This is a genomic window from Ruegeria sp. YTSC002, assembly GCF_059609845.1.
Genome location: NZ_JBXWML010000015.1, coordinates 1 through 56009 on the forward strand (window position 1 = coordinate 1; position 56009 = coordinate 56009).

Below are 56009 nucleotides of genomic sequence, written 5' to 3' on the forward strand. Positions count from 1 at the left end.
GTGAAACCAAGCAAGCCCAACTGGATTCATTGCTAACGGAACTGGTCGATGAGCGGATCAGCCGATTTGTCTGGCTGCGTCAGTTTGAGGTCGGAAAGAACTCGGCCGGGGCCAGTCGCCTTCTGGATCGGCTGGAGCTTTTGCAGGCGCTTGGTATTCCGACCGAAACTCTGGACGGGGTTCCGCCTCATCGGATCGCTCGATTGCGCAGACAGGGTGAACGGTATTTTGCAGACGGATTACGGGACATTTCCAGTGACCGGCGGCTGGCCATTCTGGCGGTCTGTGTAGTGGAATGGCAGGCGACTATCGCTGATGCCGTTGTCGAAACCCATGATCGGATCGTTGGAAAGACATGGCGCGATGCCAAGAGGTTGTGTGATGTCCGCGTTGACGACGCAAAGGCCGCTGTCCAGCAAACCCTGCGCTCCTTCACCGAGTTGGGAACCGTCTTGCTCGCCGCACATAGCGATGGTGTATCCCTCGAAACCGCCGTTTCGGACACACCTGGATGGTCGGTCCTGGAGGAGCTGGTTGCCACGTCGGCGCAATTGACCAACACCATGGCAGCAGACCCGCTTGCTCATGTCGTGCAAGGACATCGCCGGTTTCGGCGCTATGCCCCACGCATGCTGAAGGCGCTGGATATCAAAGCCGCCCCGGTCGCTATTTCCTTGGTGAATGCCGTTGAGTCAATTGGTGGAAAAATCGACCGGGCAAAACCGACAGATTTTCTGCGCAAAAACTCGAAATGGCATCGGCACCTTAAAGCTCAGCCGGAGGATGACCATCGCCTCTGGGAGGTTGCAGTGCTGTTTCATCTGCGCGATGCCTTCCGTTCCGGAGATATCTGGCTGGGGCATTCAAAGCGCTACGCTGATTTGAAACAGGCCCTTGTGCCAATCTCAGCCGTTCCCGCCATCCCCAGATTAACAATGCCTCTTGATCCGGTCACTTGGCTTTCAGATCGAAAAGTGCGGATCACCGACGGCCTGAACCGTTTAGCGCGTGCAGCCAGGCACGGAACCATCCCCGGTGGGTCTATCGAGAATGGCGCGCTCAAGATCGAACGACTGACAACCGCCGTGCCTGACGAGGCGGAAGTACTCGTCCTTGATCTCTATCGGCAACTTCCAGACATCCGTATCACCGACCTACTTCTGGAAGTGGATGAGGCCACTGGATTCATAGACGCCTTTACCCATTTGCGAACAGGGGCGCCTTGTAAGGACAGGATCGGGCTGCTGAATGTTCTGTTGGCGGAGGGGCTGAATCTCGGCCTGAGCAAGATGGCCGACGCCAGCAACACCCATGATTACCTCCAACTGTCACGCCTGTCCCGCTGGCACATCGAAAGCGACGCCATCAACCGGGCATTGGCCATAGTCATTGACGCACAATCCAGATTGCCGATGGCAAAGTTCTGGGGTGCAGGTGTCACCGCATCCAGTGATGGTCAGTTCTTCCCGGCGGCTCGGCAGGGCGAGGCGATGAACCTGATCAATGCAAAATACGGCAATGAGCCGGGGTTGAAAGCCTATACCCACGTATCCGACCAGTTCGGGCCATTCGCCACCCAGAACATTCCGGCGACGGTGAGCGAAGCACCCTACATCCTCGATGGCCTGCTCATGAACGAAACGGGCAAGCGGATCAAAGAGCAATATGCCGACACCGGCGGATTCACAGATCATGTCTTTGCCGTTTCTGCCCTGTTGGGCTATCGGTTCATCCCGCGTATCCGGGATCTGCCATCCAAGCGCCTGTATATGTTCAATCCTGAAACAACCCCCAAAGAGCTTCGTGGCCTGATCGGCGGGAAGGTCCGTGAAAATCTGGTTGCCCAAAATTGGCCGGACATTCTGCGCGCCGTTGCGACGATGGCGGCAGGGATCATGCCTCCCAGCCAACTGCTTAAGAAGTTCGCATCATACCCGCGCCAGCATGAACTTGCAGTAGCGCTGCGGGAGATCGGCCGCGTTGAGCGCACCCTGTTTATTATCGAATGGTTGCTGGACACCGACATGCAGCGCCGCGCCCAGATCGGTTTGAACAAAGGTGAGGCGCATCACGCCTTGAAGAACGCCCTGCGCATTGGCAGGCAAGGTGAAATCCGGGACCGAACGGCTGAGGGGCAGCATTACAGGATGGCAGGTCTAAATCTATTGGCCGCGGTCATCATCTATTGGAATACGGATCATCTCGGACGTGCAGTCACAGCAAGAATAGACGATGGTCGAGATAGCCAGCCGGAGCTTCTGTCGCATATATCACCGCTCGGATGGGCGCATATTCTCTTGACAGGCGAGTACAGGTGGCCAAAACGATAACCAATCCAGCTTAGCGTACTATCCCGCCCCCTCCCGGATCAGACCCCATGGTGTCAAATCCTGAGGCGTGAAGCCTGTGGAAATATTGTAATTAAGGGTACAAAAACGCCCCAAAATGAGCTGAATCCGCAGAATCTGATTAAATAGGGTACAGTGACACAAGGCGAAGCAATTGTCGTTGGGCCAGACCTTCCAGCACCTCTGCCCCTCATGATGACAAAGCCTGAAAAGGGCCAACAGCCAGAGAGCCATGGTCCGCAGTATCAACGCTTCTGGGGCGGCGTAGGGACTGTTGTTGAGGGTTAGGTGGGAGCGGTGCGCGAATTTTTAGGCCCTCTAATGACATTCGAGCCTAGCTCATCCGCGCAGCGATCAGCAGACAAAAAAGTAAGGTAGAGCATCCAATGGCAGATCAAGCAAAGCGAAGAGCTCCTCAACATTTGATCGATGAGCGGGGAATCGCACTGCTGAAACGCCTCTTGCCTGAAAACTGGGTAGTCCGCGAATACAGACCTGACTACGGCTTAGATTTTGCGGTGGAGGTATTCGAGGATGCGTCAGCTCAATATCCTCAGACGCTTGGAGAGCACTTTTTTATACAACTCAAAAGTGCCGAATCCCCGAGCGTTGGAAACCTGAACCTCCATCGTAGAGGCAATGTTGAAAAAGGTCGTGAACAACTCGATGACGAGCCTTCAACGTCAATCGAAGTGTATAGTCTCAGCCTCGAAACATCTGAACTTGTAACGGTAGAGAGGATGGGTGTCGGACTACCGGTCCTGTTGGTCATCGCCGATCTAAGTCGGGAGAAGTGCATTTTCGTTTGCCTTAATGATTATGTCGACAAGATCCTAGTACCGCGTTTTGACGATTATCGTGATGCAAAGAGCAGAACGATTCACTTGCCAGCTAGCAACGACATCTCCACGACCGTCGGGCAGATCGCGCTTCGCTGGTATGCCAAGCGTTCGAAGCTGTTTTCGGCTTTCCAGCGGTTCACCTATCAGAACTCGGAACTTAACTGGGCGGAGCATGGCGACTGGCGCTCCCTCGCCGAACACTTCGCACAGAAAATTGTGCGGTATGACTTTTGGGATGACGTCGAGATGTGTCCGATCATTGGACACTACCGCGATGGTCTGCGGCGATTCATTGAAACTGGACAGCCGGGCCTCTTAGAGAGGTCAATCCCTTTGGTCGACATAAAGACGTTCGAGGGGGAGTTGGACGATCACTTGAGGAAAGTCGATGTGTTCCTCCTTTGGAACGGCCTATCGGTCCTTCCAAAAAACTATGAGGATGTATGGAGGGAGTGGTTCCTGCCAACCGATCTCGGTCAAGCTATGAGTTCGCCGCCAGAAGAAAGATAGAGTTTTAAGTAGCAAGCTCTGGATGTTAGCCTTTCGTCGATAGTCATACTGTTCCTTGGGCCAAATGATTGGTGAAGGCACACTGCAGCAATCACTTGGCCCTGACCAGTCAGCCGTTCCAGTTCAAGCACGACGCATCCTTTCCGACAGCCCGATCAAGCTGCCAGCTAGGTTCAACGTCCCGATGCGATGACGTCGGAGCATGGCGCGGAGATATCCGCTTGGATTCGCAACAGGCGTTTTCGGATGGAAGCGGTTGGCGTCGGTGACGATCAGGAACAGCGTTGCGGCAAACTCTCCAACGGTTTCGACCGCGTCGTGCCAGATCCTGTTATTGATCCCCAACTCAGGGAGCCTGCGCCGCGCGGCTAGTTTGAAATGCAGCTCGCTCAAAGGTTCATGCCCTTGCTGCTCGGCATCAAGGTAAAACTGCATGTCAGGTGAGCAAAGCCTGTAGAGCTGTTGGGGTGTCAACCATGCGAAACTTTGGGGGTTGCGCAATCGGCCGGCCCCTTCACGCTGCTTTTCTCTGCAAGTTGCGGCGCCGTCAGGCGCAGCATCCAGCACCTCTGCGGCCTGAAGCTCGTCCAAGGGCTTTGGTTCGTCGCATGTGCCTTCATCTACAAGATAATCTTGTTTTGAGTCTTGTATATGAGGGGGGAAGTTGTCGTCCGCTTGAGCGGAAGAAATACCATGATTTTGATAGGCATCGAGGCTTGAACATAGCGCTTTGGCGGCGATGAGATGGGCTTCCAACGCGTCGAGCCCGAGGCTGCGAAGATCACGGCTGGCAGGCCATTCGAGAAACGATGTACAGAGGCTCTGCAGGGCCGGGACCGCACCGTGTCTGGTTGTCAGCTCGATAAGGCTTTCCTTGGCATGGCGGTAAAGGACGCTGCGACGGCGCGCCAGATGTTCAATGCGGTCTCTTTCGGCACGCATTTGGTCCCGCAATGTCAGCAGAGCCGGGAAGACTTCGATCAGGCGCGATAACGTCAGCCCGGCCCCACCTGCACGGCTGCGTCCGCCATTGGCGGCCACGCGTTTGTCGATGAAGCGAAACACTTTCGCGAGTTTTGTTTCTGCAGCTCGTACAGCCCGGGGCGTCCGGCCGAGCTTTGCTGCGAGGGTCGTCTGTTTGGCGTAGCAGATTGGCTCGACTTCCCCCTCTGTCCAGTCCCGAGGTCTTGTATGGGTGATGATGCACACCAGCGTCATGGCGAGATTGGCGCTCATGCCGATGTAGGGTGCGATTTCCACGATCAATTCCTGAACGTGGCCGCGCTGAAACCCTCTGGGAAGAGCGGGGAAGGGGTGTCGTTGTAATGCGTGCATGAGTCTGTCCTCGTCGGTTGGGCGAGGTCGGCAACAGGCAAAAATTCATCGTTCGCACAGATGCGTTTATTGCTTGATTGGCATGTTGGGAGAATGCTAAAAACGATCTGTCACGATCTGTCCTGTGGATCACCTATCCTCGGACTTTAGTATTCCCCCTCGCTTGGTTGCCGCCTCGCGGGGGGTTTGCTTTTCTAGGGTCGGCGTGTCGCTCTCTGTTGATGGATTGATTTTGGCGATCGATCTGTGAAGCCCAGCGAGTGATCGCAGTATGGCGGATCAATAACGCACGACTTCAAACCCGTGGTTGCCCTCGTAATCGCGCCATTCCACGCCGACAGCGCGAACCCAACTCGAGGCATTGCACTGTCGTGAAGGGATAACCCAGGACGGAACGGCAGAAGGATGGGACCGGTCCCAACGGAAGTCGCCCTGCGTCCCGTAGGTCCCCAAGGTGATATTGTAGCTTTCCCGGCAATCATCGTCGCGTCCACGCTCTCGATGACTGTAATACATGACGTTCCAGACCTTTATGCTCCGGACAAAATCGAAGGCAGGTTCTGAAATATCGATGTCCGAGATGCCGTTTTCATCAGAAATCTCACCGGCGACCTCTTGGATCGTTGGGGCGATTTCACCTGCTGCAAACCTTAGCTGAAAAATGGCTCTTTCGCTGGTTCCAGGCACAGCCGCGAGGGTAAAGGGTGCGTCGGATGTGGATTGCAACGGCGCCTGTGCAAAAGCATAATTGTACAGACGTTCGCCTGGCGTTGCCCAAGGCGCAGTATTCATCGCGGCGCGCATGGGGCAGCGCCAAATTTGCAGTGGCGGTTCGATGGGCCAGGGCGTGATCCGGCGGATAAACTCCGCGCGCGCGCGGGCACATGGGACCGAAGGCGGCCAACCGCCTGCGAGGCACAGGAGGATCGCACAATCGATCTGGTAGCCTTGTGCGGCGGCAGGTTTGGCAGCAAGCTGTGTAAGACCGATCGCGATGATCGCGGCAGTTGACACAAGCCGCCTCATGACAGAGCGCCGCCGCTAAAGCGTTGTCGTATAATCAGACTTATGTTAATTGTGTCATAATTGCTGACATATTTTGCGCGTCGTTTCATTGGAACATCTCCTGGTAAGCGTCAAGCACAAGACGGACTTCGGCCTGCGCGGAAGCTGATGCTGCGGCGAGGCAATTCAGATAGGTTTGTGCCTCATCGAAGTAGGTGTTGAACTCGGCTCTGATGTCGTCGCCGTACTCGTTCAGGAGCGCAGGCGAGGCCGCCAGCTCCGGCCGCAACGGCAACACGCAGTCCATCGCCAGCGTCTCGGCATTTGCTGGGATCGCTAGGGCGATGAATGTGCTACATGCCAGCAACCGCGACATCTGGTGGTCTCCCGACAATCTGGGGGCGAATCGTGTGTCGGACCTATCACTGAAAAAATATCTTAATCAATCAAAAGATATCTATTGACCATCTAAAGAGTTTTCAGATACGTCGCCGCATATCTTGTGACATGCACTGTTTGAAGCGGTGCAAAAGCAGGTTACTTCCGTAGGAACTTCTTTCCTTCGGAGGCAAAATGGCAGGAACAAAATACCCCGTGATCCTAACATCGCACATGCAAGAGGCGATCGAGGGTGGGGCATGGATCGAGGTGGAATGCGTTGAAGCCCCGGAAAAGGGCGGCAACACGCATAGGGGTGGCTGGACGGTTTTCGTCTGCTCCAATGACGGTCAAGGCGGTGTGCACCGGTCGGTCTATGTGACCAACCGGGATCTTAAACCACGCGTCTTCAAGACCGCAGCAGGGCTCATGAGCTTCTGCCTGGAGCTCGACGCAAAGGTATTCAGCTGCCCTCTCCGAGAAGGTGAGAGAGGCACGTGGGAGTTTGAGACGACAAGGTATCCTACCAGCGGCTAGCCTCGTTCTCTGGGGGCTTTCAGGCCCTTCCACTTATGCACAATCCGTTATCGATCTCGATGCTCCAGACCGTGTTGGTCGACTGACCAGTAGCGTTCTCGACTTTGCAAGACCCCAACCCGAGCAAGGCGACATTGTCGCACGGTCTGAGGTCGTCCCTCTTGACTCACCACGCCTTTCTCCGCCTCGGGTCCCATCGGGCCGCCCTGCAGTCGAGACTATGATCCTTGATGTGGGGTCGGTCTACGCGGACCACCCGGCCCTGCGCAGGGCCGGGATGTCCTCTCGCGACTGGCTCGCATTCTTTCGCGCCAACATCGCTATTGAAAGCGCATTTGATCCAGGCGCGCGGTCGCATGTCGGCGCAATCGGGCTTGGGCAGTTGATGCCGGACACTGCACGCGTGCTTGGCGTCGATCCGCATGATCCTGAGCAAAACCTGCATGGATCCGCCCGCTACTTGCTGACACAACTTGATCGTTTCGGCACGCCGCAGCTTGCGCTCGCGGCCTACAACGCCGGCCCCGAAGCCGTGGCGCGCCATGGCGGGATTCCCCCCTACCGCGAAACCCAAGGCCATGTCCGCAAGGTCATGGCCGTCTATGCCCAATCCATCGGAGACCAGACATGAAACGCATCGACTATACCAGGGCGGCATTGGCCGCGTTGCTGATAGTGGCCGCAGCCCCGGCGCTCGCACAAGACCTTAGCCCGGTGTCTGACATGATCGATAACATCATCGACGCGGTGACGGGTCCGATCGGTCGTGGCCTCGGTGTGCTCGCTCTCGTGGGATCCGGTGTCATGATGTTTTTCGGGCGTCTCAACTGGCCGATCTTCGTCGCCGTGTTTGTCGGCGTGGTGCTGATCTTTTCGGCCGAGACCATCATCGATGGCTTTGCGGCTCCTTGATCTGACAGGCCGCAGAGACCTCCATGCGCGACACACCACTCTTTCTGGGGCTTACCAAGCCGCCACGGATATTCGGTCTCCCGATCGGATATTTTGTGGCGCTGGTCTTCGCATCCGTGATCCCTTTCATTCTGGTTGACGACATGCGGTTCCTGCTGGTGTTCATCGCGGGCTACCCACCGCTTTGGCTGGTCGCAGACCGCAATCCAAATCTGTTTCAGATTTTGAACGTGGTGATGTCGCGCACACCGCGAACGAGTGTGCGATCCCGCGATGGAGGCGATCTCTATGTCGCGTGAGTTTCGGGGGTTGATTGCAAGCAACGCTGTTCGGGATGCACTTGGGGACAAGGTCTTGAAAGCCGAGCGTCTTGGGCGGCACCTACCCTACATCGCTGCGGTGCGAGACAATGTCATCCTGACGCGCCAAGGTGATCTGATGGCGTCGGTCACGCTCGGCGGGATCGACAGCTTCACCAGCGATGACACCCGGATCGATGAGATCAGTGAAGGCTTTGCCCGGATCGTCAGTCAGTTGGGCGAGCGTTTCGGTTTCCACATCAACAAGGTATCACGCCCGGATGTCGCGGACCTTGCTGCGCCTGACGGTATGCCCTTTGCAGATGCGGTAGACGCGGCGTGGCAGAGAAGCCTGCGCGCACGTGACCTGAAAGCCCGCACCTTGATGCTGACAGTATTGATGCGTCCGTCGATGCCGCAGGCCTTCTCGAAGGTTCTGGGTGCCCTAGGCGGGGGCCGCGATTTCCGGAAAGACATCGATACGCGAATTGTTGCCCTGGAAGAGGCCATGACGCTGCTCATGGCGATGTATTCCGACGCAGGCGCAGCGCGCCTGACAGTCTCGAGCGGGGACTGGCTTGCAGTGTTGGCCGCGGTACACGGACAGAGCTACGGCAAGATCATCGCGGCCCCCGGGCAACTGTTGGCTGACACGATGAGCAATTTCGACGTCAGCTTTCAAGGCAAAACCATGCGGCTGGAAAGCGGCGACAGCGCACGATACGGCGCGATTTTCGGGATAAAATCCTATCCCAGTCGCACCTGGCCAACCATGCTTGACGCGTTGGAACTGCCCTATGACATCACGATCACCAACTCTTTCACGCCGCGGCGCGCCAATGAGATGGTTGAGCGCATTCAACGCACCTTTCGCCAGCGGGGTGCCTCCGAGGATGCTGGTGTCAGCCTGACAGAGCAATTGATCGAAGCCGCCGACGCCGTGGCATCCGGCCGGTCGACCTTTGGGACACACCATGCCTCCGTACAGGTTTTCTGTGACAGCGCCGAGGAACTGGAACAGGCAGCTTCCGAGATCTGGCGGGCGGGGCAAGAGACCGGTGCCGTTCTGGTAAGGGAATCCTGGGCCGCAAAGGCGCTCTATTTCGCGCAAGCGCCGGGAAACTGGGCCTACCGGATCCGTGACGGGATCGTTTCGTCGCACAATTTCGCGGAACTTGCAGCGTTTCACAAGACAAGGCCGGGGCGCGGACCCGAGGCCAGCCCATGGGGCAAGACGATCACGGCCTTCCCGACCGTGACCTCCAGCCTCTACCGGTTCAACTTTCACGAACCGGGGCGCCGGACCGATGAGCCAAGCGTCGGGCACACGCTTGTTCTGGGCCGCACCGGATCCGGCAAGACACTCGGCACGGCTTTTCTCATGGCGCAGGCCCGCAGAGTGGGTGCGCGGGTCATCGTTTTCGACAAGGATCAGGGGTTGGAGATGGCGATCCGCGCTTTGGGTGGCAGCTACAGCGAAATCAAGGTGGGCCAGCCCACCGGCTTTAACCCGATGACCACGGAGACCGATGCGCGGGGGGCCGCCTGGCTGACAGATTGGCTCGGCGACATTCTGGCCCGTCACCGTCCATTTGAGACGGTCCAGACCGCAGCACTGAACGAGGCGGTTCGTCAGATTGCCGCTGCGGAGCCGGGCCTCAGAACCTTCGACGGTTTGGCAAGTCTCGTGGCCTCCACTGATGATGATGGCGACCTGGTGTCCCGCGTGCGGGAATGGACAGAAGTCGGCCGGTACGGTTGGCTTTTCTCAAGGCCTAGTGCCCAGGCGATAGCCATTGGCGAGGATGTCCTTGGTCTCGACATGACCGAACTTCTGGACCAGGACGCAGAACGCTCAGCCCTGCTCGCCTATCTCTTCCGCCGTATCGAGCGCGTGATCGAGGATCGCAGACCAACAATCATTGTGATCGACGAGGCGTGGAAGATGTTGGCTGACGATATCTTCGTCAAGCGTCTCCATGACTGGCTGGTTACCATGCGCAAGCGCAACTGCGTGGTGATGATGTTGACCCAGACACCGGGTCATCTGGACCAAAGTTCGGTCGGCCAGATCATCGCGGAAAGTGTGGCAACCCAGATCCTGTTTCCCAATCCACGGGCAAATCCGGAGGATTACAGCATCCTGCGCCTGAACGCGCGCGAGGCGGATTTTCTTTCCAGCCCGACAGCCGGGTTGCGGCTGGCATTGATCCGTTCCGGCGCCGACAGCGTGTTCGTCAATACCGATCTCGCAGGCTTGGGCGGTCTGGTTACTGTTCTTGGTGGCGGCAAGACCGGCGAGGAAAAGGCGCCTGCCGATTGGCGCAAGAAAGAAGAATTCTGGAAGGACATGATGTGAAAGCACGATTTTTTCTGTTGGTCGCCATGACGGTCCTGAGCGCTTGCGAAGGTGCATCAACAGGCGTGCGATCGCCCTGTTTTGAGCGGCCCGTTATGGCGTTCTCGGCCCCTGCTCCCGACCTTGTTTCACGGAATGCGCATTGTGATTTCCAGAGCTTCTAGAATGGCGATTCCGTTGGCCTTGGGTCTTGGCTCGCTTGCCTCCGCGCAGGGCGTGCCAGTGATCGATGGCTCCAACCTTGCCCGCGCTGTGTCTCGCGTCGAAGAGCTCGCACGCGACGCCTTGCGGCAGGGCCAGAAGCGCGACGCCCGCCAGGAACAAGCGGATATCTATCAAGAGCAGCTTGAAGCCTATGAGCGTTTCCTTGCGGAGACCACCGGTGTCACCGACCTGAGTGGGTTCGAGGCTGGTGGGCCCGGCTGGGCGAGCGCTGCAGAGACTTACCCAGCCCAGGAAGATCATCCTGATGCCGATCGCCTCTTCGGTGAGCCAAGCGACGTGGAGCGCATGATCATCACGGTGGCGCGGCGCTATGAGGGTCATCCCGGTGTTGCGGCCGCCGGTCTGACGCCACTGACATGGCGTATCCTGTTTCAGTCACTGATCAAGCAGGAAAGTCGTTTCAACAATGCAGCCGTCTCCCACGTGGGTGCGCGCGGTTTTTGCCAGCTGATGCCGGGCACAGCATCGGATCTCGGTGTGAACCCGTATGATCCTTGGGAAAACCTGGACGGTGGCGCACGCTACATTCTCACGCAACTGAACCGCTTCGGTCGGATTGATCACGCTCTGGCGGCCTATAATGCAGGCCCCGGCCGTGTTCTCGAATATGGTGGTGTGCCTCCTTTCGAGGAAACCCAGACCTACGTCCGGCGCATCAACGGCTATTACAACGACTATCTTGGCACCATCACCGGCGTCGACATGACGGGGTCACTGGCGGGCTTCGATGGTGCCTCGGCCGCCTGGGGCAACTGGGCGGATGCCTCGGTCGGCTATGGCGCCTACATGGGCACCCAGATCGATCAGGCCATGACGAGGATCGCGGCGCTTTTGCGTGAAGATCCGCCCCGTAACGCAAAAGAGGCGCTGGACCGCTCCACCTATATGCTTGCTGAACGGGCGCGGCTCATGGCGCTGACGCTGCGTCTGCGCGCGGCCCACGTGAAAGTCGAAGCGGCACAAGGTTTGACCGAGGCCGCCGATCACTTAGAGCAATCCACTTTCTGGAGGTATTCCGATGAGGGCTGACACCCGCATTGCCGCAATTATTGTCGCGGGCACTCTCATGGCGGCACACCCGCCCCCTGCCTTCGCTCAGGGTGTGCCTGTGATCGATGGATCGAACCTCGCGCAGAATATCGAGCAGCTGCAGGCCGCGCTGCGCGATGCGGAAAACCAGCTCCAGCAAATCGAGGAATTGCGTACCCAGATCGAACGCCTCACTGATATTCAGGGCCTTCTTGATGACGTCCTGGGTTCAATTACCGGCCTGAATGAAATCGCAGCCCTCTACAACGATGTGGAGGACCTGCGTGCCCGCGCCCAGAAGATCACCGATCTATCGGGTTTCATGGACAACCTGTCACTCGGGGATTTTGACAGCCTGCTGGACGATCTGCTCGATGGCGACGTCACCATGGGTGAGCGCCGCGCCGCAGATGCCATGCGCGAGACCATGGCCAGTGCGGGGTTCACCTCGGAAAAACTCACCGAGCTGAACGACGCCGGGAACCCGCAAGGCGCTGCCATAGCCGATCTGGCGGCTGCCAATGCCATGGTTATCGGGCAAGCCCAAATTTCCTACGAGGAAGCCGCCCAGAGCATCGAGCGTATCGATGGGCTGGTGGAAGCGATTGGCGAACAGGAAACGCTCAAGGAATCGATCGATCTCAACACGCGTATGGCCGCAGAGACGAATTACATGCTGGGCCAGATGTGGCGCCTGAATGCCGCCCAAGGCTTGGCGCAAGGTCAAAACGGCATTGATTTCGCGGCCGAGCAGGCCCGCACACGCTCCTTCTTTGATTTTTCCGGCGCCGAGGACTGACCCTTGAATACATCACTCAAAGCACTTGCAGTTTTCATCGCCCTAGCAGGCAGTGCCTGGGCGGAAGACTTGCAAGACCTGCCCGACGATACGTTGCTCGGGGAGGTCGTCACTGCCACCGAAAATGGGGAGGAAGAGCGCCTCCTCGATCTCATGCGCGAGGTACAGGCAAGAGGGCTCTTGATGTTCCCGAAGCCGCAAACCTGCACCTTCAGCTATCCGGACACTGAGTTTTTCGGCAACGAGATTTTCCGTGGAGCGGTTCGATGGGGCTTCGGCACCGACCTGAGAGAGCTTGCAATGTCGCATGGCTTCTGCGGCTGCATCTATGATCTCGGGTCGCTCGATGCGTTCACAACAGAACGGGTCGACAAGCCTGCGCATGCGCTCACAGCGGCGGATTTCAATACCATGCGCCGGTATCGAAACGCTGATTGGAATATCATTGATCAACGGTATGCAACCTTTCGCGAAGAAAGCTGTGGCGCGTAATGGCGATCATCGCGGACGTATTGACCATGGTCGACGCGACTGTGGCAGGTGTCGCAGCTGATACCTATGACAACACCGTTGCAGCTGTGCGCCCCGTGGTGCGAGCAGCGTCCGTATTAGTAACGATCCTCGTTGGTGCTAATTTGCTGATCCAAAGCGTTGAACTTACGCGTGCAACGATCGTCGCCCTTGGTCTGCGTTTGGCGTTGGTGAACGTGTTCCTGACCTTCGCGAACCTCTCTGTCCCCTATGACGCTTTGACAAATGCCCCGGCGGAGCTCGGCGCGGGGATACTGAACTCACTGTCAGGCGGCACAGTTGGGAACCTTTATGATGGAATCGACGATCTCTACTCCCAAGCCCTGAATGTCGGACAGGCGATCAGCCAGAATGGAGGCTGGCTGGCCGGTGCCATGACCAGCGTGGTCATGTTTCTTGTGGCCGCCGCCATGGCGACGATCACCATCATCGTTCTGTCGGCTGCCAAGATCATGTTGGCGGTATTGATCGCTATCGCACCTGTGGCCGTGGCCTGCACCTTGTTCAAACAATCCGCGCCGCTGTTCGAGGCCTGGGTCAAACTCGCCATCGGTTTTTCCTTTGTGCCGCTGTTCGTGGCTGCCATGGCAGGATTTACCATTGCCACTGGCAACGCCGTCGCGCCGGGGAGCCTCGACAGCGTCGAAACACTCGGGGACGCGATTTCGTTCGTCGTGGTGATGATGATCGGCGCCGGCCTGATGTTGCTCGTGCCAACTTTCGCGCAAGGGCTTGCCGCCACGAACATCGGCCTCGCCTCGATCGGTGCAAATGCCGCGCGGATGCCCGGGAACGCATGGCGCAATACCGGTGCCGCGATCCGGGGCGGAGATGACATACGACGGGGCTTCAACGCAGGACTTCAGGGACAAGGCGTCTCCGACCGATCGTCCAGCGCGGCCCGTGCCGGGAGCTATGCGGGCGGTGCGGTCAAGCTCGCCGGAAAGATGAAGAAGGGATAGTCATGAGTGATTTCGATATCGATTTGGTGATGGGTCCGCGCCGGGCAGCGCGCGCCGCATGGATCGTTGCGGGCTGTTCCTGCGCCGTATCCGTGCTGTTGGCCCTGACCATTACGGTTATGTTGCCCCTGCGCGAAACCGAAGTGTTTACCGTCCTCGTCGACAGCACGTCGGGTGCAGCAGAACGCATCTACCAGGTTCAGCCAACCGGTATCACCGATGAGGAAGCGATCAAGGAGTCCCTGCTTGTCAGCTATATCAGCGACCGCGAAAGCTATTTCAGGAACGGCATTCAGGAACGGCTCGAAAGTGTCCAGCGGCGCTCCAGCGGGCCAGCCCGCGCCTCGCTGATAGAACTCTGGACTACGGGGGCCGAGAATTATCCACCGCGCAGCTACGGCGCGAATGCGCAGGTCGATGTCCGCGTGCGGGCGATCACCTTCCTGCAGGACGAAGTGGCCCAGATCCGGTTCGACAAACGCCTCACCCGACCCAACCAAACCCCCGTCACGCAAACATTCATTGCCACCGTCGGGTTTGAATTTGCCCCCCGCCGCGAACGCTCCCTGACACGCGTTTGGGAAAATCCCCTTGGCTTCTCGGTGACCGCTTACCGGGTCGATGCCGAAACACTGACACGAGAATAGTTCATGAAAACCTTCATAATTGCCATCGCAACGGTCGGCGGGTTGCTCGGAACGCCCGCCTTGGCCGAGCGCGCACCGGTCACCATGGGTCAGGACGCCCGCGTTCGCCACGTGACCTTCAACCCTACGGATGTGATCCGGATCGACACCCACCTTCGGGTAAACACGTCAATCGAATTCGGTCCCGGCGAACGGATCAATCAAGTCCTGATCGGTGACTCCGCGTCCTATGAAGTGGAGGTTCTGTCAAACCGCAATACGATCTCGATCAAGCCTGTCGAGGCTCGGGCCGCGACAAACCTGACGATCTTTACCAACCGCCGCGCTGTCGCCTTCTATCTGACAGAGGGACGCTCGCGGACACAGTCTTTCCGGGTCGTCGTAAACTTTCCCGACGAGCGACCCGCCGGGCGCCAGCTTGCGGCTGGAGGCCGAGATACCGGCTATCAGTTCGCGGGCAGCGGTGCGATCCGCCCGGTGCGGGTCTGGAATGATGGGCGCTCGACCTTCTTTGAATTCCGGCCCGGCGTGCGGCCCTCGATCTTCGGCTTGAACGCCCAAGGCTACGAGATCACCCAGAACAGCCAGACGCAAGGTGCGGTCGTGCGGGTCACCGGCGTGCGGGACGCCTACACGATCCGAATGGGCGACGATCATATCTGCATTACCCGGGAAACTGGTGGGTTCACGACCGAGGCTGCTGCCGTGGCCGCCCTGCGTGGACGGGAGTTCTGATCATGAGCGACGAGAAAACCGGGGAAAAGGAATACAGCTTCGCACCCAAGCGGCGCGCATCTCTCGGGCTCAGGCTTGGTTTGGGTGCGTTGCTTCTGGCAGGGACCGCCATCATTGCCTACCCGCTTGTGCAAGGCAGCGGCATCACTTCTGCCGTTGAAACATCGAAAGCCGACGACTTTCAGGATCAGGTCGACGGTGACGGGTTTGGCCGCATGACAGCCGACGCTGAACCGACCGAACAAAGATCGGAGCCGAGGTTCGATCCCGGACCAATCGAGGATGAACTCGCGGCGCAGCGCCAAGCTCTCGAGGAACAGAACGCCAAGCTTGCGAGCGACGTGGTCGCCCTACAAGCCCAGTTGGCAAGACTGGCCGAGGCCCCTGCCCCCGACAATTCCGCCGAGCTGGCCGAAGCGCTGCGCTCGGTCCAGGAACAGAACACGGCGCTTATCGCCCAGATGCAAAGCGAGATGGACACCCGGTTGGCAGAAGCCGATCTTGAAGCGCAAAAGCGTATCGCTGATGAGGTTGCCGCACGCGCGCGTGTTGCCGATGGCCGGATGGAGCAGTTGATGGAGCAAATGCTCGGACTGCAGCGCCAGAACGACGCCCTGCAACAGCAGATCGATGACGGTATGAGTGACGCTCTACGCGCGCAAACCGAGAGGGATCAGCTCGCCGCCGAGGAAGCCGCGCGACAGGCTGAACTGGACCGTCGGCGTGCCGAGGCGGCGGCGCTGCGCAACACACAAATCCGGTCCGAAGGGGTGATCTTTGATGCGGGCGGCCTGACGGGCAGTCCGGCATCTGACCCTGAGAGGGAACCTGCGGTCGGAGATGCGGCGGCGCGCGCCTTCGTGTTGGACGGTGCCCAGCCCGTTCAGGTCGCGACAGCGGAGGTAATCGCCAATCCTTCCAATACGGTTCTGCAGGGCACGCTCATTCAAGCGTCACTGGAAACCGCCATCGAATCCACATTGCCCGGACAGATTACCGCCATCGTGAACTACCCGGTCTGGAGTTTCGATCAGTCCCGCGTTCTCATTCCCGAAGGCTCCCGCCTCTTCGGGACCTACAATTCGAATGTCTCTTTGGGCCAGGCCCGCATTCTGGTTGGCTGGTCACGCATCGTCACACCCGAGGGGCAATCGGTTCAGCTCGCCGCATTTGGCGCGGACGATCAGGGCCGCTCGGGCGTGACGGGCTCCGTGAACTCCCGCTTTGGGCTGCGCTTTGGCACAGCTGCATTGCTCTCGATCATCGGCGCAGGACCGGCAATCGCCGCATCCGAGGCCAGCTCCGAGACCGGATCAGAAATTGCCGAGGATGTCGCGGGCAGTTTTTCGCAGGCCACCAATGCGGTGATCGGCGAATATGCCACCCTGCCTCCGGTTATCTCGGTCCAGCCAGGTGCTGCGATCAGTGTGATCGTCGATCGTGATCTCGAGTTCTATTGATGAACCAGGCGGCAGAAAAGACCAGTTTTCTTTCGACCTATCTAAAACCTCTGGCTGCACCGCTCTCCGATCCCTGCGTGGTCGAAATAGCAATTAATCCCGACGGAAAGGTCTGGGTGGAAACCCGGGGGGCTGTGCATATGGTCGGCCTCGAGGGCGTGTTCTACTCCCCTTCCCAAGCTCGGGACCTTGCAACATCCATTGCCAGCGCGACCCACGGACAGATCAGCGAGAAAAAGCCACTCGTCTCCGGCAAGATTGAGATGAATGGCAAGCCGATCCGGGCACAGGTCGTCTATCCGCCCGTCGTGGATGGCGGGCCCTCGATCACTTTGCGCCGCTATAGTGAAGACCAACTCACCTTGGGCGACATCGGTCTGCTGCACGGTGGACTGGTGGATTTGGATGCCGAACGACAGGCAAAAGCCGAACGGGTGATCGCACTGACGCAGGCGGGGGATATTCGAGCCGCCATGAAACTCTGCATCGATGAGCGGTTGAACATCATGATCAGCGGCGGGACGTCCACGGGCAAAACGACTTTTGCCCGGGCACTTCTCGCGCTGGTGACCGAGGCGGAACGTATCGTGACCATCGAGGACGCATTCGAGCTCTTTCCTCCACAGCCCAATCGCGCGATGCTCAAGGCTGACCGTATCCCCTCAAGTGAACGCACCGCGGCCAAATTGCTGGAGACCTCTTTGCGCATGCGTCCTGACCGGATAATTCTTGGCGAATTGCGCGGCGATGAGTGCAAGACCTTCCTCGACGCGATCAACACCGGCCATTCAGGCTCTTTCACCACAATTCACGCCGATACCGCGCAGAAGGCGCTCGACCGCCTTGCCCTCATGGTCATGTCGGTGGGCATCAATATGAGTTTTGAGGAGGTAAGGCGCTATGCCGCCTCCAGCATCGATGTCGTGGTGCAGCTTGGTCGGAAAGACGGAAGACGTGGGGTCGAACAGGTGTGGGTGCCTGGTATCTTAAAATCAGAAGTGACCAGCTGAGGGATGTTTGGAAGGGTGCGCATTGAGCACTATCGGACGGTAACCTCTCCCGTCTTGTCACAACATGAACGCGTTTGCGCTTGATCGCATTGATTGCGATGATTACACTCCTCTCAGGAGGACATCATGGCAAGCATTACCATCCGGAACCTTGACGATGACGTGAAGCGCCGCCTTCGCATCCGCGCAGCCGAACATGGCCGTTCAATGGAAGAGGAGGCGCGCGAGATCTTGCGCCACGTCGTCGGCGAAGCGAAGCCCTCCCACGATCTTGCCGCGGCGATACGTGCGCGGGTCGCGCCTCTGGGCGGCGTTGATCTGGACCTTCCGCAGCGTGAGGCCATGCGTGAACCACCCGCGTTCGACCGGGCCTGACGCATGATCATCCTCGACACGAATGTCATCTCCGAGCTTTTGCGCCCGGCCCCGGAGCCCAAGGTCGAACACTGGTTGTCGGCTCAGGAAGGGCTCAACGTTTACCTGACCTCGATATCGGAGGCGGAACTGCGCTTTGGCCTCGCAATCATGGGGAACGGCAAGCACCGCGCCGCGCTGGTTGACGCCGTGGACCGCATCCTGCGCGAAGACCTGGCCGGGCGCATTCTGCCCTTCGACAGCAACGCCGCGCAGTCCTTCGCTACCATAGCAGCGGCACGACGGTCCGCCGGGCGACCGATCGCTCAGGCCGATTGCCAGATCGCTTCCATTGCCCACGCCTGCGGCGCCACCGTCGCCACGCGCAATACGCCTGACTTCGAGGGTTGCGAGATCGACCTGATCAACCCCTGGACAGCCGCATGAACGCCGTTGAAATCGAACAAGCTGTTTCCGAACTCGCCGAGCAGCCCTTTGATGCTGCCGAGTTCCCATATGCCTTCCTCATGGCCTTCGGCAACAAGGACACGACCATCAAGCGGCTGCGCACCGGCGCGTCGAACAAGTCCGACCTCGGCGGCGTCCTGCAGACCAACAACATCCACCTTGCGACCTGTGCGCCGGGCGATATCGCGGCAACGCTCACCGCCTTGCGCGACAGCCCAACCACCACCCGCGCTAAGGCCAAGTTCATCCTCGCTACCGATGGCATTGATCTGGAAGCCGAAGATATCACCACTGGCGAGACCATCGCCTGCCGCTACACCGATTTCCCCGACCATTTCGGCTTCTTCCTGCCGCTCGCCGGTATCTCCACCGTCAAGCAGATCCGCGAAAGCGCCTTTGACATCCGGGCGACCAGCCGCCTCAACCGGCTCTATGTCGAGCTGATCAAGGACAACCCCGATTGGGGCAGCGCCGAAAAACGCCATGACATGAACCACTTTATGGCGCGGCTGATCTTCTGCTTCTTCGCCGAAGACACCGACATCTTCGTCAGCGACAACCTGTTCACCGCGACCATCGACCAGATGGCGAACCGCGACGGGTCGAACACGCACGAAGTCATCGGCGAGATCTTCCGTGCGATGAACACCGCCATCCCCAAACGGGCCGAGGCCAAGCTGCCCCGCTGGGCCGATGCCTTTCCCTATGTGAACGGCGGGCTCTTCTCGGGCAGCACCGATGTGCCGCGCTTTTCCAAGATCGCGCAGCGCTACCTGTCGCATATCGGCAGCCTCGACTGGACTCAGATCAACCCCGACATCTTCGGGTCCATGATCCAGGCCGTCGCGGATGAGGAGGAACGCTCGGTCCTCGGGATGCACTACACCTCCGTGCCGAACATCCTGAAGGTGCTGAACCCGCTCTTCCTCGATGACCTGCGGGCAGAGCTGGATGCGGCAGGCGACAACGCGCGCAAGCTGGCCAATCTGCGCGCCCGGATGGCCAAGATCCGCGTCTTCGATCCCGCCTGCGGGTCGGGCAACTTCCTTGTCATCGCCTACAAGGAAATGCGCGCCATCGAGTATGAGATCAACAAGCGCCGGGGCGAGCCGCTGCGGCGTACCGACATTCCCCTGACCAACTATCGCGGGATCGAGCTGCGGGATTTCTCGGCCGAGATCGCGCGGCTGGCGCTGATCGTCGCGGAATACCAATGCGACGTGACCTATCGCGGCCAGAAAGAGGCGCTGGCCGAGTTCCTGCCGCTGGATGCGCAGAACTGGATCACCTGCGGCAACGCCCTGCGGCTAGACTGGCTGTCGGTCTGCCCGCCCACGGGGACGGGGGTGAAGTTTCAGGCCGATGACCTGTTCATGTCGCCGCTGGATCAGGCGCAGATCGACTTCGCGAATGAAGGGGGCGAGACCTATATCTGCGGGAACCCGCCTTATCTCGGGTCAACGTGGCAAAGCACCGAACAGAAAGAGGATTTGCAGCGCATTTTCGACGGGCGCACGAAAAGCTGGAAGTCGCTCGACTATGTCGCGGGCTGGTTCATGAAGGCCGCCGATTACGGGCTGCACACGCCCACCGTTTCGGCATTCGTGTCCACCAACTCGATTTGTCAGGGGCAGCAGGTGCCGATCCTCTGGCCGCTGATTTTCAAGACAGGGCACGAGATCGCCTTTGCTCATACCAGTTTCAAATGGGCGAACCTTGCCAGCCATAATGCGGGTGTGACGGTTGCGATTGTGGCAATCTCCAACCATGCAGCGCCGATGCGCAAGCTGTTCACGCTGGCAGATGATGGCGGGTCCGTTGTGAAGGAAGCGGAAAACATCAACGCCTATTTGGTGGCAGCGCCAACAGTTATCGTGGACGGTAAATCACGCTCGCCAAGTGATCGTGGCTACATGGTTTGGGGAAATAAGCCGACCGATGACGGCAATTTGGTTCTCTCATCAGACGAGCGACAAGAGTTGGTTTTGACCTATCCAAACGCTGAGCAGTTCATTCGCCGATACTACGGCGCGGCAGAGTTTATCAGAGGTCTCGAACGTTACTGCATCTGGATCGAAGACGACGAGCGGACCATAGCAGAAGAAATACGACCAATACGCGAGCGAATTCAGAAAGTTCGTGAGTTTCGCTCAAACAGCAAGGCTGCGGAAACTCGGCCTGCGGCAGCATTTCCCCATCGGTTTCGTCAGATACAGTCCGTTGCAGAACGTATCACATACATCGTTCCACAGGTCAGTTCAGAGAGCCGAGATTATCTACCAATCGGCCTACTCCCTGAGCGGTCAATCGTTTCAAACCTTGCTTTCGCCCTCTACGACGCCCCGCTCTGGAACATGGCCCTGATCGCCTCGCGGCTCCATCTGGTCTGGATCGCCACGGTCTGTGGGAAGCTGGAAACTCGCTATCGCTACTCCAACACCATGGGCTGGAACACCTTCCCCGTCCCCAAACTAACCGAAAAGAACCGCGCCGACCTGACAGCGGCGGCGGAGGGCATCCTTCTGGCGCGCGAGGCGCATTTCCCCGCCACCATCGCCGACCTCTACGACCCCGAGAAAATGCCCGCCAACCTTCGCGCCGCGCATGACCACAACGACGAGGTGCTGGAACGCATCTACATCGGCCGTCGCTTCCGCAACGATACCGAACGGCTGGAAAAGCTGTTCGAGATGTACACGAAGATGACGACGAAGGTGGCGGTATGACGGAGAACCCCGTGTCAGCAGAAGAAGATTTCGGCCTTAAGCAGAGCCGCGAATTGGCGACGGCGATGGATCACTGGCTTGAGCTTTTCGATGCCAGTTTGTCAGAGCAAGGGCTGGCGTTGCCACAGCGGCCCTTGCAAGCTCTGATGATGTCAATTCGCGAGGAAGTAATCGAGGTCAAAGCAGGGGAGGAACGTCTGAGCAACCAAGGTAGTATCGGCGAGCACGCTGAGACGATTTGGTTTCGCGTTCTCTATGATGCAGTAGAATTTTGGTACTCAGATAAATACGGTGCTGCTGCCATGACAGCAAAAGGCACTGCACCACTCATTGGTGCAGTAATGGTTCGCGGCGCTCCGTTCTTGATTTCGGGCCCTGCCAACCGAATGAAGGTGGAGGAGGAAGGCGAACAGGCGTGGATGTACTTCGAGGAAGGGCTTGGTGAGGGTGAAGAGGCTGCTTCTTGGATCATCAACGGCCCAGATCTTTCAAAACTCGATGACAGTGCCCGCGACGAAGTCGTCGCCGAGGTAGCCAACGTCGCGGAGACTTTGCGATATGTCGAGTTCCGGCGGGTAACTTTCCATTCGGACGGCGACCACGAAGTTCAAAAGTTAATTCAGTCAACGTTGACATATCTCACACAGGCCGCGGAGCGTTTGGTTTCTCAGCGTACTCCTGAGCTTGGGCCTGCATGGTTTGACTTGCAGATGGCCAACGAGGCTGCGCTCAAGGCTGTGATACGAAAAGAAACAGGAAAACAGCCGAAAATCCATTTCCTCGGTGAGCTTCTTGAAAAGGCGAGCAAGCATGGGGTTGTATTTGATTCCAACCTCTTGTCCGCTTGGCCGCGTTTCGACGACATAAGTGAATGGAGATATGGACAAGGGCATCCGCGCGGAGCTGTTGATTTCTACGCAGCCTATCGTATGACGCTTGCCCTTGTTCGCGCTTGCATGAAGAAAATCACACCCGGAATGACGTCAGGGTTTGGGATTTTAGTTAAGTATAAGCCGTGGAGCGCAAAAGGCGCCACCGGAAGCTATCGAGGTTGAAGAGTATTCATGACAGCCAATAAATCCGTTCCCTCTTTCTCCGTCCAATACGCCACGAGCCGCAGTGAGGTCAGATCGAACAAGCTTGGCATTCGCGAAATGCATGAACGCGCCCCTGAGAAGCGCCGGTTGGTCGTGATGGGTCAGAAAGTGAACACACCATGACCCTTGACCCTGTCATGAGCGCGGAACGCACCCGCAGGCTGGTGGACGATCTGCGCGCCAAACCAGGGGAAACCACCTGGATCGAGTTCAAAGAGAACAATGCCGACGGACCGTTGATCGGTAAGCTGATCTCGGCCTTGTCCAATGCCGCACGGCTGGCCGATCAACACTTTGCCTATGTGGTCTGGGGGGTGCGAGACGGTGATCATGCGGCTGTCGGCACGGTTTTTGAGCCGACAGTGAAGAAGGAGAAGGGGCAGCCGCTCGAACTGTGGATTGCGAACCACCTGTCGCCAAGCATCGAGTTTCGTTTCGAAGAAGTCGATCACGATGGGGGGCGCCTGATCCTGCTGACCATCCCCGCCGCCGCAACCGCCCCGGTAGAATTTGACCGCACAGCCTATTTGCGCATCGGCAGCGCCACGCCGCGCCTGTCCGACCATCCGGAACGCCTGCGTGCCCTCTGGGCAAAGTTGCAGCCCTACGCTTGGGAGACAGGGATCGCGGCGCAGTTCCTGACTGGTGACGATGTTCTTGGGCGGCTGAATTACGCCAACTACTTCGATCTCACGGGCCAGCCCTTGCCGGATAACAGGCAGGGGATCTTCGACAGGCTATTGGCGGATCGCCTGATCCAGAAAGATGTAAGCGATCGTTGGAACATCACCAATCTAGGTGCAATCCTGTATGCCAAGAAACTTGCCGATTTCGGCCCCTCTGTAGAGCGCAAAGGCGTCCGTTTCGTGGCCTATGCCGGCACCGGACGTGCAGATGACGTGAGTCACCGCCAGGATGGCCAGCGCGGCTATGCAGCGGGATTTCAGGGGCTGGTGGATTACATCGACGGCCTTCTGCCCCGCAACGAACTGATCGGTAAAGCATTCCGCGAGGAGCGACCACTTTACCCGTCGATAGCGATCCGCGAATTGATCGCCAACGCATTGATCCACCAAGACATGACAATCACCGGCGCAGGACCACTCATCGAGTTGTTCAGTGATCGAATGGAGATCACGAACCCGGGCGCCCCCTTGGTTAGCCCCGACCGGTTTTTGGACTCGCCGCCGCGTTCCCGAAATGAAGCCCTTGCGTCGTTGATGCGGCGGATGAAACTTTGCGAAGAACAAGGCACCGGCATCGACAAGGTGATCTCGGCGGTTGAGCTACACCAGTTGCCCCCACCGGATTTCCGCATGGAGGGAGACGCCGTGCGCGTGGTTCTGTTTGCACCACGCCGATTTGCGGACATGACACCGGAAGAAGCCGTGCGAGCGTGTTACCAACATGCCGCGCTCAAATACGTAGGCGGTCAGAAGATGACGAACGCGACACTTCGCGAGCGGCTTGGTATCGACGACCAGAACGCTGCGCAGGCATCGCGGGTTATTCGCGCAACGCTGGATGCTGATCTGATCCGTCCTGCGGATGCTGAACGCCCTCGGGCCGGATATGTCCCCTCATGGGCGTGACAGGGACAACATTTGATCGGGTTTTGATTGTGCGTATGTGGGCTGGAGGGCGTAAATTGGAAAATACATATAAATCATACTGTTACGATAGGCAGGGTGCGGTATCGCTACTTGATCGGGTTTTGATTGCCTGCCCCAAAGCGAATGATTCCGCGCCCCTCAGAAGGAAAACATCATGACACAGCAGGTTCCTTCCGTCTCTGTCAATTACGCGGCCAATGGAAGCTCGACCAAATCGAACGAGCTTGGCATGCGCGAAATGCAAGAGGGTGCCTATGAGAAGCGGGGCGAGCAATACCTGCTGATCAAGTCGCCCCCGGCCTCGGGCAAGAGCCGCGCGCTGATGTTCATCGCGCTCGACAAGCTGCACAATCAGGGCCTGCGCCAGGCCATCGTCGTGGTGCCGGAAAAGTCCATCGGGTCCAGCTTCAACGACGAGCCGCTGAGCAAGTACGGCTTCTGGGCAGACTGGACCGTGCAACCGCGATGGAACCTATGCAACGCTCCCGGCGGGGATGACGGCAAGGTCGGCGCTGTCGGCAAGTTTCTGGCGAGCGACGACAAGATTCTGGTCTGCACCCACGCGACCTTTCGGTTCGCCGTGGACAAGTTCGGGATTGAAGCGTTTGATGATCGGCTCATCGCGGTAGACGAGTTTCACCACGTCTCTGCCAACCCTGATAACAAGCTGGGCACGCATCTGGGCGCACTGGTCGCGCGCGACAAGGTGCATCTGGTTGCGATGACCGGGTCCTATTTCCGCGGCGATGCCGAAGCCGTTCTGTCGCCCGAAGATGAGGCAAAGTTCGATACCTTCACCTATACCTACTATCAGCAGTTGAATGGTTACAAATACCTCAAGACGCTCGACATCGGGTATTTCTTCTATTCCGGGTCCTATGCGGACGACATCCTCAAGGTTTTGGATCCGACCGAGAAGACAATCCTTCACATCCCGAACGTGAACTCGCGCGAAAGCACTAAGGACAAGCATCGCGAGGTCGAGCATATCATTGACGCCCTGGGCGATTGGCAGGGAGCGGATCCCATCACAGGCTTTCAGCTGGTCAAGACGCCCGACGAGCGTTTCTTACGCATCGCCGATCTGGTGGACGACGAGCCATCCAAGCGTGACAAGGTTTCCGCCGCGCTGAAAGACTCCACGCAGAAGAACAACCGCGATCATGTCGACATCATCATCGCCCTGGGTATGGCGAAAGAAGGGTTCGATTGGATCTGGTGCGAACACGCCCTGACGGTGGGTTATCGCGCCAGCCTGACGGAGATCGTGCAGATCATCGGCCGCGCCACCCGCGATGCCGAGGGCAAGACCCGAGCGCGGTTCACCAACCTTATCGCGGAGCCCGACGCCGCGGCCGAAGCCGTGACCGAGGCAGTCAACGATACACTGAAGGCGATCGCTGCAAGCCTGCTGATGGAGCAGGTGCTGGCCCCACGTTTCAACTTCACGCCCAAGACCGTGAAAAGTGGCCCTGTCGAAGGGTTCGATTACGGCGAGGGCGGCTATGACCCCAACAAAGAGAACGTTGGCTTCAGCGAGGCCAGCGGGCAGTTCCAGATCGAAATCAAAGGTCTGGTCGAACCCAAGAGCAAGGAAGCCAAACGCATCTGCCAGGAGGACCTCAACGAAGTCATCACAGCTTTCGTTCAGGACAAGACCACGATCGAGCGCGGGCTCTTCGATGAGGAGCTGGTGCCGGAGGAACTGACGCAGGTCCGCATGGGCAAGATTGTCGGTGCCAGGTTCCCAGAGCTAGATGCAGAGGATCAGGAAGCGGTGCGCCAACACGCAGTTGCTGCGCTGAACCTGACCCAGAAGGCGAAAGAGATCGCGCTGTCGAACCGCGATGACACAGAAACAACCGGCAATACCGCCTTGATCGACGGGGTGCGCAAATTCGCAATGGACGTGCGCGAACTCGACATCGATCTGATTGATCGCATCAACCCGTTCGGCGAAGCCTACTCGATTCTGGCAAAGACGATGAGCGAGGAAAGCCTTCGGCAGGTCCAGGCCGTCATCTCTGCGAAAAAGGTGCAACTGTCACCGGACGAGGCGCGAGATCTGGCGAAACGCGCCGTCAAGTTCAAGCAGGAGCGGGGCCGTCTGCCTTCCATCACATCGCCTGATCCGTGGGAGAAGAAAATGGCCGAAGGCGTCGCCTATCTCGCGCGCATGAAGCAGGAGGCTACCAATGGCTAAGGGTTTCACCGACGAAGACGACGCCCTCCTTGCTGAGCTTGGCGTCGAGGTCGAGGTCAAGAAGCAGCTCAGCCGCACACCACGCGAAGAACGCATCATCGCAGGTTTTGAGGAAATCTTGCGATTTGCAGATGAGCATGGCCGGCCTCCCCAGCACGGGGAGGATCGTGATATCTTTGAACGCCTCTACGCCGTGCGTCTTGATCGGATCCGCGACTTGCAGGAATGCCGCGACCTCCTTGCCCCACTCGACGAGCAGGGTCTCCTAGCAAACACCCCTGCGCCCTCAGCATCGGACTCCGATGACCTCGATGACGATGCCCTCCTCGCCGAACTGGGCGTGGAAGTTGCTAAATCACCCCTCACGGAATTGAAGCATGTCCGGTCAACAGCCGAGAAAAAGGCCGCCGACGAAGTCGCAAACCGCGAGAAATGCGAGGATTTCGCGACGTTCAAACCCTTGTTCGAGCAGGTCCAGAAAGAACTGGATAGCGGCTTGCGCGAAACTCGCCCGTTCGAGATGAAAGCCGAGATCGAGAAGGGACGCTTCTTCATTGTCAGCGGTCAAAAGGCCTATGTCGCCGACAAGGGCGAGACCATCACCAACGAGCAAGGTCGCACGGATGCGCGTCTGCGGGTGATTTTCGACAACGGGACCGAGAGCAACATGCTGATGCGCTCGCTTCAGCGCGCGTTGAACAAGGACGACGCCGGACGGCGGATCACCGACCCATCGGCAGGGCCACTTTTTTCCGATCAGACAATCGATGGCGACGAGGCGAGCGGGACAATTTATGTGCTTCGCAGCAAGTCCGATCATCCACTTGTGGCCGAAAATCGCGACCTCGTACACAAGATCGGCGTCACCAATATGAGCGTTGAAAAGCGGATCGCTGGCGCACATCTGCAACCTACGTTTCTGATGGCGAACGTCGAGGTGGTTGCGACTTATGAACTCTACAACATCAATCGGACAAAACTGGAGAACCTGATCCATCGCATCTTCGAGCCCGCGCGGCTCGAGATCGAGATCATGGATCGCTTTGGTAGGCCCGTGATTCCGAGAGAGTGGTTTCTCGTGCCAATATTCGCGATAAAGGATGCAGTTGAACGGATCAAGGACGGGACGATTTCGGGCTATGTCTATGACCCGAAACAGGCGCGATTGGTATCTGTCTCATAGCTGGCGCATGGCAGAACAGCACAGCCACATTCGATTTCCAGATCATCCCCTCGCCTTTGCGTCCGAAGAGCGCGCCCGACCACCAAAACGTGTTTTCTTTGGCTTTGCCCTCGCGGCTTCTGCGTATCCCTGTAGCGCGCCTGTGTAGGTCTGCACCGCAGTCTCGAATTCCTTGTCGCCCATGGAGACCGCCGCGGGTGCTGCAGGTTCTGAATGCTCGAGGGTGATTTTCTTCGGCCTGTTCGAGACTGGCGCTGCAGCAGGAGGATAGGGCAAGGAATGCCCCTGCCGTGCTTTGTCGATCTCCTCAAAATGCCGGTCCGCATAGTAGCGGATGTGATCCGCCTTGATTGGATATTGCCCCTCAGGCAGGACTAGGACCTTGTCGAGCGGGAAACGCAGCAATTCAGCGGGGGATACCAGCGCCCGTTCTTCCGAGCGACGGCTGATATTTGCGCTCTCCGAGAGCTTGCGCACGGTTGCCTGTGATCTGGTCTTGCCCACGATCGTGCGTTTGCCGAGGGCTGCGGACAGCACGTCTGCGGTGCGATCATCCTGCGGGGTCATGTAGATCTGCACACCAGCGCCGGCCTGCAGAGCGCGGCGGTCGGTTTCGCCGTAGATGCCCTCAAGACCGGGGATCGACTGCGAGATGATAAACAGCCGCCCGCCATAGGAGCGGATCGTCTTGATGCTCTGCAAGACCAGGGGTTGTTTGCCCAGTTGGTCGAATTCATCCATCAGAAACATGACGGGATGTGGCTCGTCCGGTCCGGGATGCGCGCGTTGCAGACATGCGATGGCATCAGCGAACAGGAGCCGGATCAGGGGGGCCAGTGTTTTCAGGTGCTCCGGCTGCACGACAATATAGAGCGACTGTGGCTCTCGTCGGAACGTCCCGAAGTCGAAATCGCTTGCCTGTGTCGCCCGGTCCACCGCCGGATCGAGCCAGAGTTCCAATCCAGCCCCGCGGATCACACTGACATAGGAATCGAGAATCTTGTCCACTTCGTCGGCCATGCTCAGGAAAATCTCTGCCACCACCGGGTTTGCAGTCTGCATCGCGGCCCGTTTGTAGAATTCCTTTTTATTGCCGCCGCCAGTCATGATCCGCAGCGCCTCACCGATCGTCGGCTTTCCGGTCTCGATGGCATAGAGGCAAGACGCCACGAACAGGCTGCGTCCGGCCTGGAAAAAGCTCTGCGCGTTCACGCTTTCGACGATGAGGAACAAGTCCGCCATGGTGTTGACGGCGGTGTATTGCTGCTCGGGGCTGGGCAGATCGGCAATGCGCTGGAGAGGATTGAACCGGTGCGTGCGGGTCAGGACGGGCCCGTTCTTGCCCTCGGGCTGAACGTAGTCATAGGGCGAAAAGTACCAGACCTGATTGTTCAGCGCCTTTTGGCGGTGGATGGATGTCTTCTCGAAATTCTCGCCCTTGACGTCGAGGATCACGGCACTGCCCTGGAAGTGCAAAAGGTTCGGTAAAACGAAGCCTACCCCTTTGCCCCGGCCCGTTGGCGCGATCATCATTGCGTGTGGGAAGCGATCTGGCGTGGCCGACACGAAAGGCGCGCGGGACGCAGGTGACCCGAGCTTGCCGAACAGAAAGCCGTTCTGGGAAAGAGACGCCGACATACGGTTGCGGCGGAGCTCGGGACGCGACTGGAAATGCGCATCATCATAATCGGTGAGCGACCCGCGATGAACGGATGTCGCTCCTGTCGCCGCCAGAAGCAGGGCAGGAAGTGCCGTGATGAGCCACGCAGTATGTTCCACCGCAGGGTTTGCCTTGACCCGTGGATCAGACAGATTGAGCAGCCAAAGTTCGAAAATATCGAACCCACCCAGGTCTTCGCCAAATCGCGCCATCAGATAGAGCGTGGCGATCGCGGCACCGATCCAGGTGCCAACACCGAGACCGAGCAGGATGGCGATTGGATACCGCCAACGGCTTTCCATTGCATGCAGCATGTTTTGAATCCTCTAGAGGCCGTAATCGCCACTGGTATCGTCCCGGTCGCGCCCCCGCACCTCGGCGCGCTCGAAAGCCTCGATCCGGGTCCGGTAGGTGGCGGCTGGTTCGCTGTCGCGCCCGGTAATGTCATCACCCGCATCCACTGCGGCGATGGCCTTTAGCTCCGAGAACACGGCTTGTCGCAGACCAGGGTCTTCGATGCGGTCCATGAGCGGATCGATCCGGCCAGCGGCCAGCTGATCCATATCCCCGTCGCGCAGGTCTTGCCGCACGTCGGAGATCAGCTTGTCCAGCGTGGCGATGTCGGCAAGGCGACTGCCCTGCCCCGCGTCAAGAATATCCTGACGCGCCAGATCCGCCAAAAGATCACGATCCATGTGCAGCCCCGCAAAAACATCACGCGCGCGCGCCTGCAGGTCGCGTTCGAGCCCAAGCCAGTCCGAGCGCTCCTGGGCGTCCACTGGGCGTGAGGCTTCGAGTTGCGCCTCGCTGCGATGGGGTGCGGTGAAACGGGCAGCAACTTCTTCGATACTGCTGCCCGCCTCCTCGAGTCGTGCCTCCATCGGTGCCAGAACGCGCGCCAACTCCGCTCTGAAATGACCCAATGCAGCATCGGCCTCGGCGACGAGCGGATTGCCCTCCTCTGCTGCCCGTGCAGCCAGCCTCGCAATCCCCTGAACACTGTAGGGATCGCGCTCGGGCGACACCGATGAAGAATGATCCGCAAGAAAGTCGCGGCCCAGAAGCGTGCCCATTTCGCGGGCCTTCCCCGCAAAGAGCTGTTCCAGTTCGACCTTTTCGGCACCGGGAGCCATGTCCTGAATGGCGCTCCACGCGGTGTCGGCTTCCGCTTGCAATGTCTCGCGGGCGGCGATCAGACGACCGATCACATCCGCTCCGGCAGCGGGGATATCAACCCCTTCGGCAAACCCTTCTTTCACCGGCATTCCTTTCATCAAGTTGGTGGCGGCAAGCTCTGCTCCCTCCGCGATGCGCCCCATCCATCCATTCGGAGGGGTGTCGGCCTCCAGGCCCATCCCCGCAAGTTGCGCCAGCTGCCGATACCCCTCGGCGTGTCTGCGTATCTCGGCCTCTCGCAGAGCGCGGCTTTCAGGATCCAGCGGGGCAACCACTGGCTCCCGTCCCTCCTTGCGGGCCGCCTGCAAATCAGTGTCCCGCGGGGCGTTTTCCATGATGCCGCGCGACAGACGGGAAGAGGCGTTCAGCACCAGCCCGTGCTCGCCCGCGATCTGCGCATGCAGCTCGCGCATCATGTCATAGCTGATCTCGGAATGGCGGCTGATCGAGAGGAACTTGCCGTCCTCCATCCCGACCTTGTCGACAAGAACATGGGCATGCACATGGTCTGTGTTGCAATGGAGGGCCGCCACATACCGATATCGATCCCGGTAACCCCCGCCGAACACCTCCTGCGCCCATTCGCGCGAGATGGCTTCCGCCAATTCCGCCTCGGTTCCCTTGGGAAAGGACAGGATGATGTGATCGGTGTGACCCCGTTTCGGGGCCCCGCACCAGGAAGCACTCCAATCGGCAATGACATTTTCCATGCCGCGCTCGCCAAAGACACGATCGATGCCGATCTGGTTCGACCAGGCTGCGACCCGCGCCTCGTCGCGCAGAATGTATTTCATCTGTCGGCGTAACTCTTTTGGCGAATGACACCCGCCCGTGCCGACACGCTTCACCACGCTTTGCGGCACCCGCAGCGCGTTCCAGGACATTACCGCAACTGCCCCGCCGGACGTGCCACGCCGACGGCCCGACGATACGCGCGCTTCGCCTGCCATGGCTGCAGACCGCCGCCCCACATGAGGCAGAATCTCGCCCAATACCGCCTGCTGGAGGGTGCGTGTTTCAGCCATCGCGCTGCCCCTCCCCAACGTCACGAAAATCGGACACCCGGACGAAGGACCCGCGCAGCGAGGCCGCGCGCAAAGCCTGCACGGCCCGGGCAACCTCTTCGGCCCGATCCGCAAGCCGACCGACCATTGCCGCGTCGCGCGCGTTCCACCGCAGCTTGCCCGCATGGGCAAGCTTCAGCATCTGGACAAGATTGCGCGCCAAGGCATTGAGCTGATTGGCCGACGCCTTGAGCGCCGTGACCTCGTCCCGGCGAAACGCGACAATGCCGGATGAGAGACGGATCATGTGCCGGAGCAAACCCGACGTGGTCATGCCCGTCTCAGCCACAAGCGCCTCGAATGCTTCGGCCTCACGGGCGGACACCCGAACCTGCAGCACGCGGCCCTTTGTGGTTCGATCCGTCACCACACCGCGCGCCCGCATGCGGGCGACAGTGGGTCGGGAGCAGCCAACACGCACGGCGATCTCCCCATCGCCAAGCCCTTGAGCAGCGAGCCGGAGAACCTCTTGTCGGGCTATGGTGGAGAGGCGTTTCGACATGGGCGGCAAGATTTATCATTAGATAGTTTTTGTAAACACGAAAACTCTAATGAGTCGCCGTACAAGTTTTGTCATACACAATACCGTTCCTGTCAACGTCCCTTCGGTCCGTTGTCGCACCTTCGGTGATCAGCAGGCAGGGCCTTGGCCATGCCTGCTGTAAACCCCACGCGACAACGAACAGACCGAAGGGACACCGCCTCCCCCGCGCCGCGATCCGGGACCCCAGCCCGGATCCTGAACAGGCGCGGGAATGACGTCGGCGCAGCCGACACGATATCCCTTCATTGGCGTTGAATGCTCAAAGGGGTTTTCCCGGAAGGAGAAGAAGACCTTGTGGGATTGGAACGCCTGCGCAGCACCGTGCGTATTACCTCGGCGCTGATACGGATAGTCGATGGTCAGGTGACCCGACACCTCGAAGGCTGATGGCAGCATTGGGAAATTGCCACAACGACGCGATGGCGAAAAGGATGGACGCTGCAATCACGGTCGGCGTGAGTGACCTGCTGACCAATTGACCGAACGCGTACGCAGATGATCGCCAAAACAGCACATCGCCTCAGCAGATACACATCTGTCTGACCCAAAGGTTGAACGTCTGTATCGCGCAAGGTCTGGACGCCATCCCGAGGCATCGCCATAACGGCGCAAAATATACGTTATGGAGACATTGAATGCTTGTTGTGACGGCCATCTCCGCGAAGGGCGGTTCGGGAAAGACAACTCTCATACAGATGCTTGCGTCCGCCATGCTGGCACGCGGCCGCCGTGTGCATGTCATGGATGCGGATGCTGACAAGCAAATCCTCGAATGGGAATCAAAAAGCGCGCGCGCCGACTTCGGTGATCTGCCACGCCTTCCATGGCCCACGGGCTTGACCGTGGTCGATGCCCCCGAGACCGTTGAAGGCCTTTACCACGCGCTGGACAGCTTTGAGGCTGAAGGTGTTGATCTGGTTCTGATCGACACCCGCCCCGGCGAGCACCCCGACACCGAAACACTGGCGCTGGCCTGCGACATGATCCTGGTGCCGGCCGTGCCGGTACAATCGGATTTCGTGGCGGCCCTGAAAACCCTGACATGGGTTATGCGCATGATCGAGACCCTCGGACCGGATGACCCCGCCCCGCTGTTTTCGGCGGTATTGATGAACGCGGACAAACGCGCGATCGATTTCGTGACCGCAGGCGATGACCTTGAGCGTGATGCGGCAAGAAGCAGGGTTCACCGGCAGGACCTTGAGGTCTTCGAGGTGATTTCAACCCTGCCACTTCTGCCAACGCCGGTGCCCCATCTCGCCGCGATCCAGCGCATGCCGCTGACCGGGCCACTGGGATATGTGCGGGACATTTATGAACAAGATCTTCGTCATCGGTTGCAGGCGGGGCATCTTTCCTCCGCCCTCGCCTTATGCAGTGAGATCCTTGGCGACATCGAGGCCGTGGTGGATGCTGCCAATGGCTAGGAAGATTCCAAACCGGTCCGGGACCGCTGTCTCGAACGAAGACAGGCTGACGCGGTCGCGGCAGTTCGCCACGAGCGCCACGAAATATGCCGTGTTCGATCAGAGTACGGCGGAAGCGGTCGCGACAGAAGGCCCAGCGGTAAATTCAGTGGACAAGAAAGAACCCCGGAAAGGGGAGAAGGCAGCCTCGGCTGAAACGGCGCGCATCAACTCGGGGGTGTCTACTCAGCCGGTGGCGGATGATGCTTGCAGTACTCGCACCGAAGGGCAGTCTCGAACCTATTACGTGCGCATCGGGGCTGAGGATCAGGCACAGATTGATGCGCTGGCAGAACGATCTGGCCTTGACCCGGATTACATTCGGCGTGCCTTGATCAAAGTGGTTCGCGCCCGCATGCAAAACCTGCGCGACACCGCGACCTGGCATGAGGTTGCCTCCGCTGCACGACCACGCCTGTCCGAGTCCAAAGGCACTGGTGCCCCCTTTATGAAATCGATGATCAGGCTCGACGCCGCCCATATGGCGGCGTTGCAGACAAGCATTGATGACCCGCTCAACGTCTATGGGGTGACGCTGCTGTTATCCGCCTTCGGTAAGGCGCTGCTGCACTCCGAGATCGAAGAGCTCGCTCAAAAGATCAGCGGCATCGAAGCCCGGGCAGCGCGTCCTGATCCAGCGTAAAGGCATCGCGTGCGGTCACGACAGCAATCTGACCGCCCGCCTCGATCATATCGATGAGCTGTGCCCATTCGGCAGGATCAGCATCCCGTTGCGTTGCGATCCCGTCCTGCACTGAAAAGGCAGCCTGCTCTCCGGTCGCCGCGAGAAAGACAATGCGTTGTGGCGCTTTGTCATCGCTGTGACGCGACAAAAAGTACGCATGGCTCTCGTTTGGGTTGTAGACACGGTCAGGATCGCAAACTAAGAGCAAGGTCCCGTCGTTTGCAGTCGCAGCATAGGTCTCCAGACCTCGCGACAAGCCGATCTCCCACTCGGCAGCGACAGCCGATGAAGCCGCGCCCAGAAAGAGCGCAATATGTAGAGGCCTGTAAAGCAAGTTACTAAACTCCGTTTTGTGTTGGCCAAGCATATATAGGGACAGGCAGATACCTGCCACCTGATTACTGCGGCTCCGACCAATGGAGGTCAGGAGAAGAGCATGAAGAAGTATGCGGGATACCCCGTCGAAGTCATTTGGACGACGGTAAACGGTGAAGACGTCGAGGTCGGCGTCGTATTCCAATGGAGCTGCGGCATGCGCCGTACCAGATGGTCCGATGACTTTGATCAGGCGGACGGCGCGAACCTGAGGTACGAGCCCTATGAGGACGCGGGATAGACCGCCTCCAGCCCTAAAATGTTCGCAAGCGACCGGAGCAGGACACGATTGTGATCCGGGCCAATGACACCGAGAGAGGGAACACGCGGGGCAGAGATCGTTGCAAAGGCGACGACGGTTTGTAACGCTACCAAAGAAGACCGATAGGAGACCCATGAGATGAAAGAGATTTTCAACGTTGGCGAGACAATCTTGCTGGACGGCGCGCCGCTTGCACTGGTGACCCCCGATGGCGTCAAGGCCTGGATCGAAGACGGCGTTCAGCACAGCTTTCGCTATGACCAAGTGCGCGATCCGCTCAGCGGCGAGATGAAATACCGCTGTCTCTACGAGAAGTACGGGTCGGATATGCCGTTCGTGCTGGTAGGCAACCCTGACAGTGAAGAAGGCGCGCACGTTATTCTGTTCGACCAGAAGCCAGACGCATAGCCCTTCGGAGTCTTATGCCAGGTGGCGAAGACTAGAGCCCCTCGGCTTCGCCCGGCGGCAGCGTCCACCTTGCAAGAGGGATGCAGACCCGTCAGGGCTGAAAGCGGATCGTGAAGGCGACCATGTGGCAAACGTTTTGGGATGGCTCAGGATGAGACAGACCAAGACGTATTGGCACAGGAAGACAGCAAGGTCGGAATTCAGGGCGGAGCCTCAGCAGCCCGGCCCCGCTTACGGGGCTTGCCCATGTCGAAACCTTCACCATTACAGTCACGCACATCGCAGCATGGAAGCCTATTTCGCAGGTGCAGCATCGTGTTCGGCCCAATCCGGACACTCACCGCCTTTCCAAGTTTCTGCGGCACGGCCCGACGAACCTGCCGTTCGCTGCGACCGTAAAGTCTAGCTTTAGCCAAGCGTCGGCAGATCCACCGCTATGAACTTCAGCCGCTGACGGACCTCGCTGACCGCCACTGCGCGGTCGGATAACCGAGCAAGGTCATAATCACAGCGGTCGCTCGAAAGCTTGTCACCCTCGCGAATGGGCTGTGCCGAACTCGACGAAAATGGGAACCTCCGATTCCGTCACCGATACAATTGCCGGAGCGCAAAAAGGGGCTGGGCGGCACAAATTCTGGAAAAGTTACTTATCCTTTGGCCAACCTGCCGCCCTTAACTGTACGAGTACAGTATCCACGTGTTCGTGGCTCGCATAGAACCTGCTCAATGCGAGCTCTGGCTGAAACATGGGCCAAGTGCGCGACAACTTTGAGAGAAGTTCCTGAGCCTTTGCAGTCTGTGCATTTGCCTGGTATGATACTGCCTTGTAGAGCAGCGTCAGCTCACTGACGGGAGCACCTGAGGCAATCGCTGAATCGAAGGAAGAAACAGCCGTCTCGTATTCGCCAAGGTGAAAACTGGCGACCCCATGTATATTCAGGTTTGCTTGGTGTGAACCTACATCTCTGCGCGGCGCGTCAGGCGCTGAAATCTTTTGTGCTTCCTCAAAACTCCCTGTCAGCAAAAGAATGAGAGCATAGAAGTTCAAAACCCGTCCATCTAAATCGCTGAGCAGATAGGCCCGGTTAGCGAGCGTTGTTGCGTTTTCAAAATCCCCACTGGCAAAGGCCAGCCAGGCTTGGGACGAAATGCCCCAGCCGTTGGTCGGGTCAAGATCGACGGCAGTGCCGGACATGAGTGACGCCGCCTGAAGCATTTCCTGACGTTGCTTGAGGTCCGGTGCCAAAATAGCCAGAGTGGACAAGCTGTGAGCTGCTCCCGCATACCCGCCTGCATACGCAGGATCGATGCGAATGGCCTCTTCAAACAACTTGAGTGCTGCGGTTTGAAGTTCGACATCCGCGATCGGGAACAGCATTTCACTGGCTTTTGCTGTCATGTTGGAGGCCTGCAACGTCGCCATGGACTTCTCTGCCAGCGCCTTGCGTTCCTGCACCACGCGCTCCTGCGCGTTGATGTCCGCCCTGTTCGGGCTCGGGGAAAAATCGATGCCACGTCCAATCGCCCATACGAGCAGAGTCGCAGCGAATAGCGCAATTGCAGCTATCGGAATTCGCAATTGTGCGAGGCGTGATTTGTCCGGCTTCTGGGTATCTTTGTCTCCTTCACGAAACTCGAACCTGGGAACATAGCCGCCGCTATCGATGTGGATCACGACTACGTCATCACTGCCTTGCGTGGCGTAGTAATCTGACAAGGCGCGGCGCAATCGGCGGGCATCGACCCGCACGATATTGTCGCTACCATCGGCGGGCTGACGCCCGTAAACGTCCTGGGCGATGATCTTCCCGACGATCTCTTCAGGGTGGCCCAGCAGGCTTTGTTCGACCACGTAAGTCAGAAAACCCTGCAGCCGGGCAGAGCCGGACAGCTGCGGACTTTGCAGAATGTCCTCCAGCGCAATTCGAATGGATTTTTCGTTTTCCGGCGCCATGAAGCGATTCCGTGCCCCCATTCAGTCATGCGCTAAGAAAAACATTCCAAAACAACCGCCTAGAAGAATTTCTCCGGTGCGTTTCACGTCACCTTTCACCGTATAACCCTTGTTCCGACCTTTCAACCACAAGGAGGATTGGTGAGATGGGCTCTAATGACGAAAACCCAGCGGCCTACCCCGCTCAGGCAGAAGAATGCCTGCCAAAAGCGCGCGACTCGATCAAAAGGTTGCGCGCGACGGACGCCATCTTTGCAGAGATTTGCGACGATTACGAGTTGCTCGTGCGGGATTTTCACGGCCTGTCGCAGTGTGATCGTGCCTCGGAAGAGGATTTGCAGAAGGCACGCGAGCTTTTGCTGGAGAGTTTGAAAGGCCTCACAGACGAAATCCGCGCCGCGCTCGAGAAAGCTTCGCGCAGGGTCGGAGGGCCCCGGGGGTTCGACTGCACCAGTTCGAGCCCACACTAATTTTCACAATCTGGAGAAGACACATGAAACAGAAATTAGGCAAGGCATCATGCAGTGCGTTGGCACTTGCGATGCTGTCGCTGACCGGCGCGCATGCCGAAAGCGGCAAGATCATTCATGATGCCGAACATTATGTTCTCGAAGCACAGCACGGCGAACGCTGGGCCGCCGAGGACGCGTCACTTCAGGAGAAACTGGACGCGCTGGAGGCCAAATTCGGCACCAAGCCCAACATCATCCACATCATGTGGGATGACACTGCGGTGGGCGAGGTCGGCATTCCGGAAATTCAGGCGGTGCGCGGGTTCGAGACGCCACACATGAACCAGATGGCAGATGAAGGCATTAACTTCATGCGCATGTACACGGAACCCGCCTGCACGCCCACGCGCGCGGCGTTTCAGACCGGCCGGTATGCCGTGCGAAGTGGCATGCACACTGTTTCCTTCCCGGTCGAGTATTCCGGCATGGATGCCGAGGAAGTGACCATCGCAGAAGTGCTGTCGAATGTCGGCTACAAGACGGCCTTCTATGGCAAGTGGCACCTCGGCGACACAGAGTTCTCCTATGCCCACAACCAAGGCTACGACGAGGCGTTCTTTACCCCCTACAACCAGGTGCCTTCGATGTGGAACCCCGGAGCCGAGGTTGGCAATGTCATAACCGGGCTTTATCCCGAGCTTTACGGCGAAGACAAATATGACATGGATAAATCCTGGCAGCCGCTGGGTCAGGTCTGGACACTGGAAGGCACCAAGGGCGGCGAAACATTCGAATGGGGCCCGCCGCCAAACATTGAAAACTACTGGGATATCGAAACTGAATCCCAGCGCCGGACACTGGCCTTCATCGACAAGAGCGTCGAAGCCGGAGAACCATTCTTTATCGCCTACCAGCCCATTCTCGGTGCGTTTTTTCCCGACCCCAGAGTTGCGAAGAGAGCGACGGCAAATAAGAACATGCTTGCGGAAGGCCTGATCGCTGTCGATGACTTCGTTGGCGATCTTGTGGCGCATCTTGAGGAAAAGGGCATTGCCGAGAATACACTCGTCATGGTGATGGCCGACAATGGGCCGTTCATTCACTATGGTCCTCGGGGTATGGTCGAGACCCTGTACACGGGCGGCAAGGGTGACTTTACCGAAGGTGGCGTGCGCGTACCGGCAATTGCGAAATGGAAGGGCGTGATCGAACCGGACCAGATCGTGGGCGACATCCTGCATGTCAGCGACCTGTTCACCACATTTGCCCGCCTCGGTGGCGCAATTGACCAGATCCCCACCGACCGGGTGATTGATGGTGTCGACCAGACATCGCTGTTCCTGAACGGAGACGGCTTCAGCCGCCGGGACTATGTGATGATCTACCAGGGTCCGAACCTGGCCGCCGGTGTAAAAGGCCGCTTCAAGCGCGACTGGAAAAACGCGACCCCCGGTCTTTCGAAGAACGAGTTCTATGATCTCTATACCGATCCGCGAGAAAGGACCGGGGAGATGATTCAGCAGTTCCACGTCAAATCGATGTTCAACCGACAGCGTGCGCGGCACGAGATGTGGATGCAGGAATATCCAAACCGTCCGGATGCAACCCCAGGGCCGGCGTTGACGGGGATTTCGAACGAACGTCCCGAAACCCGCAAGCTCTATACGTCGCCGGTCGAGACCGAAAAGCTGCCGTTCACGCCACAGCAGATCGGCAACTACCCGCTGCCCTTCGCCGGTAGCGATATGTAAGGCAGACAAGCACTGGAGCCGATGGGTTCCAGTGCCACTTTCCAAGTTCACGGCAATTCTCAAAAAGATCAGAGAAACAACTCATGCACTTACGCAGGATAGCATGTTTACTTGGTGCCGGCTTGATGCTGGCGACCACCAGCGTAAACGCCCAGTCGGATGACGACCTTGCCAAGCAACTTGCGAACCCCATCGCGTCCTTGATCTCGTTGCCGCTGGAACTCGTCTATGACCAAGGGCTCGGCCCATCGGGAACGGGATCCCAAACCGCATTCGTGGCCAAGCCGGTCATCCCATTCAGCCTCAACGAGGACTGGAATGTCATCTCTCGAACAATCATTCCGTATGTGTGGCAACGGAACCTGACACCGGGGACCAGCAACAGTGGTTTCAGCGACGTCACCCAAAGCTTCTTTTTCTCTCCGAAAGCTCCCACTTCTGGCGGAGTGGTCTGGGGCGCCGGTCCGGTGTTTCAGATCCCGTTATCCGCTAGTAACGGGCTTGGCCGCAATGCTTGGGGTGCGGGCGTGACAGGTGTCGCGCTCAAGCAAACGGGTGGATGGACCGTTGGGATGCTGGCCAACCATATATGGGACTTAGAGGGCAACTCTGCTCAGCAAAGCACGACATTCCTGCAGCCGTTCGTGAATTTCACGACACAGGATGCGTGGACCTATGCGCTGAATACCGAAAGCACCTACGAGTGGGTCGCGGAAGAGTGGAGCATTCCAATCAATTTCAAGATCAGCAAGCTTGTTCAACTTGGCCGCCAAAGGGTCAGTCTCTCCCTCACGACGCGCTACTGGGCGCAAAGCCCGGCCGGTGGGCCGGATGGCTGGGGGACGACCTTCGGAGCGACTCTGCTTTTTCCCAAGTGAACACAACAATAATGATGCTAAAAGGAGAGCCCAATGCCTGATCGACGCACTTTTCTGAAAGCCGGATTGCTGACTTTGGCCACTCCTGCAATCCTTGGAGAACGTGCCGCCCATGCCCAGGGCAACGGATTACCGATAACAGTTTCCAGCTACAGGCTTGACCGGACTCAGGCGTTGTTTGACGGGCGCGTTTCGATCGAGGGGACCAACGCGACCTTTGTCGAAGATGCCATAGGCGATATGAACACCGCTGCCTTCAGCGGCAAGGGGACGAACGAAATTACGGAATTGGGACTGCATCCGTTCATGCTGGCGCATGCAAACGAAGGGTTTCGCGCCTATGCCCTGTTGCCTGTCTTCCTGCTGCGCCAGTTCCGGCACAAGAGCGTTTTTGTCAGGACAGATGCGGGCATTGCCACACCGCAAGATTTGCGTGGCAGGCGGGTTGGCACGCCGGGGTATTCCTCGACTTCGCTTACGTGGATCAGAGGCATATTTCAGGAAGAATATGGCCTGCGCCCGGAGGAGATCGAGTGGGTAGTCGCCAACAAGGACAGTTCCGCAGGCGAAGCAGGCAAGATTTCAGAGCAGGAGCAACAAGCGCCGGAAGGGATACCCATTTCCCAGGGAACGCCGGGGCTGGACGAATCCGAACTCCTGCTCGCCGGAGAGGTGGACGCCTTGTTTCACGCGGCAACCCCAGCGGCCTATGTGCAGGGTGATCCGCGCATCTCGCGGCTTTTCCCGGACTTTCGCAGCGTCGAACAAGACTATTTCCTTCGCACCGGTGTGTTTCCGATCATGCACGTGCTTGCGATCCGTCGCGACACGGCCTCGGAATATCCTTGGCTTCCCCGGGCGGCTTTCAACGCCTATTCCCGAGCCAAGATTGAAGCCTACAAGACCAAGGATCGCCTGACCTGGGCCACGGATATGTTGCCCTGGTACAGTCAGGAGCTTGAAAACACCCGCGCGCTGATGGGACGAAATTTCTATCCATATGGTATACGGGAGAACCGTCGGACACTTGAAACTCTATTCCGGTACTCGAAAGAACAACGACTAGCTTCTCGGACATTGAGCGTTAAAGAGACTTTCCTCGAAGAGAGCCTGGAGTATTTTGAGGACTCTACCTAGCGTATCGCGGATATATTTGCCTCATGAAGTGGCTTGTTCAGGCGGTCATTTGTTGATCTCGCTTCATTCTGAGCTTTTAAATCTGAAACAGGCAATTGAGCCTATTTTTCGCGCCTCAAAGGCTAGAATGGCCGCTTTCTCTACTTGCGTGAGTTCACTTTGCACCCGCAGCGAACGACCGGTTTCCGCCCTGCGCGTTGCTGATGCTGCAGATGCGAGCAAATTGCGCGCAGATGCAGCGAACGACTGTAAGGTCCCGCAAAGCCGCCCGTCACTCGGCCTTGCTGAACTCCCGCGCGAGAATTTCCCGCGCATGCGCGACCCCTTCTGGGGTCAGGCTCAGCGATTTCGCCTTGTTTTTGGGATCAAAAATCAGGCCTTTCTCGAAAAGCCGGTTGGTGATGGCCCAATCGACTCCCTTCCAGACCTGATCGCCGTAATGCAGCGTCAGGCTAAGGATCGCGAGAGCCGCATCATCAATCTTATCGATGTCGAGTGCCATCTCCCCCTCGTTTTCCTGTGTCTGCCCGCTTTTCGAACCGCGGCCGCGCATCATGCATAACCCCGCCGCTTCTTTATCGCCGCAAGTTTCATCAGCGCGGTTACGGCGCGCCCTTCATCTGGATGCTGCTCAATCATCATCTGCCCGCGCGCGCCAATGCGGCCCCATTCGCGCACCAGGCTGGCGCCCCCAAAGAGATCGGGTTGAATGCTCATGCGGTAAAACCGCCTCATGTTGCAGGCTGGATCGATCCGCCGCATCTGCAGGTCGGTCGGGAACACCTCAAGTTGAGCGACAGAGTGAGACATATCGTGATCCAGCAGGCTTTCTTCCATAATATCAAGTGGACGCATACCCTGCCACCTCGATTTCCCCGCGAGAGGAAAAGGGGGCTCATGCCCCCTTCTCGAACTTCATGACCGGGATGCCGAGCTTTTTGGCCTTGTCAGCAAGGTTCTCCTGGATGCCGGTGCCCGGAAAGACGAGAACACCCACGGGGAGCACATCCAGCATCGCGTCGTTGCGCTTGAAGGGAGCGGCTTTGGCATGCTTGGTCCAATCGGGCTTGAAGGCCACCTGCGTCACGCCCCGGGCCTCGGCCCATTTGGCGGCGATGAGCTCCGCGCCCTTCGGGCTTCCCCCGTGCAGAAGGACCATGTCGGGATACTTGGTCCGGACCTGATCGAGCTTGCCCCAGATCAGGCGGTGATCGTTGAAGTCGGTCCCGCCGGTGAGGGCGACCTTGGGGCCTGCGGGCAACATCACCTCGGTTTCTGCGCGGCGCTTGGCGGCAAGGAAGTCGCGGCTGTCGATGAGCGCTGCTGTCATGTGCTGGCGGTTCACCATCGAGCCGGTGCGAGGCCGCCAGGTCGAACCTGTGTGATGGACGAACTCGGTGGCGGCGTGATCGCGCATCATGTCCATGCAGTTGCGCCGTTCGATCAGGGTCAGGCCTTCGGCCGTCAGGCGCTCAAGCTCGTTCGCCTTCACCTCGGAGCCGTCCTGCTCGCGCTGCAGGCGGCGCTGCGCCTGTTCGTTCTCATCGAGCGACCGCTCAACCCTCGCCGTGGCGCGGTGGAAGAGGTTGACCTGGCCCCAGAGCACCTCTTCGAGGTCGGGTTCCATGCGGGTATCTTCCAGGGTCGCGACGAGGGCATCGAAGATGTCGGCGACGGCGACGGCGAGGCGCTGCCCATCGGGCATCGGACGCGGATCGGGCTCGTCAAAGGGGCGGTAGCCATAGAGCTGCAGCTCGTCGAGCGCATGGGCGGTCTGGGATGCGGTGTAGGCGGGTTCATACGCGTCGTCGTGAGTGTGGATCGTCATCAGTTTCTTGCCTCCGGGCCTGTCTCATCCGCGCGACAACCCGCGCGGCCTTCATGGGCTGCGAAAGCCGTCATGGGGGACGCCCCTTCACCCCGCCTTTCGGGGCCGGAACGCATGTGGAGGAGGGCGGCAGGCAAGCTATTTGTTTCGCGATGCAAAGCGGGGGCTCGTCCCCCGCGGCGGAAATAGCTTGCCTGCCGCCCTTGATGAGGCGTCCCCTTTGACGGCCGCCTGCCCATCTCTTGAAGGCCGCTCGGGTGTCGGGTGGATGAGATTTACCCGGGAAGAGGCAAAGGTGATGATCCACACCCGCGACAGGACTGCAGGACGCCTACCCCCTCAACCCCTGACCGCCCCCTGCGCGATGTGGCTCAGCCCAACAGGCGTTGGCGATCCTCAAGCCCGATCTGCCCTGCCAGATGCTGGCGCAGCGCCTCTTTGCCGGTCGCCCGGAGATCATCGTTGAAATCTCCGAGCCGCGGTTCCAGCACCCGGACGGCAATCCCGGCGTCAAGGGCTCTGGCGCTCAACCTCTCTGCCGCTGCGCGCCCCGCCGGATCGCGGTCGATGGCGATGTAGAGGCACTGAAGCCCCTCCGGCAGCAGGACGGCCCCGAGGTGTCCCGACGAGAGCGCGGCCCAGACGGGCAGGCCGGGCACGGCTTCGACGAGGGACAGCATGGTCTCGATGCCCTCCCCGACGACGAGGATGTCGTCATGCGGGGTCAGCCTGACGGCATTGCCGAGGAGGTGACCCATGGCCCGTCGCTGCGTCTCGACGGCCGCCTTTCCCTGTCCGTCAGGCGCCAGCCAGGTGCGATGCACGCCCTGCAAGGCCCCTGCCCCATCGGTGACCGCCGCGATCAGCGCTGGTCTAGGGACGCTCCGGGTCTGGCCTTCATCCCGATGCCAGCAGTTTGGGTGGAAGCGGAGCGCGCTCATCGTGCCGCCTTGGCTGATGCCCCGGGCGCGGAGGTAGGTGTCGGCAAGCGTGCCTGCGACCGGCACCGAGGCCGCAAACAATCGCGCCGCCGCGGCTCGTGTGCCACCGGGGGCTTTGGCCTTCTTCGGCACTGGCGTATTCGGGAGGACCGGCTGGGGACGGCCAAGATGCGCTCGGGCCTCGGCCAGAAGATCGGGAAAGCGCGAGATCCCGGTTCGCTCGCGGATGATGTCGAGGAGATCGCCATGCAGTCCGACAGCCGCGTCCTGCCATTTGCCACGGGCTCCCGGTCCTGATGTGGGTCCAGTCAGCCGCACGAAGAGCGACCGGCCGGGGTTGTTCTGCAAATCGCCGACGATCCAGTAGGACCCTTCCCGCCGTCCGGCGGGAAGGTAGGCGCGACACACGCTCTCTGCGTTCTCCGCCAGAGCGCGGATCACATCTTCAGTCTCGGAATACATGGCTCAGCACCCTCCACGCGCATGTAGTCCTGTCACGGGACAACGTGCAAGCAGACGATCAAGCACTGTGATGCCGCTGGAGTCTGCTGGGCAGAAGAGCCGCAGCTTCCAGGCGATGATCTCCGAGAAGAACCCATCTGCCTTCAGCCGGTCCTTGGCGGCACCCAAAAAGCCCGACAGCTCGATCCGGTTGACGCCCATGACGCGCGAGCGGTGCAGCTCCATCCCTTCGGCCAAGCGCACCACGGTCTTGCCCTCCAGAACAAGGGCATGGACCTGCGCCGCCGTGAGCTTCGGCGCATCGGCGGCAAGTGTGGTCGCGACCCACGACGGCGAAACGCGGCGACCGATGATGCGCTGACCGTCATCGGTCTGCAGCCGGTAGACGCGGGTTTCATCCTGGGGGAGCTGCTTCCAGATCGGCAGCAGCAGCCCCGCCACGATATGCAGCGTGGTTTCCGAGAATTCCGGCACCTCGGCCAGTTCCGCGGTCCAGGCGGCGGCGAAGACTGCGCGGTCGGCTTCGAGCCAATGGGTGTCCTCCATCATCCGGGCCGGAACCGTGCTGGCCTCCGTTGGCCGGATCAGCCTCAGCCGCGGTTCGATGGTGCCGTCGTCTAGCATCAGGCTGGTCGCGGGCACCTGCACGGCAGCCCTGTTTGAGCGGCTGTTAACTAGCAAACGCGCCTTCGGATCGTCCAGCCAGTCGAGCGCATCAGCGAGCGCGGTCGGCGTGTTGCGCTGCTTTTGCGCGATGGTCAGGAGCTGGGTTTCTGCGCCGGAGCCGGGATGGGTGTAGATCACACGCGCATCCGTCACCTGAAAGCTTTCGGCGCGCAGCGTCTCGAGCCCGAGGTCGTAGACCCCGGCAGCGATAGCGCCCTCGATTCGCTGGTCGAGGAGTTCCTCGAAGACCGAGAACAGCACGGCCTGCATGTCGATCGTCAGCGCCAGCAGGCGATTGAGGAAGGTCGTGATCGGGGGCAGATCATCCTTCAGCCCATTGTCATCGGTCAGGCTGAGACCTGTGGCATCCTCAAAAGCGCCAAGTGAGCACCCCGCGACATCGCCGCGATAGATGCGGCGGTAAAGCTGGCGCAGAGCGTCGCGGGCATAGGGAGACTCCAGATTGTCCTCGGGCCGGAACAGCCCCTGCCCGCCGGTTTGACGCTGGCCGCGCGTGATCGCCCCGAGCGTGTCGAGGCGACGCGCGATGGTGCTGAGGAAGCGTTTCTCTGCTTTCACATCGGTAGCAACGGGCCGGAACAGCGGTGGTTGCGCCTGGTTGGTGCGGTTGGTGCGGCCCAGTCCCTGAATGGCCGCATCGGCCTTCCAGCCCGGTTCCAGGAGGTAGTGGACCCGCAGGCGCTGGTTCTTCGCCCCGAGATCGGCGTGATAGCTGCGCCCCGTGCCGCCCGCGTCCGAGAAGATCAGGATGCGCTTCTGGTCATCCATGAAGGCGGCGGTTTCCGCGAGGTTGGCAGAGCCCGCCCGGCTTTCCACGACCAAGCGGGCGGCAGAGCCCTCGCCTTTGCGCACGATGCGGCGCGAGCGGCCCGTCACTTCCGCCACCAGATCCGTGCCGAAGCGCTGGACGATCTGGTCGAGCGCTCCAGGCACAGGCGGCAGGCTTGCCAGATGCTCGATCAGCGCATCGCGCCTCCGGGCGGCCTCGCGGCATTCGACCGGCTGGCCATCGCGCGTGACCGGGCGCGAGGAGAGGTTGCCTTCGCTATCGGTGAAGGGCTCATAGAGCTGCACCGGGAAGGAATGGGCGAGGTAGTCCAGGCAAGCCTCTCTTGGCGTGATATCCACCCGCACATCGTTCCACTCGTCCGTGGGGATCTCCGACAGGCGGCGCTCCATCAGCGCCTCACCTGTCGAGACGATCTGGATTACGGCCGCGTGGCCCGCGGCGAGATCGGCGTCGATGGCAGCGATCAGGGTTGGGGTTTTCATCGAGGTCAGCAGATGGCCGAAGAAGCGCTGCTTGGCGGATTCGAAGGCCGAGCGCGCAGCGGACTTGGCCTGACGGTTCAGCGTGCCAGAATCTCCAGTGATGTTCGCCGCCTCCATCGCGGCGGCGAGGTTGTTGTGGATGATGGCGAAGGCCCCGGCATAGGCATCGTAGATGCCGCGCTGCTCAGGCGTCAGCGCATGAACCAGCATCTCGTATTCGACGCCGTCGTAGGAAAGCGACCGGGCAGTATAGAGGCCAAGGGACCGCAGGTCGCGGGCGAGGACCTCCATTGCCGCGACACCGCCCGCCTCGATGGCCTCGACGAATTCCGCGCGCGTCGCGAACGGGAAATCCTCGCCGCCCCAAAGACCGAGGCGCTGCGCATAGGCGAGGTTATGAACCGAAGTGGCCCCCGTGGCCGAGACGTAGACCACGCGGGCATTGGGCAGCTTATGCTGCAGGCGCAGGCCCGCCCTGCCCTGCTGCGAGGCCGTGACATCGCCGCGCTCGCCTTTCGATCCTGCAGCATTGGCCATGGCATGGCTTTCGTCAAACAGGATCACTCCGTCGAAATCCGCCCCCAGCCAGTCGACGATCTGGTCGACGCGGGATTTCCTGGCCCCGCGCTCCTCTGAGCGCAGCGTTGCATAGGTGGTGAACAGGATGCCCTCGGTCAGCGGGATATCCTTGCCTTGCGCAAAGCGCGACAGCGGCGTCACCAGCAAGCGTTCCTGCCCGAGTGCGGACCAGTCGCGCTGCGCATCTTCCAGCAGCTTGTCGCTCTTCGAGATCCAGAGCGCCTTGCGCCGACCCTGAGCCCAGTTGTCGAGCACAATCCCGGCCGACTGGCGGCCCTTGCCCGCCCCGGTGCCGTCGCCAAGGAAGAAGCCGCGGCGGAAACGGACGGCGTCAGCGGCATCGTCCGGCGCGGCCGAGACCATGTCGCCGGTCTCATCGACGGTCCAAGACCCCGCGAGATACGCGCCATGCGCCTCGCCCGCGTAGATCACAGTCTCAAGCTGCGCGTCGGACAGAAGGCCATCGCGCAGGATGGCGGCTGGAAGCTTGGGCCGGTAGCTGGGTTTCGGGGGCGCGACCGAAGCCATGGCCGCAGATTGCACAAGCTTGGTCGGGTGCGGTTCCGCCCCGGGGATGTTGATCGCTTGCAGCCGGAAGGTCTCGTAAATGGCATCCGACAAGCGCGTGCTGGCCCCGTCCTCGGTCACATCCCGCAGGGTATAGGCGAGGTCTGCGGCCTCGATCTGCGGGGCGGTGTTGGTGGGGGTCGTTGCTTCTGTTGCGCGGGCTGTTCTGAGGGCCGTGCGCGTGGTGCGGGCAAGATTTCCCGGGAAGGGGGAAGGGGGGACGTGCGCGCTAGGGCTTCGGGCGTCCAGCGCGAGGCGCGGGGGGACATGGGCAGTGATCATCGACAGCAGGCTGGCCACATCGGACGAAATCGGGCGCGCCAGATCGGCGGTGATGCCGCCCGGCTCGCCACCGCGACATTTGTCGAAGACCGAAATCCGCGTCTCGAAGCTGGTGCCGTGCTTGGCGAAGGCCGCACCCGACACAGCACCCGTAAAGACCAGATGCGCGGTCTGGGTCAGGCGACCGAAGGTCTCAGCCCAGGCGGGCGCATCGGGCGCGAAACCGGCACCTGTGATGGCCACAAGGCGTCCGCCGGGGGCCAGGCGCGCAAGCGCCGAGCGCAGATGCCGGGCTGTCGCCTCGGTGGTGCGGGTATCGACATTGGCCACGACCGAGAACGGCGGGTTCATCAGGATGACGCTCGGGCGCAGCCCCGCGTCGAGATGATCGTCGATTTGCGCCGCGTCAAAGCCCGTGACAGGTCGACCCGGAAACAGGCGGCGCAGAAGATCGGCGCGGGTGTCGGCAAGCTCGTTCAGCGCGAGGCTGCCGCCCGCGATTTCCGCGAGGATCGCCAGAAGGCCCGTCCCCGCCGATGGCTCAAGGACCAGATCGTGCGCAGTGATCTGTGCGGCAGCCAGTGCCGCCAGCCCCATGGGCAGCGGCGTCGAGAATTGCTGGAAGCGCTCCATCTCCTCCGAGCGCCGCGTATGGGTCGGCAAAAGGCACGATACCTTGGCGAGGATCGGCAGCAGCGCCGTAGGCGAGTCGGCCCGGGCAAGAAGCGCACGGCCGAATTTCCGCAGAAACAGGACCAGCGCTGCCTCGCCCGCCTCATAGGCCAGTTTCCAATCCCATGCGCCCTCCGCATCGGAGCCGCCAAAGGCGCGCTCCATCTCAAGGCGCAGGCGCAGCGCGTCGATCTGGAAACCTTGCGCCAGATCAGTCTGCAGCGCTTCGGCCACGCTCAAGATCGCAGCCGACGTATCGAGGGACGGGATGGGGACAACAGGCGCAAGCGCGCGCTCGGTCGCAAAAGGGGCGAGATGGGTCATCGGAAAACTCCGGAATGAGGGACAGGATCAGGCCCGGACACCCTCTTTCGGGCACCCTCAGGCCTGACCTTCCCCGGCCCTCCTCTTCCTCTCAAACCCCATGATTTCCGGAGGCGGCTTGCTTTTGTTCCTGTTATGTTCTATTTTGAAAGCCACGCTATGAAGGGAGATCCCCGATGGAAAGCACCGCTAACGCCCTGCCCGCGACGCCAAAGCAGATCGCCTATGCGCGCGCTCTGGCCCTGCACAACCAGACGCTTCTGCCGTGGAAGGTTCAGCAAGATCGGCGCTCCTTGAGCGCCTGGATCGACGCACAAGCCAAGATGAACCCGGGTGCGCAGGACAGCCGCCCAACATCGAAGCAGGTCGCCTTCGCCGAACGCCTCGCCCGGATCAAGCGCCGCGCCGTGCCGGACGAATGTTTCCGCGACAAGGGGCTGATGTCGAAGTGGATCGACGGGAACAAATGAAGCTGGGTAGCCCCTGCGGTGATTGAGACTACTTCAGCCGATCAACAATCGATGCCCCGCCCGACCTGGCAAGCGCGATCAGGCTGGACTGGATTTTGGATGTGAAGACGGAACTGAACGTGCCGATGGGCGTGCGGTCCTCCCAGACATAGGACCGCTCCAGAATATCGGTGTTGATCTCGTCCAGCATGACCCATTTGCGGACATGGGTCTCCAACCCCACACGCTGCGACTCGATCTGTGGCACCTCGATGCACTTGCGCGAGGGCAAGGGCGGTTGCGTCGTGATCGGCAGGATGAACACCACGGTCTCGCTATCGGACTTGGCGACAGTGACGGCGATACAGACAGGCCGTGTCTTGCGGCCCTCGGTCTCGCCCGCCATCTGCTCGCGTTTCCACAGGAACGGATAGCGGAAAACCTCTCCAGCCGCAGGCTTAGTCATCCGCCTGCGTCAAGTCCCGCTCGAGCCCTTCTATCATCAGCGTCTTGAGATCCTCGGGCATCTCTTCGAGCATGTGAGCCTGCTGCGTGGCCCCTCGGGTGAGTTGCTGATACTGATCCATGCTCATCAGCACGAATTTCGGCTTGCGGTGCTTCGTGATCGCGATCGGCGACCGGATAGCCGCATCGAACAGGTCACTTGTGTGCCGCGTCAGGTCGGCCGCCTTGAACTCGGGAAGATCATGCATGATCGGGGTCTCCATTTGTGCAGAATATACATACATTCTGGATATTCTGCAAGAGATGGGTTGAGCCCTCCCATGTGTCATCCGAACCGCCGCCCCCCTGCGGTGAAGGTGTATTCATTGGCAATGATGCCGTCCTCAACGGACTCGTCCGAGGTAAGGTGGTCGTATTCGCTCTGAAGCTGACGGTAGAGCCAGCGGGCAAGGTCGCGCAGCGCCTCGGTCACGGTCTCTTCTGCGTCCTCGGTGGGCGGCTGCCATGTCGGGCTGTCGCGGGTGACGTCCACCGACATCGTGTATTCGTGGTAGTAGCGACCGCGGTGGCTGACCTCGGCAGCGAGCTGGTAGAAGTTACGCCGCTGGATGGCCTGCAGCCGGTCGGCGATGCCATGTAGCGTCGCGTCGGTCGGGGCGTAGTCCCGGATGCGCGCAGCGACGCCCTTCGCGTGACCAAAGTACCCTTCGAACGACGCTCCGTCACCCTGGCTCCAGAAACCTGAAAACCAGATGCAGGGTTTGGCCCGCGTCTCGCCGCCCATCAGCCGCACAGGCGTGGTTTTGAGCCGGACGCCGAGAATATCGCAGATACGTTCGAAATCTTCGTAGACCGTGTCCCACCAATCGTCGTGAGGCCCAAGCTCGCGATACCAGCTGCGCGCCTTTTCCTTGGCTGCATCTGAAAGCTCGGGGAACTGGTAGACGGTGGTGCAGATGACCTCAGGCATCGACGTCCTCCCCGTTCAGCGCGGCGGCCAGCCATTCTTGCGTGCTGGTCGCGCCGATGGACTTGCGGGCACCAAGATCGATGACATGCGCGCCACCGCCGAAAGCGTCGAGGCGCGGCCGGGAGCAGGTCAGGGAATATTGGAACCCCCAGAGGCCGGTGAGATCGAGCTCTTCCGCAAGGCGCAGCACGAAGCGGATGACCGCCTCGACATCGCCGTGCTCGTCCTCATGGATCCAGAGGGTGCTGCCCTCGGGCGCGTCCTGGCACGCAAGAGTGAAGCCCGAGACCTCAGGCTCGTCTGCGTGCTGATCCGCAGCGCGCAGGTCATGAAACAGCTCGAGTGCGCGGGCGGCCTTTTCGGGGCTGCCGACGTCGATCAGGCATGAGAAATGGGTGAAGTAATCCGCCATGGGGACCTCCTGAATGGGGAAAACCCGGCCGGGCGGCCGGGCGTTGTGTTCGAATGAAGGGGTGGTTGGGGACGATCAGCCGGTGAGACTGTCGCCCGCTGCCTGTCGTGCGGCATGCGCGCAGAGCATCTGCCGGTAGAAACGCTTGCGCGCGGTCCGGAGGCCGCAAACGGCGCGCGTGTCGGGGTGCAGCGCCCGGACCGCCGCGCGCAGAACTGTCTGGGGCGACGCCGTCGGCGGCAGACCGAGGCGCAAGTATGCGGGATCAGTCATGTCAGCTGACCTCGACCACGGGCGAGGCGTGATGCGGATCGACCTGCGCCTCGATCCGCTCGGACCGGCCCATCCAGGGTTCGGGCCGGATGGCCTTCACCCAATCGGCAAAGCTCGGGATGAAGCCGAGATCCTCTTTCACATGTTGTTCGCCAACCCATCGGGTCGGGATGATGCGCCCGGTCGAGAGCGTGAGGGTCTGGCCGAAGATCGTCTCGGCCATGAATATGCCCTCCGCATGTTATCTGGACAGTCAAGTTGTCTCTTTTTGAAAACTTCTTGCCATCATTGGGGTTTTCCCGAGTGGCATGGGTGAGACAGTTCATGGGGGCTCCCTCTCTTCTTATCCCTGTTTCACCCCCACCCAGCTCACCTCTTTCTCTTTCTGATCGTGACCTCAGGTGCCGCCCTGGGACGGCGGCCTGAACGGCAGGACTTTCGGGTCAGCCCGCACGATCTGCTCTTCAAGAACCGCGATCAGGCGGCGTTGTTCTTCACCCTGCAGCGCGAGGATCTGGATTTGTTGCGCCAGGGTTTTGACGGTCGCGCGCAGCTCGGCCATCTCGCCACCGCGTGCGGCCCGCAGCTCGGCTTCAAGTTCGCGGATACGCTCCTTCAAGCCCGCGACAGATCCCGACCGGAACCGCGCCTCCGCCGCACGAAACTCCGCAAGAACGGCGGTAGCCCGGTTGGCCGTTGCCCGGCTGACACCGGCCTCGCGCGCGAGATTGGCGACGGTGAGGCGCCCGTCGGTATGGACGGAGGTTCCTTCGAGCAGTCGCATCATGGCGGCGCGCAAGGCGACTTCGGTCTTCTGACTGACGGGCCGTGTCATACCTTTGGGTCCTCCAGATGAGCGATCAGCCGGCGCTTTCGATCATTGTCCTGTGTGATTGCGACCTTCTGAACCGCTGACAGGGTGTTGCCCTGCAGGAGGCGCTCACCCTCTTCGATCGAAGCCTGCCAGGGCGCAACATGACGCGTGGTCAGACAGGAATTGGGGCAGCGGTCCGGGCTGCAGCGCGAAATCACCGGGGCCACCGGCTTGTCGTCGGGCCGCAGGCAGAGGGCGCTGGCGGGCTCAAAGAAGCAATCGTTCAGAAATCCGACATGCAGCGTCTTTCCAAGATGCGCCAGCATCGTTCTCAGGCGCTTCTGATCGAGGATGCGCCCGGGCAGATCACCGAGGGTGTCCCGAACGTGGTCGAACTCCTGCTTGAGGCGGGACGATGCCGGTCCGCCGGGCTCGTCACCCTGCAGGTAGGCCTCATAATAGGCGACGACATCGTCCAATTGACCAAGCGCCCGTTCCTGCTCGACTGCCCGGCGAAAATCGCCATGCGGCGCGCCGGCATAGCCCTCGAACATCGCCACGGAGGCGTGCTTGTACTGGATCTTGCCAGCGATCACGCCGAAGGGGCGGTTCGCGATGTACCATGCGATGGTGCGCCGGAACTGCCGGGTGCTGAGATGCCATGCGCGCCCATCTACATGTGGAATTGCGGGCGGGTTTGCGACCTTTGCATCCAGACCGTCTCGAAACATCTCGATGATCGGCGACGCCTGCGCTGCCAGGTAGTCCGCGGTCCAGTCCCATGGCTTCAGCGAGACCCAGAGGGATCGAAGATCACGGTCGCCGCGCGCTCCACGCGACAGGGCTTCCATGGCCTCGACGGCACGGGCGACCGGCGCGATGGTGATCCAGTCGGCGGAAACACCCGCCGCCTCGCGATGCTTGTAGACGGTGCTCCGCACACGATAGCGCTCTATCAGGTTGTCGGCACTGCGTTCAACCGAAACGCAGCCCGGTTCCATGTCCTGCAACTCGCTGTCGCGCATTCCGGTCAGATAGGCGCAGACGATGTAGCAGGCCGCCTGCAGCATTCGTTCTTCATGCGGCAGGCTGTCCGTGTCGAAACGCTCCCGCCAGGGCAGGCAGGTATCGGGATCGAGGCTGATCGGGGTATCCATGCCGCCAACCTCGGTTCCCATCTCACCCGCCATCTGGTCCAGCATCCTCACGGTCGCGGTGGAACTACTGAGGTTCCCCGTTTGAGGACAGCCGATCTGAAGGCACATCAGCCTGAAATTATACGCGTTGCCTTCCTTAACATCGGGGACACCGCGGGTGGTGTTTGGACGGCGCTCCCAGATTGGCACGCCCCGCCCTTCCACCCGTCGGACCTCGAGCCAGGTACGAAGACGGTAGCGAAACCGTTCGTGGCGGGTCTGGCGCGCATCCTCGGCAATGATCTGGGCAGCACGGGCTTCAAGGCGATCCAGTTCTTCGTGCGCCGCGATGATATCCGGGGCGAAGACATCGACGTATCGCATCGACCAGTGGAGCAACGCGCCGATGACCGGTTCGGGGATGCGCGGCGTGGTGTTCTCCGAGCTCGTCCGGCTCCGACCGCTGACATTGCTTGCTGTGCGCCCACCCCAAGGCAGGAAGGGAATGCCGCCCCCGGTCACCCATGGCCCGAAATGATGGAGGTCGATGGGGACATCGACATAGAGGCGGATCTGTTGCGATGAACGTGCGCCGTCTGCCCCCAGATGCGCCAGATACGCGTCCAGCACTTGCTGGTCGACGCGCGCCAGTTCGACGGAACCGATACGATCGTGCAGGAACTCTCCGAAATGGCGCAGGAACAGCAATGTGCCCTTGGCGGTCGAGGGGCCGCACGGGCCCCGGTAGCTGCGCAGCGGCGCCTGAAGGCGGGCAAGCATATACTCCTTGGCGAGCCGTCGAAGCGCGGGGTCTGCAATGGCCCCGAAATCCACACGAAACGCGGCCGGACGCGCGTTGGCGCGAAACATCGCCGGACTGAGATCCCAGACATCGTCGCCGAAGCGGGACAGCATCGACCGCTCCGATCCCGGTCTGAGCGGTCTGCCTGCGAGGATGTCGGTGTCGTCGGGATGGATTGCCGATGGCAGCGATGGCCTTGCGGTCGCGAAGTCTGGATTTGCTCTCATGCGAGACCCGCCTCCGGGGGAAGGTAGATCTGTGCCGATTGACTGGCTGCGAGGGCACGCGCGGCGGCGAGATCGGGCTCAGAGAACTGCGGCAATATCTGCGCGACGATCCTGTGGTGGGCCCTCCCGAACTTCGCCTGCCAATCTGCTTCGGACAAAACCTTGCGCTGGTCCACGACGAAATCCAGAAACGCCATCAGCGCGGGAAGCTTGCGGGTGGTGATGACGCCGTTGCGGCATTCGAGGCAGCCCCAGAACGGCACCGGGCAGGCCTCTCCCGACGTGGCGAAAGGGCTGCTGTAGAAGCCGGAACAGCTTGCCAGCCATACATCCTGTTCGCCTGCCAGCATTGCCGGAACATCGGTCGCCAAGCCCTCCGGAAAACCGGGCTGTGCCGAAGACGGAGCTGCCAAGACTTTGGCCTCGGCCTCCGGGGTCAGCACGGTAGGTTGCAAGGCATCTTCGACAGCGTCCATCAGCGCCTCGGCGATGGTAGCTTCGTGGATCGGCCGCAAGGCGGGAATGTCCCCATAGTGGTTCGCGGCAACCTCGACGGTATGTCCAACCGCAAACCGGCGCAGCTGACCGCCGGTCTTGCGATACCACGCAGACTTGTGGGTCTTGCGCAAACGCGAGAGGCAGAGCTTCAACGGCTTCCCGTCATCATCCTGCAACCCGTGATGTTTGACCCAGACCTTTCTAGCGGATTGCATCGGCAGAACGACATCGGTCAGGCGGCCGCGGCAGTAATACGTGAAAAGCTGCTCGCTCTTGAGATGACCGCGCGCGGTCGCGGTCCACTGAATTGCCAGGCGCAGCAGGCCGCCCGGGGTACCTGAGCCGCCATCCCGAACCCGGAGCCGCTTCCACTCGGCATGACGTGCGCGGCGCTTGCAATAATCGATCTCGACATAGCCGCTGGAGGGGTTCTTGAGGCAATCAGCGCGCAGGGTCTTGATCGCCTCGATCTCGAGACCGGTCTCCAGCGACAGCAGAACGAACAGAGCAATCAGATCGCCGAGGAGCAGATGCCGCGTGCCATGCATCCTGTCGCTCAGCCCCTCATTCGAAATCCCCGCATAGTTCCGTGCCCCGTAGAGTTGACGAAAAAGGTCGTTCTTGACGGTAATGAAACCGACACGGTCGATCTCCGCGAAGGCGTCCATCTCCAACCGGTCGATGCGTGTCTTGCACTCCTGCGCAAGCGCCGACCGGAATCGCTCGACGATCGCCGCGACGTCGGTACGCGCGGCCGCCTTCAAGGCCGCCCGGACACTGTCGCTGTAGGCATCACGCGGGCGCGGTGGAACACCTGGGCGCGTGCTGACATAGAGCAACCGGCGGGAAGCGGCCTCGGAAAGGCGGCCCCGTTCTCCCGCATCCGCCAATCGCAGCAGCATCACTACATCTCCCATCTGGTGGCGGCGATGGTTGGGATGCTGCCCGCGCTCATCCATCCAGGCGTCGA

General features: G+C 60.0%; 53 protein-coding genes and 1 pseudogene (1 of these 54 running past the window's edge). 33 read left to right on the forward strand and 21 right to left on the reverse strand.

What is annotated here, in order from left to right; all coding sequences use genetic code 11:
* The coding region (locus AC2FFD_RS20005) for a Tn3 family transposase (RefSeq protein WP_496873943.1) at window positions 1-2330 on the forward strand (2330 nt) is incomplete at its 5' end.
* A 404-nt stretch (window positions 2331-2734) separates the two neighbouring features.
* On the forward strand, window positions 2735-3700 hold the full coding sequence (locus AC2FFD_RS20010; protein ID WP_496873944.1) for a DUF4365 domain-containing protein: 966 nt from the start codon (window positions 2735-2737) through the stop codon (window positions 3698-3700).
* A gap of 123 nt (window positions 3701-3823) precedes the next feature.
* Here the strand turns inward: AC2FFD_RS20010 and repC are convergent, their stop codons facing one another.
* The 3 genes from repC to AC2FFD_RS20025 all read right to left on the reverse strand — a co-directional run bounded on the left by repC (window position 3824) and on the right by AC2FFD_RS20025 (window position 6416).
* On the reverse strand, window positions 3824-5035 hold the full coding sequence (gene repC / locus AC2FFD_RS20015; protein WP_496873945.1) for a replication initiation protein RepC: 1212 nt from the start codon (window positions 5033-5035) through the stop codon (window positions 3824-3826).
* Between the two features lie 279 nt (window positions 5036-5314).
* The gene (locus AC2FFD_RS20020) at window positions 5315-6049 is read right to left on the reverse strand and encodes a hypothetical protein (RefSeq protein ID WP_496873946.1); all 735 of its coding nucleotides are present in this window, start codon (window positions 6047-6049) and stop codon (window positions 5315-5317) included.
* Between the two features lie 97 nt (window positions 6050-6146).
* Window positions 6147-6416, reverse strand: a complete 270-nt coding sequence (locus tag AC2FFD_RS20025) for a hypothetical protein (protein WP_068247338.1) — start codon at window positions 6414-6416, stop codon at window positions 6147-6149.
* Between the two features lie 197 nt (window positions 6417-6613).
* On the opposite strand from AC2FFD_RS20025, the gene AC2FFD_RS20030 reads away from it, so the two are divergent.
* The 20 genes from AC2FFD_RS20030 (at window position 6614) to AC2FFD_RS20125 (ending at window position 27567) form a co-directional block, all read left to right on the forward strand.
* Window positions 6614-6955: a hypothetical protein gene (locus tag AC2FFD_RS20030; protein WP_009819929.1), complete on the forward strand. Its 342-nt coding sequence runs from the start codon at window positions 6614-6616 to the stop codon at window positions 6953-6955.
* A gap of 82 nt (window positions 6956-7037) precedes the next feature.
* Entirely contained in the window at window positions 7038-7586 is a 549-nt protein-coding gene (locus tag AC2FFD_RS20035) for a lytic transglycosylase domain-containing protein (RefSeq protein ID WP_408646201.1), read from the forward strand.
* Complete coding sequence (locus tag AC2FFD_RS20040; RefSeq protein WP_037239483.1) at window positions 7583-7867, forward strand: TrbC/VirB2 family protein; 285 nt, start codon at window positions 7583-7585, stop codon at window positions 7865-7867. Before AC2FFD_RS20035 ends, AC2FFD_RS20040 begins: the two co-directional genes overlap by 4 nt.
* A 23-nt stretch (window positions 7868-7890) precedes the next feature.
* Window positions 7891-8166 (forward strand): VirB3 family type IV secretion system protein, encoded by a 276-nt coding sequence (locus AC2FFD_RS20045; protein ID WP_068247331.1) that lies wholly within the window; start codon window positions 7891-7893, stop codon window positions 8164-8166.
* The gene (locus AC2FFD_RS20050) at window positions 8156-10525 is read left to right on the forward strand and encodes a VirB4 family type IV secretion system protein (protein WP_068247328.1); all 2370 of its coding nucleotides are present in this window, start codon (window positions 8156-8158) and stop codon (window positions 10523-10525) included. The genes AC2FFD_RS20045 and AC2FFD_RS20050 overlap by 11 nt, the downstream gene beginning before the upstream one ends.
* Window positions 10526-10690: 165 nt before the next feature.
* Window positions 10691-11779 carry a lytic transglycosylase domain-containing protein gene (locus AC2FFD_RS20055; RefSeq protein WP_068247324.1) on the forward strand — a complete coding sequence of 363 codons (1089 nt, stop codon included), beginning with the start codon at window positions 10691-10693 and terminating at the stop codon, window positions 11777-11779.
* Between the two features lie 79 nt (window positions 11780-11858).
* Complete coding sequence (locus AC2FFD_RS20060) at window positions 11859-12578, forward strand: type IV secretion system protein (RefSeq protein ID WP_496873947.1); 720 nt, start codon at window positions 11859-11861, stop codon at window positions 12576-12578.
* A 3-nt stretch (window positions 12579-12581) separates the two neighbouring features.
* Window positions 12582-13070: a hypothetical protein gene (locus AC2FFD_RS20065; protein WP_131811224.1), complete on the forward strand. Its 489-nt coding sequence runs from the start codon at window positions 12582-12584 to the stop codon at window positions 13068-13070.
* Window positions 13070-14071: a TrbL/VirB6 family protein gene (locus tag AC2FFD_RS20070; protein WP_068247316.1), complete on the forward strand. Its 1002-nt coding sequence runs from the start codon at window positions 13070-13072 to the stop codon at window positions 14069-14071. The genes AC2FFD_RS20065 and AC2FFD_RS20070 overlap by 1 nt, the downstream gene beginning before the upstream one ends.
* A 2-nt stretch (window positions 14072-14073) precedes the next feature.
* On the forward strand, window positions 14074-14718 hold the full coding sequence (locus tag AC2FFD_RS20075) for a VirB8 family type IV secretion system protein (protein ID WP_068247313.1): 645 nt from the start codon (window positions 14074-14076) through the stop codon (window positions 14716-14718).
* A gap of 3 nt (window positions 14719-14721) precedes the next feature.
* Window positions 14722-15453: a TrbG/VirB9 family P-type conjugative transfer protein gene (locus AC2FFD_RS20080; protein ID WP_068247310.1), complete on the forward strand. Its 732-nt coding sequence runs from the start codon at window positions 14722-14724 to the stop codon at window positions 15451-15453.
* Between the two features lie 2 nt (window positions 15454-15455).
* Window positions 15456-16913, forward strand: a complete 1458-nt coding sequence (locus tag AC2FFD_RS20085) for a TraB/TrbI/VirB10 family type IV secretion system protein (RefSeq protein ID WP_068247307.1) — start codon at window positions 15456-15458, stop codon at window positions 16911-16913.
* Complete coding sequence (virB11, locus tag AC2FFD_RS20090; RefSeq protein ID WP_496873948.1) at window positions 16913-17923, forward strand: P-type DNA transfer ATPase VirB11; 1011 nt, start codon at window positions 16913-16915, stop codon at window positions 17921-17923. The genes AC2FFD_RS20085 and virB11 overlap by 1 nt, the downstream gene beginning before the upstream one ends.
* Before the next feature lie 126 nt (window positions 17924-18049).
* The gene (locus AC2FFD_RS20095; RefSeq protein ID WP_009819916.1) at window positions 18050-18298 is read left to right on the forward strand and encodes a FitA-like ribbon-helix-helix domain-containing protein; all 249 of its coding nucleotides are present in this window, start codon (window positions 18050-18052) and stop codon (window positions 18296-18298) included.
* A gap of 3 nt (window positions 18299-18301) precedes the next feature.
* Window positions 18302-18724: a type II toxin-antitoxin system VapC family toxin gene (locus tag AC2FFD_RS20100; protein WP_068247303.1), complete on the forward strand. Its 423-nt coding sequence runs from the start codon at window positions 18302-18304 to the stop codon at window positions 18722-18724.
* Window positions 18721-21471, forward strand: coding sequence for a class I SAM-dependent DNA methyltransferase (locus AC2FFD_RS20105; RefSeq protein WP_496873949.1), 2751 nt, complete (start codon window positions 18721-18723; stop codon window positions 21469-21471). Before AC2FFD_RS20100 ends, AC2FFD_RS20105 begins: the two co-directional genes overlap by 4 nt.
* The gene (locus AC2FFD_RS20110) at window positions 21468-22526 is read left to right on the forward strand and encodes a HEPN domain-containing protein (RefSeq protein ID WP_496873950.1); all 1059 of its coding nucleotides are present in this window, start codon (window positions 21468-21470) and stop codon (window positions 22524-22526) included. The genes AC2FFD_RS20105 and AC2FFD_RS20110 overlap by 4 nt, the downstream gene beginning before the upstream one ends.
* A gap of 161 nt (window positions 22527-22687) precedes the next feature.
* Window positions 22688-24160 (forward strand): ATP-binding protein, encoded by a 1473-nt coding sequence (locus AC2FFD_RS20115; protein ID WP_496873951.1) that lies wholly within the window; start codon window positions 22688-22690, stop codon window positions 24158-24160.
* A 175-nt stretch (window positions 24161-24335) separates the two neighbouring features.
* On the forward strand, window positions 24336-26384 hold the full coding sequence (locus AC2FFD_RS20120) for a pseudomurein-binding repeat-containing protein (RefSeq protein WP_068247294.1): 2049 nt from the start codon (window positions 24336-24338) through the stop codon (window positions 26382-26384).
* On the forward strand, window positions 26377-27567 hold the full coding sequence (locus tag AC2FFD_RS20125; protein ID WP_068247292.1) for a GIY-YIG nuclease family protein: 1191 nt from the start codon (window positions 26377-26379) through the stop codon (window positions 27565-27567). The genes AC2FFD_RS20120 and AC2FFD_RS20125 overlap by 8 nt, the downstream gene beginning before the upstream one ends.
* A 42-nt stretch (window positions 27568-27609) precedes the next feature.
* Here AC2FFD_RS20125 and AC2FFD_RS20130 read toward each other — a convergent pair whose 3' ends face one another.
* From AC2FFD_RS20130 to AC2FFD_RS20140, 3 genes are read right to left on the reverse strand one after another with little or no spacing between them, the layout of a single operon-like run.
* Window positions 27610-29541 (reverse strand): type IV secretory system conjugative DNA transfer family protein, encoded by a 1932-nt coding sequence (locus AC2FFD_RS20130; RefSeq protein WP_496873952.1) that lies wholly within the window; start codon window positions 29539-29541, stop codon window positions 27610-27612.
* 12 nt (window positions 29542-29553) lie between these two features.
* Window positions 29554-31428, reverse strand: a complete 1875-nt coding sequence (locus AC2FFD_RS20135; protein ID WP_317389026.1) for a relaxase/mobilization nuclease domain-containing protein — start codon at window positions 31426-31428, stop codon at window positions 29554-29556.
* A complete protein-coding gene (locus AC2FFD_RS20140) occupies window positions 31421-31969 on the reverse strand; it encodes a plasmid mobilization protein (RefSeq protein ID WP_496873953.1) in 549 nt (182 codons plus the stop codon). The genes AC2FFD_RS20135 and AC2FFD_RS20140 overlap by 8 nt, the downstream gene beginning before the upstream one ends.
* 297 nt (window positions 31970-32266) lie before the next feature.
* On the opposite strand from AC2FFD_RS20140, the gene AC2FFD_RS20145 reads away from it, so the two are divergent.
* The 3 genes from AC2FFD_RS20145 to AC2FFD_RS20155 all read left to right on the forward strand — a co-directional run bounded on the left by AC2FFD_RS20145 (window position 32267) and on the right by AC2FFD_RS20155 (window position 34120).
* Window positions 32267-32398: a hypothetical protein gene (locus AC2FFD_RS20145; RefSeq protein WP_496873954.1), complete on the forward strand. Its 132-nt coding sequence runs from the start codon at window positions 32267-32269 to the stop codon at window positions 32396-32398.
* Window positions 32399-32646: 248 nt separating this feature from the next.
* Window positions 32647-33438, forward strand: coding sequence for a nucleotide-binding protein (locus tag AC2FFD_RS20150; RefSeq protein WP_068247275.1), 792 nt, complete (start codon window positions 32647-32649; stop codon window positions 33436-33438).
* Entirely contained in the window at window positions 33431-34120 is a 690-nt protein-coding gene (locus AC2FFD_RS20155; RefSeq protein ID WP_496873955.1) for a hypothetical protein, read from the forward strand. The genes AC2FFD_RS20150 and AC2FFD_RS20155 overlap by 8 nt, the downstream gene beginning before the upstream one ends.
* Here the strand turns inward: AC2FFD_RS20155 and AC2FFD_RS20160 are convergent.
* Window positions 34077-34418, reverse strand: coding sequence for a hypothetical protein (locus AC2FFD_RS20160; RefSeq protein ID WP_068247265.1), 342 nt, complete (start codon window positions 34416-34418; stop codon window positions 34077-34079). The genes AC2FFD_RS20155 and AC2FFD_RS20160 overlap by 44 nt on opposite strands.
* A 180-nt stretch (window positions 34419-34598) precedes the next feature.
* Here AC2FFD_RS20160 and AC2FFD_RS20165 point away from each other — a divergent pair, with 180 nt between their 5' ends.
* Both AC2FFD_RS20165 and AC2FFD_RS20170 read left to right on the forward strand, forming a co-directional pair.
* The gene (locus tag AC2FFD_RS20165) at window positions 34599-34778 is read left to right on the forward strand and encodes a hypothetical protein (protein ID WP_068247264.1); all 180 of its coding nucleotides are present in this window, start codon (window positions 34599-34601) and stop codon (window positions 34776-34778) included.
* 159 nt (window positions 34779-34937) lie between these two features.
* Window positions 34938-35207 carry a hypothetical protein gene (locus tag AC2FFD_RS20170; RefSeq protein WP_040179869.1) on the forward strand — a complete coding sequence of 90 codons (270 nt, stop codon included), beginning with the start codon at window positions 34938-34940 and terminating at the stop codon, window positions 35205-35207.
* Window positions 35208-35850: 643 nt separating this feature from the next.
* Here the strand turns inward: AC2FFD_RS20170 and AC2FFD_RS20175 are convergent.
* The gene (locus AC2FFD_RS20175) at window positions 35851-37161 is read right to left on the reverse strand and encodes a hypothetical protein (protein ID WP_496873956.1); all 1311 of its coding nucleotides are present in this window, start codon (window positions 37159-37161) and stop codon (window positions 35851-35853) included.
* A 146-nt stretch (window positions 37162-37307) separates the two neighbouring features.
* On the opposite strand from AC2FFD_RS20175, the gene AC2FFD_RS20180 reads away from it, so the two are divergent.
* The 4 genes from AC2FFD_RS20180 (at window position 37308) to AC2FFD_RS20195 (ending at window position 41379) form a co-directional block, all read left to right on the forward strand.
* Window positions 37308-37631 (forward strand): hypothetical protein, encoded by a 324-nt coding sequence (locus tag AC2FFD_RS20180; RefSeq protein WP_496873957.1) that lies wholly within the window; start codon window positions 37308-37310, stop codon window positions 37629-37631.
* 23 nt (window positions 37632-37654) lie between these two features.
* Window positions 37655-39364: a sulfatase-like hydrolase/transferase gene (locus tag AC2FFD_RS20185; RefSeq protein ID WP_496873958.1), complete on the forward strand. Its 1710-nt coding sequence runs from the start codon at window positions 37655-37657 to the stop codon at window positions 39362-39364.
* 125 nt (window positions 39365-39489) lie between these two features.
* Entirely contained in the window at window positions 39490-40242 is a 753-nt protein-coding gene (locus tag AC2FFD_RS20190; RefSeq protein ID WP_496873959.1) for a transporter, read from the forward strand.
* Between the two features lie 33 nt (window positions 40243-40275).
* Window positions 40276-41379, forward strand: a complete 1104-nt coding sequence (locus AC2FFD_RS20195; protein WP_496873960.1) for an ABC transporter substrate-binding protein — start codon at window positions 40276-40278, stop codon at window positions 41377-41379.
* Between the two features lie 271 nt (window positions 41380-41650).
* On the opposite strand, the gene AC2FFD_RS20200 is transcribed toward AC2FFD_RS20195, so the two are convergent.
* The 5 genes from AC2FFD_RS20200 to AC2FFD_RS20220 all read right to left on the reverse strand — a co-directional run bounded on the left by AC2FFD_RS20200 (window position 41651) and on the right by AC2FFD_RS20220 (window position 48993).
* A complete protein-coding gene (locus AC2FFD_RS20200) occupies window positions 41651-41935 on the reverse strand; it encodes a DUF6429 family protein (RefSeq protein ID WP_232367833.1) in 285 nt (94 codons plus the stop codon).
* Complete coding sequence (locus AC2FFD_RS20205) at window positions 41932-42189, reverse strand: WGR domain-containing protein (RefSeq protein ID WP_067296573.1); 258 nt, start codon at window positions 42187-42189, stop codon at window positions 41932-41934. Before AC2FFD_RS20205 ends, AC2FFD_RS20200 begins: the two co-directional genes overlap by 4 nt.
* Window positions 42190-42274: 85 nt before the next feature.
* Window positions 42275-43207: a DUF2493 domain-containing protein gene (locus AC2FFD_RS20210; RefSeq protein WP_068247263.1), complete on the reverse strand. Its 933-nt coding sequence runs from the start codon at window positions 43205-43207 to the stop codon at window positions 42275-42277.
* A gap of 371 nt (window positions 43208-43578) precedes the next feature.
* Window positions 43579-44610, reverse strand: a complete 1032-nt coding sequence (locus AC2FFD_RS20215; RefSeq protein ID WP_068247259.1) for a DUF7146 domain-containing protein — start codon at window positions 44608-44610, stop codon at window positions 43579-43581.
* A 3-nt stretch (window positions 44611-44613) separates the two neighbouring features.
* Window positions 44614-48993 carry a strawberry notch-like NTP hydrolase domain-containing protein gene (locus tag AC2FFD_RS20220; RefSeq protein ID WP_496873961.1) on the reverse strand — a complete coding sequence of 1460 codons (4380 nt, stop codon included), beginning with the start codon at window positions 48991-48993 and terminating at the stop codon, window positions 44614-44616.
* A gap of 176 nt (window positions 48994-49169) precedes the next feature.
* Between AC2FFD_RS20220 and AC2FFD_RS20225 the strand changes: the two genes are divergently transcribed.
* Window positions 49170-49463: a hypothetical protein gene (locus tag AC2FFD_RS20225; RefSeq protein WP_496873962.1), complete on the forward strand. Its 294-nt coding sequence runs from the start codon at window positions 49170-49172 to the stop codon at window positions 49461-49463.
* A 28-nt stretch (window positions 49464-49491) separates the two neighbouring features.
* On the opposite strand, the gene AC2FFD_RS20230 is transcribed toward AC2FFD_RS20225, so the two are convergent.
* The 4 genes from AC2FFD_RS20230 to AC2FFD_RS20245 are packed head-to-tail and all read right to left on the reverse strand — an operon-like array spanning window position 49492 to window position 51289.
* The gene (locus tag AC2FFD_RS20230; protein WP_232367832.1) at window positions 49492-49908 is read right to left on the reverse strand and encodes a hypothetical protein; all 417 of its coding nucleotides are present in this window, start codon (window positions 49906-49908) and stop codon (window positions 49492-49494) included.
* The gene (locus AC2FFD_RS20235; protein WP_496752627.1) at window positions 49901-50191 is read right to left on the reverse strand and encodes a type II toxin-antitoxin system prevent-host-death family antitoxin; all 291 of its coding nucleotides are present in this window, start codon (window positions 50189-50191) and stop codon (window positions 49901-49903) included. Before AC2FFD_RS20235 ends, AC2FFD_RS20230 begins: the two co-directional genes overlap by 8 nt.
* Window positions 50192-50232: 41 nt before the next feature.
* The gene (locus AC2FFD_RS20240; protein ID WP_068247247.1) at window positions 50233-50877 is read right to left on the reverse strand and encodes a DUF8835 domain-containing pootine; all 645 of its coding nucleotides are present in this window, start codon (window positions 50875-50877) and stop codon (window positions 50233-50235) included.
* A complete protein-coding gene (locus AC2FFD_RS20245) occupies window positions 50870-51289 on the reverse strand; it encodes a hypothetical protein (protein ID WP_068247244.1) in 420 nt (139 codons plus the stop codon). Before AC2FFD_RS20245 ends, AC2FFD_RS20240 begins: the two co-directional genes overlap by 8 nt.
* A gap of 114 nt (window positions 51290-51403) precedes the next feature.
* Between AC2FFD_RS20245 and AC2FFD_RS20250 the strand changes: the two genes are divergently transcribed.
* Window positions 51404-51571, forward strand: a complete 168-nt coding sequence (locus tag AC2FFD_RS20250; RefSeq protein ID WP_496752625.1) for a hypothetical protein — start codon at window positions 51404-51406, stop codon at window positions 51569-51571.
* Here AC2FFD_RS20250 and AC2FFD_RS20255 read toward each other — a convergent pair.
* The 4 genes and pseudogenes from AC2FFD_RS20255 to AC2FFD_RS20270 all read right to left on the reverse strand — a co-directional run.
* Window positions 51564-51803 (reverse strand): annotated as a pseudogene (locus AC2FFD_RS20255) (DUF6915 family protein); the annotation flags it as partial. The gene AC2FFD_RS20250 and the pseudogene AC2FFD_RS20255 overlap by 8 nt on opposite strands.
* 156 nt (window positions 51804-51959) lie before the next feature.
* Window positions 51960-52397: a hypothetical protein gene (locus tag AC2FFD_RS20260; protein ID WP_416548824.1), complete on the reverse strand. Its 438-nt coding sequence runs from the start codon at window positions 52395-52397 to the stop codon at window positions 51960-51962.
* On the reverse strand, window positions 52394-54541 hold the full coding sequence (locus AC2FFD_RS20265; protein ID WP_416548822.1) for a hypothetical protein: 2148 nt from the start codon (window positions 54539-54541) through the stop codon (window positions 52394-52396). The genes AC2FFD_RS20260 and AC2FFD_RS20265 overlap by 4 nt, the downstream gene beginning before the upstream one ends.
* Window positions 54538-56009: the 3' portion of a hypothetical protein gene (locus AC2FFD_RS20270; protein ID WP_496873963.1), read on the reverse strand. The gene runs 355 nt beyond the window's last position; only the last 1472 of its 1827 coding nucleotides appear in the window; its start codon lies off the right edge, out of view; it ends in the stop codon at window positions 54538-54540. Before AC2FFD_RS20270 ends, AC2FFD_RS20265 begins: the two co-directional genes overlap by 4 nt.

What these genes read in the sequence shown, in the direction of transcription:
- AC2FFD_RS20010 (WP_496873944.1), top strand. Translation starts at nt 2,735, where the DNA reads ATGGCAGATCAAGCAAAGCGAAGAGCTCCTCAACATTTGATCGATGAG.
- repC (WP_496873945.1), bottom strand. Translation starts at nt 5,035, where the DNA reads ATGCACGCATTACAACGACACCCCTTCCCCGCTCTTCCCAGAGGGTTT.
- AC2FFD_RS20025 (WP_068247338.1), bottom strand. Translation starts at nt 6,416, where the DNA reads ATGTCGCGGTTGCTGGCATGTAGCACATTCATCGCCCTAGCGATCCCA.
- AC2FFD_RS20030 (WP_009819929.1), top strand. Translation starts at nt 6,614, where the DNA reads ATGGCAGGAACAAAATACCCCGTGATCCTAACATCGCACATGCAAGAG.
- AC2FFD_RS20040 (WP_037239483.1), top strand. Translation starts at nt 7,583, where the DNA reads ATGAAACGCATCGACTATACCAGGGCGGCATTGGCCGCGTTGCTGATA.
- AC2FFD_RS20045 (WP_068247331.1), top strand. Translation starts at nt 7,891, where the DNA reads ATGCGCGACACACCACTCTTTCTGGGGCTTACCAAGCCGCCACGGATA.
- AC2FFD_RS20050 (WP_068247328.1), top strand. Translation starts at nt 8,156, where the DNA reads ATGTCGCGTGAGTTTCGGGGGTTGATTGCAAGCAACGCTGTTCGGGAT.
- AC2FFD_RS20055 (WP_068247324.1), top strand. Translation starts at nt 10,691, where the DNA reads ATGGCGATTCCGTTGGCCTTGGGTCTTGGCTCGCTTGCCTCCGCGCAG.
- AC2FFD_RS20070 (WP_068247316.1), top strand. Translation starts at nt 13,070, where the DNA reads ATGGCGATCATCGCGGACGTATTGACCATGGTCGACGCGACTGTGGCA.
- AC2FFD_RS20075 (WP_068247313.1), top strand. Translation starts at nt 14,074, where the DNA reads ATGAGTGATTTCGATATCGATTTGGTGATGGGTCCGCGCCGGGCAGCG.
- AC2FFD_RS20080 (WP_068247310.1), top strand. Translation starts at nt 14,722, where the DNA reads ATGAAAACCTTCATAATTGCCATCGCAACGGTCGGCGGGTTGCTCGGA.
- AC2FFD_RS20085 (WP_068247307.1), top strand. Translation starts at nt 15,456, where the DNA reads ATGAGCGACGAGAAAACCGGGGAAAAGGAATACAGCTTCGCACCCAAG.
- virB11 (WP_496873948.1), top strand. Translation starts at nt 16,913, where the DNA reads ATGAACCAGGCGGCAGAAAAGACCAGTTTTCTTTCGACCTATCTAAAA.
- AC2FFD_RS20095 (WP_009819916.1), top strand. Translation starts at nt 18,050, where the DNA reads ATGGCAAGCATTACCATCCGGAACCTTGACGATGACGTGAAGCGCCGC.
- AC2FFD_RS20100 (WP_068247303.1), top strand. Translation starts at nt 18,302, where the DNA reads ATGATCATCCTCGACACGAATGTCATCTCCGAGCTTTTGCGCCCGGCC.
- AC2FFD_RS20105 (WP_496873949.1), top strand. Translation starts at nt 18,721, where the DNA reads ATGAACGCCGTTGAAATCGAACAAGCTGTTTCCGAACTCGCCGAGCAG.
- AC2FFD_RS20110 (WP_496873950.1), top strand. Translation starts at nt 21,468, where the DNA reads ATGACGGAGAACCCCGTGTCAGCAGAAGAAGATTTCGGCCTTAAGCAG.
- AC2FFD_RS20115 (WP_496873951.1), top strand. Translation starts at nt 22,688, where the DNA reads ATGACCCTTGACCCTGTCATGAGCGCGGAACGCACCCGCAGGCTGGTG.
- AC2FFD_RS20120 (WP_068247294.1), top strand. Translation starts at nt 24,336, where the DNA reads ATGACACAGCAGGTTCCTTCCGTCTCTGTCAATTACGCGGCCAATGGA.
- AC2FFD_RS20125 (WP_068247292.1), top strand. Translation starts at nt 26,377, where the DNA reads ATGGCTAAGGGTTTCACCGACGAAGACGACGCCCTCCTTGCTGAGCTT.
- AC2FFD_RS20130 (WP_496873952.1), bottom strand. Translation starts at nt 29,541, where the DNA reads ATGCTGCATGCAATGGAAAGCCGTTGGCGGTATCCAATCGCCATCCTG.
- AC2FFD_RS20135 (WP_317389026.1), bottom strand. Translation starts at nt 31,428, where the DNA reads ATGGCTGAAACACGCACCCTCCAGCAGGCGGTATTGGGCGAGATTCTG.
- AC2FFD_RS20140 (WP_496873953.1), bottom strand. Translation starts at nt 31,969, where the DNA reads ATGTCGAAACGCCTCTCCACCATAGCCCGACAAGAGGTTCTCCGGCTC.
- AC2FFD_RS20145 (WP_496873954.1), top strand. Translation starts at nt 32,267, where the DNA reads ATGCTCAAAGGGGTTTTCCCGGAAGGAGAAGAAGACCTTGTGGGATTG.
- AC2FFD_RS20150 (WP_068247275.1), top strand. Translation starts at nt 32,647, where the DNA reads ATGCTTGTTGTGACGGCCATCTCCGCGAAGGGCGGTTCGGGAAAGACA.
- AC2FFD_RS20155 (WP_496873955.1), top strand. Translation starts at nt 33,431, where the DNA reads ATGGCTAGGAAGATTCCAAACCGGTCCGGGACCGCTGTCTCGAACGAA.
- AC2FFD_RS20165 (WP_068247264.1), top strand. Translation starts at nt 34,599, where the DNA reads ATGAAGAAGTATGCGGGATACCCCGTCGAAGTCATTTGGACGACGGTA.
- AC2FFD_RS20170 (WP_040179869.1), top strand. Translation starts at nt 34,938, where the DNA reads ATGAAAGAGATTTTCAACGTTGGCGAGACAATCTTGCTGGACGGCGCG.
- AC2FFD_RS20175 (WP_496873956.1), bottom strand. Translation starts at nt 37,161, where the DNA reads ATGGCGCCGGAAAACGAAAAATCCATTCGAATTGCGCTGGAGGACATT.
- AC2FFD_RS20180 (WP_496873957.1), top strand. Translation starts at nt 37,308, where the DNA reads ATGGGCTCTAATGACGAAAACCCAGCGGCCTACCCCGCTCAGGCAGAA.
- AC2FFD_RS20185 (WP_496873958.1), top strand. Translation starts at nt 37,655, where the DNA reads ATGAAACAGAAATTAGGCAAGGCATCATGCAGTGCGTTGGCACTTGCG.
- AC2FFD_RS20190 (WP_496873959.1), top strand. Translation starts at nt 39,490, where the DNA reads ATGCTGGCGACCACCAGCGTAAACGCCCAGTCGGATGACGACCTTGCC.
- AC2FFD_RS20195 (WP_496873960.1), top strand. Translation starts at nt 40,276, where the DNA reads ATGCCTGATCGACGCACTTTTCTGAAAGCCGGATTGCTGACTTTGGCC.
- AC2FFD_RS20200 (WP_232367833.1), bottom strand. Translation starts at nt 41,935, where the DNA reads ATGATGCGCGGCCGCGGTTCGAAAAGCGGGCAGACACAGGAAAACGAG.
- AC2FFD_RS20205 (WP_067296573.1), bottom strand. Translation starts at nt 42,189, where the DNA reads ATGTCTCACTCTGTCGCTCAACTTGAGGTGTTCCCGACCGACCTGCAG.
- AC2FFD_RS20210 (WP_068247263.1), bottom strand. Translation starts at nt 43,207, where the DNA reads ATGACGATCCACACTCACGACGACGCGTATGAACCCGCCTACACCGCA.
- AC2FFD_RS20215 (WP_068247259.1), bottom strand. Translation starts at nt 44,610, where the DNA reads ATGTATTCCGAGACTGAAGATGTGATCCGCGCTCTGGCGGAGAACGCA.
- AC2FFD_RS20220 (WP_496873961.1), bottom strand. Translation starts at nt 48,993, where the DNA reads ATGACCCATCTCGCCCCTTTTGCGACCGAGCGCGCGCTTGCGCCTGTT.
- AC2FFD_RS20225 (WP_496873962.1), top strand. Translation starts at nt 49,170, where the DNA reads ATGGAAAGCACCGCTAACGCCCTGCCCGCGACGCCAAAGCAGATCGCC.
- AC2FFD_RS20230 (WP_232367832.1), bottom strand. Translation starts at nt 49,908, where the DNA reads ATGACTAAGCCTGCGGCTGGAGAGGTTTTCCGCTATCCGTTCCTGTGG.
- AC2FFD_RS20235 (WP_496752627.1), bottom strand. Translation starts at nt 50,191, where the DNA reads ATGTATGTATATTCTGCACAAATGGAGACCCCGATCATGCATGATCTT.
- AC2FFD_RS20240 (WP_068247247.1), bottom strand. Translation starts at nt 50,877, where the DNA reads ATGCCTGAGGTCATCTGCACCACCGTCTACCAGTTCCCCGAGCTTTCA.
- AC2FFD_RS20245 (WP_068247244.1), bottom strand. Translation starts at nt 51,289, where the DNA reads ATGGCGGATTACTTCACCCATTTCTCATGCCTGATCGACGTCGGCAGC.
- AC2FFD_RS20250 (WP_496752625.1), top strand. Translation starts at nt 51,404, where the DNA reads ATGCGCGCAGAGCATCTGCCGGTAGAAACGCTTGCGCGCGGTCCGGAG.
- AC2FFD_RS20260 (WP_416548824.1), bottom strand. Translation starts at nt 52,397, where the DNA reads ATGACACGGCCCGTCAGTCAGAAGACCGAAGTCGCCTTGCGCGCCGCC.
- AC2FFD_RS20265 (WP_416548822.1), bottom strand. Translation starts at nt 54,541, where the DNA reads ATGAGAGCAAATCCAGACTTCGCGACCGCAAGGCCATCGCTGCCATCG.